General features: G+C 35.2%; 60 protein-coding genes, 3 tRNA genes, 1 rRNA gene and 1 pseudogene (1 of these 65 cut by a window edge). 3 read left to right on the top strand and 62 right to left on the bottom strand.

Annotated elements, in window-relative coordinates; genetic code table 11:
• The first annotated feature begins 119 nt into the window (after positions 1-119).
• Positions 120-479, top strand: a complete 360-nt coding sequence (locus PHH50_00800; protein ID MDD3728850.1) for a recombinase family protein — start codon at positions 120-122, stop codon at positions 477-479.
• Positions 480-1,385: 906 nt separating this feature from the next.
• On the opposite strand, the gene PHH50_00805 is transcribed toward PHH50_00800, so the two are convergent.
• The 13 genes from PHH50_00805 to rpsB form a co-directional block, all read right to left on the bottom strand.
• A tRNA-Ala gene (locus PHH50_00805) sits at positions 1,386-1,461 on the bottom strand.
• 426 nt (positions 1,462-1,887) lie between these two features.
• Positions 1,888-3,045, bottom strand: coding sequence for a radical SAM protein (locus PHH50_00810; GenBank protein MDD3728851.1), 1,158 nt, complete (start codon positions 3,043-3,045; stop codon positions 1,888-1,890).
• Between the two features lie 18 nt (positions 3,046-3,063).
• Entirely contained in the window at positions 3,064-4,602 is a 1,539-nt protein-coding gene (gene proS, locus PHH50_00815; protein ID MDD3728852.1) for a proline--tRNA ligase, read from the bottom strand.
• Between the two features lie 2,052 nt (positions 4,603-6,654).
• Positions 6,655-6,729, bottom strand: a tRNA-Ile gene (locus PHH50_00820).
• A 6-nt stretch (positions 6,730-6,735) separates the two neighbouring features.
• Positions 6,736-7,278, bottom strand: coding sequence for a YbaK/EbsC family protein (locus PHH50_00825; GenBank protein ID MDD3728853.1), 543 nt, complete (start codon positions 7,276-7,278; stop codon positions 6,736-6,738).
• 296 nt (positions 7,279-7,574) lie between these two features.
• Positions 7,575-9,062 (bottom strand): 16S ribosomal RNA (locus PHH50_00830).
• 350 nt (positions 9,063-9,412) lie between these two features.
• Complete coding sequence (locus PHH50_00835) at positions 9,413-10,210, bottom strand: ParB N-terminal domain-containing protein (protein ID MDD3728854.1); 798 nt, start codon at positions 10,208-10,210, stop codon at positions 9,413-9,415.
• A gap of 23 nt (positions 10,211-10,233) precedes the next feature.
• A complete protein-coding gene (locus PHH50_00840; GenBank protein MDD3728855.1) occupies positions 10,234-10,470 on the bottom strand; it encodes a hypothetical protein in 237 nt (78 codons plus the stop codon).
• Between the two features lie 3 nt (positions 10,471-10,473).
• Positions 10,474-11,178: a hypothetical protein gene (locus tag PHH50_00845; GenBank protein ID MDD3728856.1), complete on the bottom strand. Its 705-nt coding sequence runs from the start codon at positions 11,176-11,178 to the stop codon at positions 10,474-10,476.
• A gap of 95 nt (positions 11,179-11,273) precedes the next feature.
• A tRNA-Thr gene (locus PHH50_00850) sits at positions 11,274-11,345 on the bottom strand.
• An 8-nt stretch (positions 11,346-11,353) separates the two neighbouring features.
• Entirely contained in the window at positions 11,354-11,668 is a 315-nt protein-coding gene (locus tag PHH50_00855) for a hypothetical protein (protein MDD3728857.1), read from the bottom strand.
• Position 11,669: 1 nt separating this feature from the next.
• The gene (gene tsf / locus PHH50_00860; GenBank protein ID MDD3728858.1) at positions 11,670-12,254 is read right to left on the bottom strand and encodes an elongation factor Ts; all 585 of its coding nucleotides are present in this window, start codon (positions 12,252-12,254) and stop codon (positions 11,670-11,672) included.
• Positions 12,255-12,267: 13 nt separating this feature from the next.
• Positions 12,268-12,984: a 30S ribosomal protein S2 gene (rpsB, locus tag PHH50_00865; protein ID MDD3728859.1), complete on the bottom strand. Its 717-nt coding sequence runs from the start codon at positions 12,982-12,984 to the stop codon at positions 12,268-12,270.
• Positions 12,985-13,159: 175 nt separating this feature from the next.
• Between rpsB and rpmE the strand changes: the two genes are divergently transcribed.
• Together rpmE and prfA are read left to right on the top strand one after the other, a co-directional pair.
• Positions 13,160-13,426, top strand: a complete 267-nt coding sequence (gene rpmE, locus PHH50_00870) for a 50S ribosomal protein L31 (GenBank protein MDD3728860.1) — start codon at positions 13,160-13,162, stop codon at positions 13,424-13,426.
• A gap of 45 nt (positions 13,427-13,471) precedes the next feature.
• Complete coding sequence (gene prfA / locus PHH50_00875) at positions 13,472-14,521, top strand: peptide chain release factor 1 (GenBank protein MDD3728861.1); 1,050 nt, start codon at positions 13,472-13,474, stop codon at positions 14,519-14,521.
• 52 nt (positions 14,522-14,573) lie between these two features.
• Here the strand turns inward: prfA and PHH50_00880 are convergent, their stop codons facing one another.
• The 49 genes and pseudogenes from PHH50_00880 to PHH50_01120 form a co-directional block, all read right to left on the bottom strand.
• Entirely contained in the window at positions 14,574-15,965 is a 1,392-nt protein-coding gene (locus PHH50_00880; protein MDD3728862.1) for a hypothetical protein, read from the bottom strand.
• Complete coding sequence (locus PHH50_00885) at positions 15,937-16,569, bottom strand: 50S ribosomal protein L25 (protein MDD3728863.1); 633 nt, start codon at positions 16,567-16,569, stop codon at positions 15,937-15,939. The genes PHH50_00880 and PHH50_00885 overlap by 29 nt, the downstream gene beginning before the upstream one ends.
• A gap of 35 nt (positions 16,570-16,604) precedes the next feature.
• The gene (locus PHH50_00890; GenBank protein MDD3728864.1) at positions 16,605-16,823 is read right to left on the bottom strand and encodes a ferredoxin; all 219 of its coding nucleotides are present in this window, start codon (positions 16,821-16,823) and stop codon (positions 16,605-16,607) included.
• Positions 16,824-16,843: 20 nt separating this feature from the next.
• Positions 16,844-17,284: a hypothetical protein gene (locus PHH50_00895; GenBank protein MDD3728865.1), complete on the bottom strand. Its 441-nt coding sequence runs from the start codon at positions 17,282-17,284 to the stop codon at positions 16,844-16,846.
• Positions 17,285-17,298: 14 nt separating this feature from the next.
• On the bottom strand, positions 17,299-18,126 hold the full coding sequence (locus tag PHH50_00900; GenBank protein ID MDD3728866.1) for a class II fructose-bisphosphate aldolase: 828 nt from the start codon (positions 18,124-18,126) through the stop codon (positions 17,299-17,301).
• Between the two features lie 18 nt (positions 18,127-18,144).
• Positions 18,145-19,110, bottom strand: coding sequence for a carbohydrate kinase family protein (locus tag PHH50_00905; protein MDD3728867.1), 966 nt, complete (start codon positions 19,108-19,110; stop codon positions 18,145-18,147).
• Positions 19,111-19,116: 6 nt separating this feature from the next.
• Positions 19,117-19,248, bottom strand: a complete 132-nt coding sequence (locus PHH50_00910) for a hypothetical protein (GenBank protein ID MDD3728868.1) — start codon at positions 19,246-19,248, stop codon at positions 19,117-19,119.
• 35 nt (positions 19,249-19,283) lie between these two features.
• Positions 19,284-19,502: a ferredoxin gene (locus PHH50_00915; protein ID MDD3728869.1), complete on the bottom strand. Its 219-nt coding sequence runs from the start codon at positions 19,500-19,502 to the stop codon at positions 19,284-19,286.
• A gap of 20 nt (positions 19,503-19,522) precedes the next feature.
• Positions 19,523-19,963 (bottom strand): hypothetical protein, encoded by a 441-nt coding sequence (locus tag PHH50_00920; protein ID MDD3728870.1) that lies wholly within the window; start codon positions 19,961-19,963, stop codon positions 19,523-19,525.
• Between the two features lie 14 nt (positions 19,964-19,977).
• Entirely contained in the window at positions 19,978-20,805 is an 828-nt protein-coding gene (locus PHH50_00925; GenBank protein MDD3728871.1) for a class II fructose-bisphosphate aldolase, read from the bottom strand.
• Between the two features lie 18 nt (positions 20,806-20,823).
• Positions 20,824-21,789: a carbohydrate kinase family protein gene (locus tag PHH50_00930; protein ID MDD3728872.1), complete on the bottom strand. Its 966-nt coding sequence runs from the start codon at positions 21,787-21,789 to the stop codon at positions 20,824-20,826.
• A 6-nt stretch (positions 21,790-21,795) separates the two neighbouring features.
• Entirely contained in the window at positions 21,796-24,219 is a 2,424-nt protein-coding gene (ppsA, locus tag PHH50_00935) for a phosphoenolpyruvate synthase (GenBank protein ID MDD3728873.1), read from the bottom strand.
• Between the two features lie 10 nt (positions 24,220-24,229).
• The gene (locus PHH50_00940) at positions 24,230-24,769 is read right to left on the bottom strand and encodes a response regulator (protein ID MDD3728874.1); all 540 of its coding nucleotides are present in this window, start codon (positions 24,767-24,769) and stop codon (positions 24,230-24,232) included.
• 18 nt (positions 24,770-24,787) lie between these two features.
• On the bottom strand, positions 24,788-26,728 hold the full coding sequence (acs, locus tag PHH50_00945) for an acetate--CoA ligase (GenBank protein ID MDD3728875.1): 1,941 nt from the start codon (positions 26,726-26,728) through the stop codon (positions 24,788-24,790).
• Between the two features lie 9 nt (positions 26,729-26,737).
• Complete coding sequence (gene gap / locus PHH50_00950) at positions 26,738-27,748, bottom strand: type I glyceraldehyde-3-phosphate dehydrogenase (protein MDD3728876.1); 1,011 nt, start codon at positions 27,746-27,748, stop codon at positions 26,738-26,740.
• A gap of 59 nt (positions 27,749-27,807) precedes the next feature.
• Positions 27,808-28,209, bottom strand: coding sequence for a hypothetical protein (locus PHH50_00955; GenBank protein ID MDD3728877.1), 402 nt, complete (start codon positions 28,207-28,209; stop codon positions 27,808-27,810).
• An 81-nt stretch (positions 28,210-28,290) separates the two neighbouring features.
• Complete coding sequence (locus PHH50_00960) at positions 28,291-28,524, bottom strand: glutaredoxin family protein (protein ID MDD3728878.1); 234 nt, start codon at positions 28,522-28,524, stop codon at positions 28,291-28,293.
• Positions 28,525-28,559: 35 nt separating this feature from the next.
• Positions 28,560-29,222 (bottom strand): protein disulfide isomerase family protein, encoded by a 663-nt coding sequence (locus PHH50_00965; protein ID MDD3728879.1) that lies wholly within the window; start codon positions 29,220-29,222, stop codon positions 28,560-28,562.
• A 94-nt stretch (positions 29,223-29,316) separates the two neighbouring features.
• Entirely contained in the window at positions 29,317-30,003 is a 687-nt protein-coding gene (locus PHH50_00970; protein MDD3728880.1) for a histidine phosphatase family protein, read from the bottom strand.
• Positions 30,004-30,010: 7 nt separating this feature from the next.
• The gene (locus PHH50_00975; protein MDD3728881.1) at positions 30,011-31,210 is read right to left on the bottom strand and encodes an enolase; all 1,200 of its coding nucleotides are present in this window, start codon (positions 31,208-31,210) and stop codon (positions 30,011-30,013) included.
• Positions 31,197-32,129 carry an FAD-dependent oxidoreductase gene (locus tag PHH50_00980; protein ID MDD3728882.1) on the bottom strand — a complete coding sequence of 311 codons (933 nt, stop codon included), beginning with the start codon at positions 32,127-32,129 and terminating at the stop codon, positions 31,197-31,199. Before PHH50_00980 ends, PHH50_00975 begins: the two co-directional genes overlap by 14 nt.
• A 14-nt stretch (positions 32,130-32,143) precedes the next feature.
• On the bottom strand, positions 32,144-32,920 hold the full coding sequence (locus tag PHH50_00985; protein ID MDD3728883.1) for an SDR family NAD(P)-dependent oxidoreductase: 777 nt from the start codon (positions 32,918-32,920) through the stop codon (positions 32,144-32,146).
• Positions 32,921-32,929: 9 nt separating this feature from the next.
• Positions 32,930-33,793, bottom strand: coding sequence for an NAD(P)H-hydrate dehydratase (locus PHH50_00990; protein MDD3728884.1), 864 nt, complete (start codon positions 33,791-33,793; stop codon positions 32,930-32,932).
• 5 nt (positions 33,794-33,798) lie between these two features.
• Positions 33,799-34,686, bottom strand: a complete 888-nt coding sequence (locus tag PHH50_00995) for a sugar phosphate nucleotidyltransferase (protein ID MDD3728885.1) — start codon at positions 34,684-34,686, stop codon at positions 33,799-33,801.
• Between the two features lie 9 nt (positions 34,687-34,695).
• Positions 34,696-35,937: a cell division protein FtsZ gene (locus PHH50_01000; GenBank protein MDD3728886.1), complete on the bottom strand. Its 1,242-nt coding sequence runs from the start codon at positions 35,935-35,937 to the stop codon at positions 34,696-34,698.
• 36 nt (positions 35,938-35,973) lie between these two features.
• Positions 35,974-36,342, bottom strand: a complete 369-nt coding sequence (locus tag PHH50_01005; protein ID MDD3728887.1) for a hypothetical protein — start codon at positions 36,340-36,342, stop codon at positions 35,974-35,976.
• Positions 36,339-37,391 (bottom strand): mechanosensitive ion channel, encoded by a 1,053-nt coding sequence (locus tag PHH50_01010; protein MDD3728888.1) that lies wholly within the window; start codon positions 37,389-37,391, stop codon positions 36,339-36,341. The genes PHH50_01005 and PHH50_01010 overlap by 4 nt, the downstream gene beginning before the upstream one ends.
• Before the next feature lie 14 nt (positions 37,392-37,405).
• Positions 37,406-38,158 (bottom strand): PD-(D/E)XK nuclease family protein, encoded by a 753-nt coding sequence (locus PHH50_01015; protein MDD3728889.1) that lies wholly within the window; start codon positions 38,156-38,158, stop codon positions 37,406-37,408.
• A gap of 65 nt (positions 38,159-38,223) precedes the next feature.
• Complete coding sequence (locus PHH50_01020) at positions 38,224-38,775, bottom strand: HD domain-containing protein (protein MDD3728890.1); 552 nt, start codon at positions 38,773-38,775, stop codon at positions 38,224-38,226.
• Between the two features lie 82 nt (positions 38,776-38,857).
• Entirely contained in the window at positions 38,858-39,484 is a 627-nt protein-coding gene (locus tag PHH50_01025) for a V-type ATP synthase subunit D (GenBank protein ID MDD3728891.1), read from the bottom strand.
• Complete coding sequence (locus PHH50_01030; GenBank protein MDD3728892.1) at positions 39,468-40,853, bottom strand: V-type ATP synthase subunit B; 1,386 nt, start codon at positions 40,851-40,853, stop codon at positions 39,468-39,470. The genes PHH50_01025 and PHH50_01030 overlap by 17 nt, the downstream gene beginning before the upstream one ends.
• Positions 40,854-40,902: 49 nt before the next feature.
• Positions 40,903-42,591 (bottom strand): annotated as a pseudogene (locus tag PHH50_01035) (V-type ATP synthase subunit A).
• Between the two features lie 2 nt (positions 42,592-42,593).
• A complete protein-coding gene (locus PHH50_01040; GenBank protein MDD3728893.1) occupies positions 42,594-42,872 on the bottom strand; it encodes a hypothetical protein in 279 nt (92 codons plus the stop codon).
• Positions 42,869-43,462 carry a hypothetical protein gene (locus PHH50_01045; protein MDD3728894.1) on the bottom strand — a complete coding sequence of 198 codons (594 nt, stop codon included), beginning with the start codon at positions 43,460-43,462 and terminating at the stop codon, positions 42,869-42,871. Before PHH50_01045 ends, PHH50_01040 begins: the two co-directional genes overlap by 4 nt.
• Positions 43,459-44,034, bottom strand: coding sequence for a hypothetical protein (locus tag PHH50_01050; GenBank protein ID MDD3728895.1), 576 nt, complete (start codon positions 44,032-44,034; stop codon positions 43,459-43,461). Before PHH50_01050 ends, PHH50_01045 begins: the two co-directional genes overlap by 4 nt.
• 27 nt (positions 44,035-44,061) lie before the next feature.
• The gene (locus tag PHH50_01055; protein MDD3728896.1) at positions 44,062-44,535 is read right to left on the bottom strand and encodes a V-type ATP synthase subunit K; all 474 of its coding nucleotides are present in this window, start codon (positions 44,533-44,535) and stop codon (positions 44,062-44,064) included.
• Between the two features lie 30 nt (positions 44,536-44,565).
• Positions 44,566-46,428: a V-type ATPase 116kDa subunit family protein gene (locus tag PHH50_01060; protein MDD3728897.1), complete on the bottom strand. Its 1,863-nt coding sequence runs from the start codon at positions 46,426-46,428 to the stop codon at positions 44,566-44,568.
• A complete protein-coding gene (locus tag PHH50_01065) occupies positions 46,425-46,733 on the bottom strand; it encodes a hypothetical protein (protein MDD3728898.1) in 309 nt (102 codons plus the stop codon). Before PHH50_01065 ends, PHH50_01060 begins: the two co-directional genes overlap by 4 nt.
• Positions 46,734-46,893: 160 nt before the next feature.
• On the bottom strand, positions 46,894-47,388 hold the full coding sequence (locus PHH50_01070) for a hypothetical protein (protein ID MDD3728899.1): 495 nt from the start codon (positions 47,386-47,388) through the stop codon (positions 46,894-46,896).
• 2 nt (positions 47,389-47,390) lie between these two features.
• On the bottom strand, positions 47,391-47,696 hold the full coding sequence (locus PHH50_01075; protein MDD3728900.1) for a thioredoxin domain-containing protein: 306 nt from the start codon (positions 47,694-47,696) through the stop codon (positions 47,391-47,393).
• A 4-nt stretch (positions 47,697-47,700) separates the two neighbouring features.
• On the bottom strand, positions 47,701-48,744 hold the full coding sequence (locus PHH50_01080) for a PD-(D/E)XK nuclease family protein (GenBank protein MDD3728901.1): 1,044 nt from the start codon (positions 48,742-48,744) through the stop codon (positions 47,701-47,703).
• Positions 48,734-49,420, bottom strand: coding sequence for a TIGR00730 family Rossman fold protein (locus PHH50_01085; GenBank protein MDD3728902.1), 687 nt, complete (start codon positions 49,418-49,420; stop codon positions 48,734-48,736). Before PHH50_01085 ends, PHH50_01080 begins: the two co-directional genes overlap by 11 nt.
• Entirely contained in the window at positions 49,401-51,866 is a 2,466-nt protein-coding gene (locus tag PHH50_01090; GenBank protein MDD3728903.1) for a Mur ligase family protein, read from the bottom strand. The genes PHH50_01085 and PHH50_01090 overlap by 20 nt, the downstream gene beginning before the upstream one ends.
• A gap of 16 nt (positions 51,867-51,882) precedes the next feature.
• Positions 51,883-53,289, bottom strand: coding sequence for a pyruvate kinase (gene pyk, locus PHH50_01095; protein MDD3728904.1), 1,407 nt, complete (start codon positions 53,287-53,289; stop codon positions 51,883-51,885).
• A gap of 16 nt (positions 53,290-53,305) precedes the next feature.
• Complete coding sequence (locus PHH50_01100; GenBank protein ID MDD3728905.1) at positions 53,306-54,292, bottom strand: magnesium transporter; 987 nt, start codon at positions 54,290-54,292, stop codon at positions 53,306-53,308.
• A complete protein-coding gene (locus PHH50_01105) occupies positions 54,292-54,654 on the bottom strand; it encodes a hypothetical protein (protein MDD3728906.1) in 363 nt (120 codons plus the stop codon). Before PHH50_01105 ends, PHH50_01100 begins: the two co-directional genes overlap by 1 nt.
• A 31-nt stretch (positions 54,655-54,685) precedes the next feature.
• Positions 54,686-55,087 carry a DUF192 domain-containing protein gene (locus tag PHH50_01110; GenBank protein ID MDD3728907.1) on the bottom strand — a complete coding sequence of 134 codons (402 nt, stop codon included), beginning with the start codon at positions 55,085-55,087 and terminating at the stop codon, positions 54,686-54,688.
• Between the two features lie 15 nt (positions 55,088-55,102).
• Positions 55,103-55,885, bottom strand: coding sequence for a GerMN domain-containing protein (locus tag PHH50_01115; GenBank protein MDD3728908.1), 783 nt, complete (start codon positions 55,883-55,885; stop codon positions 55,103-55,105).
• Positions 55,886-56,037: 152 nt separating this feature from the next.
• Positions 56,038-56,569 carry the 3' portion of a PH domain-containing protein gene (locus tag PHH50_01120; GenBank protein ID MDD3728909.1) on the bottom strand. It continues 35 nt past the right edge of the window, so 532 of the gene's 567 nt are visible here — the last part of the coding sequence; its start codon lies off the right edge, out of view; its stop codon occupies positions 56,038-56,040.

The following is a 56,569-nucleotide window of genomic DNA, read 5'->3' on the forward strand; positions in this document are numbered from 1 at the left end:
TGCGCGCCGGACAGTCAGACCAAAGCCACTTAATCCCTCTTTTCTTAAAGGGAATTAGGGAGCAGGATGCCATAAGTCACGGCGCGCAAAGCTGCGTGACATCTTCAGTTTAACATAGAATGTCAGACAGGTTGGCCAGAAATTCCATAGACGGCGGACGAGTGATTTATCTCGTAGATACTGGAAAAATCACTTCGCTAAAATTCCCAACATTCTGGTTTGAAGCGACACCGCAAGGAAAATTTATGTTGAGTGTCGCTTTCGGACAAGCGAAGTATTACACCGACAATTTGAGAGAAAACATTTTGCGAGGAATTAGGCAAAAAATCAGGCGTGGCGAACTTTCGGCAAAAGCCCCGCTCGGATATTTCAACGAGCCACGACTTCGCACCATTGAACCTGACAGAAAAACTTTTAACAAAGTGAAGGAAGTTTTGCGGACTTTTGCCACCGGAAACTACACGCTAACAGCAATTTAAAGCAAAATGTTTTCTCTTGGCTTGGTTGGCAAAGACGGAAAACCGCCTCACCTTTCCACAATCCAGAAAATTTTAACCAATCCATTCTATTACGGACATTTCCGTTATCGCGGCGAAATTCATCAAGGATCGCACAAGCCAATGATTTCAAAGAAACTTTTTGACCAAATACAAGAAGCGTTAATTTTGAACGGCAAGCCCCGCAAAAAGCGAGGACCAAAGAATTTTCAATTTCTCAATTTTGCGGTTTGCGGCGAGTGTGGATATGCAATAACCGCCGAACGCCACATCAAGAAAAGCGGGCTAAAGTTTGTGTATTATCGTTGCACCCACAAAAGCAAAACGCAAAATTGTTCACAAACTCGCTTTTTGCGGGAAGAAGTTTTAACCGAGCAAGTAAAAGAAAATTGTCAAAAAGTTTCTTTGCCCGATGTTTGGCGGGAAAAATATCTTGCCAAAGTTAGCGAATGGGAAAAAGAAAACCGCCAAACATCAGACCTTTTCGCTCAAAATCTCAAAACTGAACTTTCCGCCATTAAAACAAAAATAGACCGGCTTATGGACGGCTATCTTGCCGGCTCTTTTGAGCTTGCCGAGTATCAAGAGAGAAAAAATAAACTGATGGACGAAAAGAAAACAATTGAGGAACAATTATCCAATTTTGAGCGAAAAGGAAATCATTGGCTCGAACTCACAAGAAACTGGATTTTGGAAGCCAACCAAGCCAAAAATCTCGTTTTGCAAGAAAATTTTTCGGAGATGAAAAATTTTCTTAAAACCATCGGCTCGAACCGCCGCCTTGCGGCGGGAAAATTGGCGATTGATTTCAAAAACCCTTGGCATTTCCTTGCGGAAATGCCCGCCGAAGCGAGGCGCGAAGCGCCGAGCGAGGCAACTAATCAACTTTGGTGGACCTTGGGAGGTTCGAACTCCCCACCTCCTCATTGCAAATGAGGCGCTCTACCAAATGAGCTAAAGGCCCTAAAATGCTTTATCTTGGTGGGCTATACTTGAAAATGCGCGAACCTTTTTTGAGCGAAACGCCTGCGGCGTTTCGCAAAATCCCAAACCGCTCGGGCGGGGCGGGAAGGAAAGGGGTTGAAGGGGAAAGGAATTCCCGCCCCGCCCTCGCTTTCCGAAAAAATTTCGCGGCGTTCTTTAAAAATTCAAAATCCTTTAATGAGTTAATCATAACTCATTTCAGAAAATTTTTCAATGGAAAATTTTCTGAATTAAGGAAAAATTTAAGACCATGAAATGACCTCTTCCCCAGCCATAGTAAGGTGTAGGGTAAATTTTTCTACGAAGAAATAAAAGGGCCAAGCAAAACATTGAGTCTTGCTTGGCCTGCAGGCCTGCTAGCATCGTTGATGGCTAGCTAGGCTGCTTGTTCTTGAGCACCATGGTGCTACCCTCCTTTCTTTGAGAAAGAACAAACTGCCTGCTCTATGTTCTCCCCGTGAATCTGAGGAAAACATCCGTCATGGTCGATGAGAACTTCGAATGCTCTCCGCTCTCCGTCGCCCAGTAAAGGAAGTATCTTCGCTTCGATTCGCGGCATCATGCAACAGGAGTTGGGATCTATCGTCGGGATCTTTCCGAGCCAGCGCAGAGCGTCTGCTCTGCATCCGCCCCCGCAAATCCTGATGTAGCGGCAGCTTCTACAGCCCAACGATTGGACTGTCATAGCTTTGTAGTCCCGCAACCAGTCAGACCCATTCACAGAATCCTCAATGCTTCGGCTTTTGACCGAGGCGTAAGGCAGGTTCAGGGCCGGACAGAAGATCAGGTCTCCGTTCGCGTTGATGCACAGAAAGTTGAAGTTGTATGAGCAAGGATGCCCGCACAAATCCATCGGAGCGTAATCCTCCTTCTCAATCCATGAGTAGTAGACGTTGTCGATCCTGAGAAGAAAAGGTTTGCCATCCTGCTGATGCGTTTTAATCACTTCAGCAAAGAAGTCAAACATCTTTTCGTAATCAGAGAAGTCGAGGATGTTCCGATTCCTTTCGGTTCTCACTGTCTTCCAAAGCTGGCTCAAACGCCAACAGTAGATGCCGATATCCTTAAGAGCTTGGTAGAGGGCGGGTACCTCGGCCAGGTTTTGTTGATAGACCACTGTCTGGACCATCACTTTCCTGTCCGGAAATTTCCGCTTCAGCTTCCTGATGTTTTCTAAGGACTCCAGGTAGCTGCTCCCATCTCTTATGATATCATTGGTGGCCAGCCCGTCAATGCTGGTCCGAAACTCCTTAACCTGAGGAAGTCCTTCAAGGACTGCGAAGTTGGCGTCGGTAAAATGCTTACCGTTAGTGGAAAAGACCACACGTGCATCTTCCCCGCACGCCAAAACTACTTCCGGCCATTGCCGGTAGAGGAATGGCTCCCCACCCGTGAGAATGAAGTTCTTCACTCCTAAACGCTTGCACTCGGCCACGATTTCAAGCCACCTGCTGTGAGGTAACTCGTCGCGGTTGTAGCAAGCCGTGTTCTTCTCGCCTGCGTGGCAATAAAGACACTTCATGTCGCATCGACCGGTGAGTTCAAGTCTTACTGATTCAAACACGTTAACCTCCTTTCTATCCTAGTAGGCCAGAGCAAATGCCCAGCGTTTCTTGTGAAGAGTCTTCTTGCCACAATGAATGCAGTAGTGATCTCCTTCTTCCTCTTCTGCATTCATGGGCAAAAATCGGCTTACTGCTTTTGTCTTAGCCTTGATCCCAGCCTCACAGCTCTCTTCTCCGCAGAAATAAGAGAATACATATCCTCCCTGCTTGAGAGCTTCCTCAAATTCCTGCCAGGAATCAGCAGTCTTATTGGTCTCATCCCGGCGTTTCAGTGCGGCTGCGAAGAGGTTTGACTGAATGTCCTGCAAAATCTCGGCGATCCGTTTTGAAACTTGGTCGATCGGGCACGATTCCTTGACGCCGTTATCGCGACGTACAAGGATTACGCTACCCTTCTCCAAATCCTTTGGACCAATTTCGATTCTGACAGGCACACCCTTCTTTTCCCACTCGTAGAACTTCTCTCCAGGCCTCAGGGCTTCCCGAGAGTCGACTTCAACCGAAAGTCCAACCAATTGTTTGGCAATAGATTGAGCCTTCAAAATGATCGCCTCGTCGCCCGACTTGGCAATAGGAACGATCACAACTTGCACAGGAGCGACCTCGGGCGGTAAAACCAATCCCTTGTCGTCGCTGTGAGTCATGATCAGCCCGCCTACCAGTCTTGTGCTAACTCCCCAACTCGTCTGAAAAACGTTTTTCCTTTGTCCGTTTTTATCGAGAAAAGTGACATTGAAAGACTTGGAAAAGTTGTCAGACAAATTGTGGGAAGTGCCGGCCTGCAAAGATTTTCCGTCCTGCATCAAAGCCTCGATGCAGAAGGTTCGTAAGGCTCCGGCGAACTTCTCGCCTTCTGACTTCTGTCCCGTGTATACGGGCATAGCCAGATATTCTTCGGCGAATTTCGCGTACACCTCGTTGAGGATCATAAGTGCGTATTCTTCGGCCTCCTCAAGGGAGGCATGCGCGGTGTGGCCTTCCTGCCACAAGAATTCGCTTGTCCTCAAAAACAACCTGGGACGCATTTCCCACCTCACGACGTTCGCCCACTGATTGATCATGAAGGGCAGATCGCGATAGGACTGAATCCACCTGGAGAACGATTCGTAAATGATCGTTTCAGATGTCGGACGGACAACTAGGGGCTCTTCGAGTTCCTTGCCTCCGCCGTGCGTCACCACAGCCAGCTCGGGAGAAAATCCCTTTATGTGCTTCTTTTCCCTCTCCAGAAAACTCTGGGGAATAAAAATGGGGAAATAGGCGTTCTTAACCCCCCTGCTCTTGAGCATTGAGTCAATTACGGCTACAATTCGTTCCCAAATGGCATAGCCATAGGGCTTGATCACCATGCAACCGCGGACGACCGAATGTTCGGCCAGATCAGCGTTTGCGATAACGTCTTGGTACCACTGCGAGTAGTCCTCGCTCCTCTTACAGATAGTCTTCACGGTAGTCTCCTTATTGGTTAATTGATGCTCGTTGGTTGTCAAAGGACCATCATTTCTGATGTTATGATTATTATCTATTTTTTGATTTTTGTCAATACCTTTTATCATAAAATGAAAATAGAAATTAGATAGATAGAATTTCTGCAATAAATCAAAATGAAAATTTTTTCCTTTAATTCGCCGCGAAATTTTTTCGGAAAGCGAGGGCGGGGCGGGAATTCCTTTCCCCTTCAACCCCTTTCCTTCCCGCCCCGCCCGAGCGGTTTGGGATTTTGCGAAACGCCGCAGGCGTTTCGCTCAAAAAAGGTTCGCGCATTTTCAAGTATAGCCCACCAAACAGGATTTTGCAAATTTTCGGAAGCGGAAAAAGAGGTTTGCTCGCCGCGCCTCGCGGCGCGGCTCGCAAGAAATGAAGCCGTAAAATCAAACAGCGGGACGAAATCAAAAGAAACGATTTTTTCGGAAATGAGGCGGTTCGTCAAAATGAAATTTTGTATGAAAACTTTTGAAAATATGAGGATTCAAAAATTTTCATTTCCAATTTTTCACCAAGTATTCCGCCTGCGGCGGAATTGAGGCGATTTTTCAAATCCCTCGCCGAACATTATTATTAACTAACGCCAAAATACTATGAACACAACACAACAACCAATAAAATTTTTTCTTTACATTCGCAAAAGCACCGATGAGGAAGACCGCCAAGTTTTAAGTTTGGAAGCGCAACTGCACGAAGCAAAAGAATTTGCCGAGCGCGAACATTTGGAAATCATTGAAACTTTTATTGAAAAGAAAACTGCCAAAGTTCCGGGCAGAGAAGTTTTTAACGAAATGCTCGGCAAAATTGATGGCGGTCTTCCTCACTCAATTGGTATTTTGGCGTGGGCTCCGGACAGATTGTCCAGAAATTCCGTTGACGGCGGGCGGCTCATTTATTTGCTTGATACCGGAAAACTTGCGGGGTTGAAATTTCCGACTTTCGCGTTTGAAAATACCCCAAGCGGCAAATTTTTTCTTTCAATTGCTTTATCAAACGCGAAGTATTATGTGGACAATCTGTCCGAGAATGTTCGGCGAGGGAATAAAGCCAAACTGCGGCGAGGCGAATGGCCCGGCCAAAAACCACTGGGATATGTGTATGACCATAGATTACGCAACATTGTACCAGAGCCGAAAGAAGCAAAAATTGTAAAAAAGACTTTTGAGGAGTTTGCGACTGGAAAATATGGCCTCGCTTCCATTTCTCATCGCCTCGCCGAGTTTGGCATAAGAAGCTCAAACGGCAAGCCACGTTCTAATTCCTCAATCTTCAATCTTTTAACGAATGAATTGTATATCGGCGTTATGCGTTGGAAAGACGAGCCGTTTGAGGGTTCGTACCAGCCGCTCATCACAAAGCAATTGTTTGCGAAAGTGCAGGAAGTTTTGAAAGAAAGAGGCAAGCCGCGCAAGACAAGACAAAAGCATAATTTTCCATTTTGCGGATTATTCCGCTGTTCTTGTGGCGCAATGTTCACAGCGCAATACGCAAAAGGAAATGGCGGACTTTACCGCTATTATAGATGTACAAAAAAACAAGGAAATTGCGCCGCCAAGTACGTCCAAGAGCAGGACCTTGCGCGGCAACTTTTTGAAAAATCGCAAACAATTGCTTTGCCCACTGATTGGGCCAAAGAAATGTTGGAGTATTTGGATAAAAACGAAGAATTGGAAGCCCAATCAGTAGACGCTTTTGTCCAAGAGATAAATCAGAAAATAATTGTTGTTCAGGACAAGCTCGATAAACTGCTTGAAGGTTATTTAGATAATCTTATTGACGAGGAGACCTACAAGCATAAAAAGGAGGAGCTTGTTCAACAAAAAATCACCCTGAAAGGTGAAAAAAATACTCTTGGACAAAAGCGAATGAGCGGCTGGATCGAACCAACCAGAAACTTCGTAAATACCTTGATTCAAGCGGGAAAAATCGCTTCACCGAAATTTCTTGCAGAAATTTCGGACTTGGTGAGAAAAATTGGAACGAACCGCCTCATTTCCGAAAAAATCGTTTCTTTTGATTTCGTCCCGCTGTTTGATTTTACGGCTTCATTTCTTGCGAGCCGCGCCGCGAGGCGCGGCGAGCAAACCTCTTTTTCCGCTTCCGAAAATTTGCAAAATCCTGTTTGGTGGGCGACGAAGGAGTCGAACCTTCCACCTCTTCTTTATCAGAGAAGCGTTCTACCGCTGAACTAGTCGCCCAAATTTCTATTTCTTCTTCTTTTTTTTAACTGATTTTTTCTTTTTCTTTTTTACTGCAGAAAAATTTCCTTCAAAAATATCATTTGCGGTTTTTTTGAAAAAAGCCGGAGTAATTATTATCGAATCATTGTAATTACCGGATGAAAGATATATTTCTTTGTTTTTTGACAAAGATTTGTCTAAAAAAAGAGGATATTTAAATAATTTTCCAAAAGGAGGAATTGCTCCTATTTTCACTCCTTTAAAATTGTTATTTATCCATCTTTCAGTTGCAAAATCTATTTTTTTAACAAGCTTCTCTTTATTTTTCTTTCTTGTTAAATTAAGCGTTTTTTTAAATTTTTCTTTTTCTAAATTCCTGTTTCCCGGAATAACGGCAATGTAAAAAGAATTATCCCCTTTTAGAACAACTGTTTTGGCAATTAATTTTGGGTCTACTGCCAAAGTAGCCGATTTGTCAAAAGAAGTATAAACGGTTTTATGAGAAATAACTTTATGCCTTATCTCTTCTTTTTGAAGAAAGTTAATTATCTTTTTTGGAACTGCCATAATAGGAAAATTCTAACAAAAAAAATAATTAATGTCAAAAAAAAGCGGGCCGCAAAAAGAAAGCGGCCCTTGAGATTTTTGAAGAAATTTTTCTCCAAAAATCCCCTTATGTATGGCAGAAATAATTAAATAAGAAAATGCTTAAAAAAGAGCTTTCTTATTTAATTATTTTTTAATTTTAGTTCTTAAAAGTTGTTCTGACTTATAAATAATCGAAATTTGAAGGTTCCTCGATCAATACCTCAGAGTTGAAAACAGAATTCTCGGTTTTCAACCAACGGTCGACACTTTTCTAAAAAAGAAATGATCCACGGACAGGTTCCCCTACCCGTGCCTTGTTACGACTTAACCCTTATTACTGATCTTACCTTGGGCCCTCAAGAGAGGGACTTAGGGTACTATCAGCTCTCCTGGTTTGACGGGCGGTGAGTACAAGCCTCAGGAACATATTCATCGCCACATAGCTGATTGGCGATTACTAGCGATTCCAGCTTCATGAGGTCGAGTTGCAGACCTCAATCCGAATTAAGGAGCCGTTTGGTGGGATTACCTCCGCCTTGCGGCTTCGCCCATTGTTAGACTCCATTGTATCATGTGTGCGGCCCAGGGCATCAAAAGGCCATGCTGATTTGGCGTCATCCTCGCCTTCCTCCTGATTGTCTCAGGCAGTTCTCTATGACATTTAAAACATAGAGTGAGGGTTGCGCATGTTACCCCATTTAAGGGTGCACTTCACAGCACATGCTGACGACAACCATGCAGCACCTGAATTAGTGTCCTTGCGGAGGGCCCGTGTTTCTACGGGATTTCACTAATCTGTCAAGCCCTGGTAAGGTTCCTCGTTTACTGACGAATTAAGCCACATGATCCACCGCTTGTGTGAGGCCCCGTCTATTCCTTTGAGTTTTAGCCTTGCGGCCGTACTTCCCAGGCGGGACACTTAACGCGTTAGCTTCGCCACTTGAAGGGTCGACACTTCAAATAGCCAGTGTCCATCGTTTACAGCGTGGAGTACAAGGGTATCTAATCCTTTTCCATGCCCACGCTTTCGTCCCTCAGCGTCAGGATCGCCCCAGCTGAATGCCTTCGCTTTTGGTATTCCGGTCGATATCAACGGATTTCACCCCTACACCGACCGTTCTATCAGCCTCTAACGTCCTCAATTTTGCCGGTTTTTTCTGCATTTCCAAGGTTGAGCCCTGGATATTTAACAGAAAACCTAACAAAACGCCTACGGACCCTTTACGCCCAATAAATCCGGATAACGCTCGGGGATTCTGTATTACCGCTCCTGCTGGCACAGAATTAGGATCCCCTTATTCCTCCGCTACCGTCACCTAAAAGGTTCTTCACGGAGAAAAGCTTTTTACACCCCGAAGGGCTTCTTCGAGCACGCGGCGTCGCTCGATCAGGCTTTCGCCCATTGTCGAATATCCTCGACTGCTGCCTCCCGTAGGAGTGAGGCCCGTGTCTCAGTGCCTCTGTTGGGGAACATACTCTCATATCCCCTACCCGTCATTGCCTTGGTAGGCCATTACCCCACCAACAAGCTGATAGGCCGCAGACCATTCCTATTCCGGCTTTCGCCTTTACCGACGAATCGGACTATTGGGAATTAGCCCATCTTTCGATGGGTTATGCCCATGAATAGGGTATGTAATCTACGTGTTACTAACCCGTTCGCCACTATTGAACATATACAAGTACATATTCAACCGTTCGACTTGCATGCCTTATCCACGCCGCCAGCGTTCATCCTGAGCTAGGATCAAACTCTCAAAAAAATTACATTAAAGTTAAACCCTAATGTAAATAAAGTCAGAACAACTTTAAAAAACTAAAATGCTTGAATAAATAATTTAGGGACTTTTATTCAAGATTAATATTTTGTTTTCAAAGTACTTTCTAAAATAAACCCCGAAGATATTTAAGCATTAAACACCTTCGGGAGAAATCTTTTTGAATTATGTAGATTCTCTATTTCATACTGCTATCTTTAGTATATTTATTTAATCTTTCTTGTCAAGTTTTTAAGAAAAGAAAAAATGTGTAATAAAAAACCCTGACAAGCCGCTTTCTTACAGTAAGAAAGCTGAAAGCTTGCCAGGGGGCTTAGTGGCTTATTTAAAGAACTTTAATGACAAAGCGCCTCGAAACGCTTTTTCCAATCCGCTATTGCTCTGGATGCTCTTTTCTGAAGTTGCTCGATATGAACGAATATTTCTCTGGCTTGCGACTCAGTGATATCGCCGTCCTCATATTTTTCAAGAATACTCCGCATCAGCGAAGCGTTCTTTTGACTTAAAGATTTATGGCTTTTTGTAAGATTTCCCTGAATTTCGGGGATTCCTACCTTAAGTTTTTTCTTTCTTCCGAAAAGAACTTCTTTAACTTTTTCGGGTTCGACATTATATTTTTCAGCAGCTTTTGTCACTGTTAATCCGCCTTCAGCAACGGCAACAACCGCTTTTTTGATTTTAAGGCGTGCCTGCTTTGACTGCACGCACTTGATATATTTTCTAACCAAACTGACTGGTAATCCCAACAGTTCGGCAATCCTTTTTTGCTTCTCTCCTTTTTCGATAAGAAGCATAACAGTATGCTCTGTGTCTTCCTGAGAAGGTGGCATTGAACCGCCCGAATTTTGCCTGTAGGCATAAGAGATCATTTCGGCCTCGTCTTCGAATTGAAGAACTTTGACCTTGATTTCTTTCAGGTTATTTAGCTCATAGGCTTCTTTGCGGTGTCTGCCGTCAACAACGGGACAAACACCGTTTGTACTTTCAGCAATTTCTATAGGGTCTTTCATTTCGACCCCATTTTCAATAAGCTCTGCAAGATACAAAACATGTTCCTGATTGAGCTCTTTTCTTACAAAAAGATTTGTCTGAAGTTCAGACAAATTAACAATTTTAGTTCCTTTTGCTCTCATGCTTTATCTCCTCGTTTCTGATGCTAAATACTGTCGTAGGGCTGGAAAAACCTGCCGCTATAGGCGCGCCATCCGGCGCGTTTTTTTCTGATATCGGACAATATTACCAAAATTCCCGGTTCGGGAAAATCTTTTTCTTGCCAAACTTTTTTATCCAAAGAAAAAGTCACAAGACCAAGGTCTTCTGAACGGGCAACGGCATAAGGGCCGTGATGTCCGTTTATGACGATTTTTTCAACGATTGCCTGGTATTCTAACATTTCTTATCCTTTCTGATTTTCAATAATTTTTTTTGTCAATCTTGCGCTTAAAGAGTTTAAGTGCGACGAAAGGCGGAAAATAATTCCGGTAACCTCCCCAATGTCTTCTGGCTCTTCAAAAGCGTTTTCTTGCAAAAGATAAATCAGCGATTCCATTATTTTAATCGTAGCTTTTTCTTTATAATTTGAATTTTCTGTTTCAAATGTTTCCTTTCCAAAATTACCGGGCCTAATGTCGGCCTCAAAAATCCTTCTTTTTTCCTCTTTTTTTTTATTAAGTTCTTCTTTCTTTTCTTTCCAAATTTCCCACATTTTCTGGGATTTTTCTTTTCCCGGTTCTCCGTTTCCTTGAAGAACCTGGTAAAGGGAAGAGGCCGTGCTATATCCGATAGCATCTGCTGCCTCCTTTCCTGAAAAAAAACCAAAGGCGATAAGTTCAATAAACCCCCTTTGGACTTTTGGCATCCTTTCCAGTTCAATAATACTATACCCAATAGCGTCAAGAAAACACATCAGTTTCATTAAGGTCTCCCCTACGGGAAGCCCTTCTGAAGAGAGCCATCTTTTTACCGTGCTTGTCGAAACAGAACAAAAATCAGCTATAACAATAAGAGAATTTTTTTGTGTTTTTTTAGAAAAAAGAAGAGAGTAATTTTGAAGACATTCTTCTGTATGCCCTCTAAAAATTTCAACTCGTTCATCTTGCATCTAGTATTCCTTTTTCAAAGAACCGTTTTTTCGGAAAGCCACTCTTTCCGATCTAGAGATTGTATAACATAAGAAAAATATTATGTCAATTTATGAGCCAGCGGTCGGATTTGAACCGACGACCTACTGTTTACAAAACAGTTGCTCTGCCACTGAGCTACGCTGGCAAAAATATTTATTTATCTTCTTCTTTCTTTTTTTCTATTCCCCTTTGCCTTATTTTTCTAAGCCAAATATCGGTTATTTTTTCCGTTTTTAAATTAAAAACCTTAATTTTAGAAAGAATCTTATGAAGAAATCCATAAAAAGAAAAGGATTCTACTTTTTCACAGAGCAAGTCCCAAAAAGGTTTTAACTTTAATATTAAAGAAGGTCTTTTTTTTCGTTCTTTTGGAGCAGATTTTGCAAGTATAGGAATTTTAGTTCCGACGATAAAGAGTATTCCTAAAAAACTGACAAAAAGGCCTGAAAGTCCTAAAATATTTTCCATATTATATCTCGTATCTTACAAACGACTTTATGGCGATATTTTCGCCGAATTTTGCTACTTTTTCTTCTATTAATCCTTTAATGGTTTTTTCAGGATCTTTAACCCATAATTGCTCAAGAAGAGAATTTTCTTTTTTAAATTTAAGGATTTTGCCTTTAATTATCTCTTCAATTACTTTCTCCGGTTTTTTAGCATCGGAAAATTGATCATTGTATGCTTTTTTCTCGCTTTCAATAATATCTTCAGGAATATCTTCTTTTTTTATAAATTTTGGATTTAAAGCCGCAATTTGAAGACAAATTTCATGGGCAAGTTTTCCAAATTCTTCGGACTTTGCCACAAAATCGGACTCACAGCGAATATCAAGCAAAACACCCACTCTTTTATTTTGGTGTATATAGCTTTCGACTATTCCTATGTTTGTTTCTCTGGAAGATTTTTTATCGGCAATTTCCTTTTCAAATCCTTTTAAAAATTCTTTTGCCTTCTTAATATCTCCGTTTGCTTTTTCAAGAGCTTCCTTGCACTTAGAAATAGAAACGGATGTTTCTTCTCTAAGTTTTTTTATTAAATCAAGATCGATCATCTTTTTAAAAGAATTAAGAAATTTCTTTATTTTCTGTCTTTACGCTTTTAACTGCAACGGGTGTTTTTATGAGCACTTCCTTTATTTTATCCAAAATATATTTTATAGAAACAATTGCATCATTGTTTGCAGGAACAAAACAATCTACTAAATCAGGATTATCATCGGTATCTATTATGGCAAAAATAAGGATATTTTTTATTTTTGCTTCTTTTACGGCTGTAATATCTTTTTGAATATCAAGAACAAAAATAGCGTCAGGGGTAGTTTCCATATTTTTAATTCCCTCAAATTTGAGGCGCAGCCGTTCAATTTCCCTGTCTATTTCCAGCCGTTCTTTTTTGGTATATTTTTCAAGTTCTCCGGCTGCTTTCTTTTTTTCAAGATCTTTGTAGTATTCTACTCTTTTTTTGATAATAGGAAAATTAGTGATAGTTCCTCCGAGCCATCTTTCATTAACGTACGGCATTTTGCATTCATCTGCCGTTTCCTTTACCAAATCCTTTGCTTGTTTTTTTGTTCCAACTAAAAGCAAGTTCTTGCCTTCTTCCCTTATTTTTTTTATCTTTTCAAGCATTTCTTCAAGCTTTTCGGCCGTTTTTTCAAGGTCTATAAGGTGAATTGTATTTTTTTCTCCGGATATATAGGGCTTCATTTTTGGATGCGTTGCCGACTTCCTGTGTCCGACAAAGAGCCCCGCTTCTGATAACTGATCAATCTTTGTTTTCATATTGTCTTTATTATATTTTCTGTTTATTTAGGACAATGTAGCATATAAAAAAGATTAAATCAAGCGTCTTTTTTCGTTTTTGCCTAAATTCCTTTACAATTACTCTTATTTTTAAAAAAAGGAAATATAGCTTATTGCTCTTGTCCTTATTCTTTTTTTATGATATAAAAGGGGCATGAAAAAGACAATACATCCTAAATATTTTGATAAAGCGAAGGTTCATTGCGTTTGCGGCAATAACTTTACAGTAGGATCCACAAAAGAATTTCTCGAGGTAGAAGTTTGTTCGGCTTGCCATCCCTTTTTCACAGGCAAAGAAAAAATTATGGATACAATGGGCCGAGTGGAAAAGTTTAGAAAACGCCTTGAAAAAAAAGAAGAGCCGAAAAAGAAAAAAGAGCCAAAACAAAAAAAAGAAAAACAAAGCAAAAAACTTGCTTAATTGTTTGCTTTTTTTACTTTTAAACTTATTTCCTAAAAGGAAACTATGTCAGAAATTGAATCCTTAAGAAAGGAATACAATGATATTTTAAATCAACTCGGCAATCCTGAGTTGATTTCTGACTGGAAAAAATTTGAAGATCTTTCCAAAAAGAAAAAAAAGCTGGAAAATATCATAGAAAAAAAAGAAGCTATTCTTCAAATAGAAAAGCAGATTGAAGAGAATAAGGCCATAATATCTTCTGAAGATATGGAACTTTTAACCTTGGCGGAAGCGGAAATAGGCACTTTAAGTCAAAAGAAAAGAGAAATTGAAAAAGAATTGAAAGATTTCTTAGAGGAAGAAAATTCTTCTGTCGATCTTAATTCCGTTATTGTTGAAATAAGGGCTGGAACCGGTGGAGATGAAGCGGCTTTGTTTGCCGGAGACCTATTTAGAGCGTATCTAAAATATTGCGCTAAAAAAAACTGGTCTCATAAGGTCCTCGATTCAAACTCTACGACTATCGGAGGATTTAAAGAAGTTACTTTTGAAATAAAAGGAAATAATGTTTTTTCTCTTATGGAAAACGAGGGAGGAGTTCACAGAGTTCAAAGAATTCCGGAAACCGAAAAATCAGGAAGAGTGCATACGTCAACGGCAACGGTAGCCGTACTTCCCAAGCCGAAAGAGAAGAAAATTAATATAAGAACTGACGATTTAAAAATTGATTTCTTTAGAGCTTCGGGAGCAGGAGGTCAAAATGTCAACAAAAGAGAAACTGCTGTAAGAATTACTCATTTACCATCAGGGGTTGTTGTTGTTTCTCAGACAGAGAGAAATCAGCTTCAAAATAAAGAAAACGCCCTATCTATTCTTGGAGCTAAGATAATGGAACAAAAAAGAAAACAAGAACAAAGCAGTGTTTCAAATCAAAGAAACAGTCAAATTGGTCTTGCTAAAAGAGTAGAAAAAATTAAAACGTATAATTTTCCTCAAGACCGCCTCACTGACCACAGAATAAAAAAAAGCTGGCATGGCCTTCAAAGGATAATGGATGGCGATCTTGACGAGATTATAGAAACAACAAAAAAAGAGCTTCAGCTTATAGAATAAAACAATAATATAGATAAATAAAAGAAACCGCGAATTGGCGGTTTCTTTTATTTTATGACGGTATGAATATAAGGCCACTGCAAGTATCTGTCATTGTACCTTGGTCAATAAAAACCTGAAGACAATTTATTCTTTGAACAATTTGATTTCCATAAAAAGCATAGCTTGATTTATTCCAATTTCCTCCTGCAAAATACTTTAACGCGGCGGTTCTCTCATTGTTTGACGAAGAAGAAAGATTATCCGATAAAAGAAGTCCGGAAGCAAGAAAAGAATCATTTATTTTCCAAGGATCAGCAATGCGTCCAAGCATATTAGTAAGCCGGCTCTTATAAAGATTCCATGTTGAAGGAATAAATTGAGCAGGTCCCATGGCTCCCCCATAACCGGGTATTCCAATCACAGGACAAGAAATCGGAGTAGAAAGTGAATTTCTTCCCAATTCTTTTGTAAGAATCAAAAACGGAGGCAAATCTCTTGTCGGGTGAATTCCATTTGAAAAAATCCTTCCGGAATTTATCCCTACAGATGATCCTGTCGATGCATCTTTGAGATAACATTGTCCGACATTTCTTCCAAGGGCCGATTCTTGGGTGATTATAGCAAGAAGAAAAGCTGGCCTTACACCGGTTAACTGTTGTACCCAGCGAGCCACTTCTAGCGCTTCTCCAAAGGTTGGTGTTTCCACATCGGGAATACCAACAAGTTCAAGCATTTTGCTTCTTATTTCTTCCGCTTTTTTTTCTAGTTCTTGTTTTTCTTTTAAATATTGCTGATACTGGGCCTCTGTCATTTTCAAAAAATCTTCCTGTTTTTTCCTTGCCGCTTCGCTCTCTTTCACCTGAAGAGCCTGCAATTGAACGGTTTTTTGCAAGGAATCTTTTTCGCCATCCAAAGATATTTTATGCCCTTCTAGATTAAATTTTAAATCTTTAATATCTTTTAATACTCCTTTATTTTTTAAATTCAAAACTTCCAGATAAACAATATTATCAAAAAAATCAGAAATCGTTTCTCCTTGAAGAATTATCTCTATATATGATTTTTTATCTTCCTCTTCGGTAATTCGCAAAATATCAATCAATTTTTCTTCCATCTCTCCTATCTTAACAGTTGTCTCCATTATGGACTTTTCTGTATCCTGGATTTTTAATCCCAAACTCTGAATAACCAAATTGCTTTGCCTTATTTGAAGATTAAGCTGATCTATTTTTCTTCTAATATTGCTTATTTGATACTGAAGAGTTTGTTTTTCCGCTTCCGTCTTTGTTATATCCTTATCGTATTTTAGAATTAATTCTTCAAGTTCTTTTAATTCTTTTTCAAGCTGGGCTCTTTCTTCTTCCTTATCAGCGGCAATTGTAAACGGAAGTAAAGAAAAGAAAACAAAAAAAGCTAAAAAGAAAAATATAATCTTATGAATTTTCAGGTTCTTTTTCTTCATCTTCTTTCTCTTTTTTAATCTTCTCAACGGATTCTACGTCTTCTTCAACCGGTTTTTCAAGTTCTTCTTCAACTTTTTGAGGCGGCTGAACGTTTGCAACTACTTCATCCGGCTCACGGAGTATTTTTACTCCTTCTCCTACAAAAAGATCTTTTATCGTTATTTCTTTTTCAAAATCTGTCAGAACGCTGACATCAACTTTAATTTCATGAGGAAGTTTTTCAGGCAGAGCTTTTACTTCAACTTCCTGTATTCCTTTTACAATTGTTCCTCCGAGATTTTTAACAGCTTCCGATTCTCCAAAAAAGACTATCGGTACCTGGGCTTCAACTTCTTTGTCCAGTATTGGCTGGTAAAAATCCACGTGAATGGGCTCCCCTGTCAAAGAATCTAAAGCTACTTCATGGATTAAGACCGGATGTTTTTTATCATCAATCAAAAGAGAAACAAGAGTGCTTTCCCCTGCTTTTTCATAAATATCATTGAATTCTTTCAAGTCAATTTCTATAGAAGATGTTTCAATTTTTGGTCCGTATACAACTGCAGGGATACTGACTCCGTCTCTTTTTACTTTCTCTCTCTTTTTTGCATTTAAGGTAATCATGATTTTAATTTGTGGTTCAAGTTAATAATGGTTTTTTATTCAACAATACTGATAATTTCAACCGGACACATATCAGCAGCGTCTTTTGCGCAAGATAATTCTTCAATATCAAGCTCTTCTTCCTTTTTATCATTGACTCTTTTTTTCCCGACCAGCTGGGCTTTTTCATCATCTCCTTTTTGAAAATATCTAGGACAATTTGACCAGCAAGAGCCGCAACTTATGCACTTTTCTCTATCAAGAATAATTTTCATGTTGGTTCTTTAATTTTTTATTATTTGATTTCAAAGCTATTGGAATAAATCCAAGAATCTTCGCTGAATAATTCTTCTTTAGCACAATTATTGCAATATGGAATAGCCAAGCGGTACGTGCCGTTCCCAAAAAGATCAAACATATCTATCTCGGCTTCAAATGCTTTAATTGATTTTTTAGGAATACAAACCTCTATAATGTCTTCTTTTGAGCAATGAATATATTCTGCTCTTTCCCATACTCCTTCTATCTCCATTTCTATAAAATAAGGATTGCAGGAGGAAAAACAAACATTCTTTAAAGAGCTATTTATTATTTTTAAGGCCACAAACTGTCCTTTTTCATAACTGTTTTTGCTTGTTATAACCTCTACTTCTCCTCTATATTTTGTAATAAAAGTCACCAAAGCGAAAATAAAGAGTATTGGGACTATAATGGCAATAATTAAAAGCCTCTTCATCGTTTTCTATTCTACTATATTTTTTTAAAGCTGTGAAGTGTTTTAATCTTTTCAATAACCCTTTTTTCTAGGACTTTTTCAGTTTTTTCAAGTATTTTATAGGGTTTAATCTCCTTTGAAGAAAGTTCTTTTTTTAAAGATTCTTTCCACACATTTCGAAGTTCCGTATTAATATTCGTTTTAACTATCCCTCTTTTTATACAGTTTTTAATATCTTCATTCTTTAATCCCGAAGCGCCGTGCAAAACAAGAAAAATCTCAGTTTTTTTTCTTATTTCAGAAAGAAGATTAAGGTCAAGAGATGGCATTTTGACATATACCCCGTGAACGTTACCAATAGAGATTGCTAAAAGATCAACATTTGTTTCTTTGACAAATCTTTCAACCTTAGAAAGAGAAGTAAAATCTTTTTTAGAAACAGAAGATTTATCCTTTATAACTCCAAGTTCTCCTTCAACAAGAACTCCTCTTTTTTTAGCATAACTTACCACTTCTTTTGTTCTTTTTATATTTTCATCAAAGGGAAGAAGAGAACCGTCATAATGGACAGAATCATATCCTATATCTACGGCTGTTTTTATAAAATCAAAGTTTTTTCCATGGTCTAAATTAAGAAAGACAGGAACATTATATTCTAAATTAATAATCTCTTTCATTACAAATGCTTCTTTTAATCCAAAAAACTTCCCTTCCCCTTCTGAGGTTCCTAATATTACAGGGCTTTCCATTTTTTTTGCCGCCCTGATTGTTGATTTCATTTGCTCAATAGTTGAAAAATTAAACTGGCCTACGGCAAATTTTTCTTTTTTCGCTTTTTCAAAATAAGAATGAAGGGATTTCATAAATAAGTATTTTTAATTTTAGAATTTTGACACTTTTACTTTGATTTTTTTAAAACTTTGGTTTTTTCTAAGAAGTCCGTTTTTTGCTCCCCAAAAACCGATAGTTGAAGAAGCATTAGCTGTTCCTCTTTGAATTGATTTTACTATGTCTTTTGAATAAATGTATTCAGAAATAAACCCTGAAGAAAAAGCGTCTCCTGCTCCGGTTCTGTCTAATACCTTTGACTTTAAAGTTTTTGCTTCATAAAGAAAAGAGTTATTTAAAACAACTGATCCCAAAGGGCCTTTTGTTATAACAATTATCCCTTTGTAAAACTCACTTATTCTTTTAAGAGCGCTTTTTTCGTCTTTATAAAGAACATTGGCAAGCATTGAAGCTTCTTCTTGATTTAATATTAAAATATCAATTTTCTTGATTATCTTTTTGATATTTTTTAAAGAAAGCTGGGAATTTCCGGGATTTGCCGCAATTTTCATTCCTTTTTTTATTCCATAATCAACAAGAGAATTAAATTTCAAAGAGGCCTTTCCTGAAAGAGGGGCGAAATAAAGCCATTTTGCAAGCGGTAAGAAAATATTTTCTTTTCCCATTATTTCAGAAGCTCCCCTGTAAACCAATATTGTCCTGTCTTTGTCTTTGACGTTTAAAACAATTGACTGATTAGTTTTCTTTTCCTTTGTTTTTTTAACCAAAGAAATGTTAACCTTCAGCTGTTTTAATTCTTTTAGAATATCTTCTCCTGCTTCGTCTTCTCCCACTTTTCCAAAATAAGCGGTTTTTAATCCCATATTTGCAAAAGTAACCGCGCAATTGGTTCCTCCTCCTCCGGTAAAATGATAAATATTTTCTACGTCTATCTTTGAACCTAAAGAAAGGTAAATCCCCTCTTTTGTTACGAGAGTTTTTTTAGTCGCAGATTTCAAATTCTTGCTTTTTAAAAAAGTGTCTCTTGAAGCAGAACCGAATGTGATAATATCAAACATATAATGCTATTTCTTTAATTTATCTTCTTTTTTGGCTACAAGAAGAGATGTTTCAATTTTTGGTCCGTATACAACTGCAGGGATACTGACTCCGTCTCTTTTTACTTTCTCTCTCTTTTTTGCATTTAAGGTAATCATGATTTTAATTTGTGGTTCAAGTTAATAATGGTTTTTTATTCAACAATACTGATAATTTCAACCGGACACATATCAGCAGCGTCTTTTGCGCAAGATAATTCTTCAATATCAAGCTCTTCTTCCTTTTTATCATTGACTCTTTTTTTCCCGACCAGCTGGGCTTTTTCATCATCTCCTTTTTGAAAATATCTAGGACAATTTGACCAGCAAGAGCCGCAACTTATGCACTTTTCTCTATCAAGAATAATTTTCATGTTGGTTCTTTAATTTTTTATTATTTGATTTCAAAGCTATTGGAATAAATCCAAGAATCTTCGCTGAATAATTCTTCTTTAGCACAATTATTGCAATATGGAATAGCCAAGCGGTACGTGCCGTTCCCAAAAAGATCAAACATATCTATCTCGGCTTCAAATGCTTTAATTGATTTTTTAGGAATACAAACCTCTATAATGTCTTCTTTTGAGCAATGAATATATTCTGCTCTTTCCCATACTCCTTCTATCTCCATTTCTATAAAATAAGGATTGCAGGAGGAAAAACAAACATTCTTTAAAGAGCTATTTATTATTTTTAAGGCCACAAACTGTCCTTTTTCATAACTGTTTTTGCTTGTTATAACCTCTACTTCTCCTCTATATTTTGTAATAAAAGTCACCAAAGCGAAAATAAAGAGTATTGGGACTATAATGGCAATAATTAAAAGCCTCTTCATCGTTTTCTATTCTACTATATTTTTTTAAAGCTGTGAAGTGTTTTAATCTTTTCAATAACCCTTTTTTCTAGGACTTTTTCAGTTTTTTCAAGTATTTTATAGGGTTTAATCTCCTTTGAAGAAAGTTCTTTTTTTAAAGATTCTTTCCACACATTTCGAAGTTCCGTATTAATATTCGTTTTAACTATCCCTCTTTTTATACAGTTTTTAATATCTTCATTCTTTAATCCCGAAGCGCCGTGCAAAACAAGAAAAATCTCAGTTTTTTTTCTTATTTCAGAAAGAAGATTAAGGTCAAGAGATGGCATTTTGACATATACCCCGTGAACGTTACCAATAGAGATTGCTAAAAGATCAACATTTGTTTCTTTGACAAATCTTTCAACCTTAGAAAGAGAAGTAAAATCTTTTTTAGAAACAGAAGATTTATCCTTTATAACTCCAAGTTCTCCTTCAACAAGAACTCCTCTTTTTTTAGCATAACTTACCACTTCTTTTGTTCTTTTTATATTTTCATCAAAGGGAAGAAGAGAACCGTCATAATGGACAGAATCATATCCTATATCTACGGCTGTTTTTATAAAATCAAAGTTTTTTCCATGGTCTAAATTAAGAAAGACAGGAACATTATATTCTAAATTAATAATCTCTTTCATTACAAATGCTTCTTTTAATCCAAAAAACTTCCCTTCCCCTTCTGAGGTTCCTAATATTACAGGGCTTTCCATTTTTTTTGCCGCCCTGATTGTTGATTTCATTTGCTCAATAGTTGAAAAATTAAACTGGCCTACGGCAAATTTTTCTTTTTTCGCTTTTTCAAAATAAGAATGAAGGGATTTCATAAATAAGTATTTTTAATTTTAGAATTTTGACACTTTTACTTTGATTTTTTTAAAACTTTGGTTTTTTCTAAGAAGTCCGTTTTTTGCTCCCCAAAAACCGATAGTTGAAGAAGCATTAGCTGTTCCTCTTTGAATTGATTTTACTATGTCTTTTGAATAAATGTATTCAGAAATAAACCCTGAAGAAAAAGCGTCTCCTGCTCCGGTTCTGTCTAATACCTTTGACTTTAAAGTTTTTGCTTCATAAAGAAAAGAGTTATTTAAAACAACTGATCCCAAAGGGCCTTTTGTTATAACAATTATCCCTTTGTAAAACTCACTTATTCTTTTAAGAGCGCTTTTTTCGTCTTTATAAAGAACATTGGCAAGCATTGAAGCTTCTTCTTGATTTAATATTAAAATATCAATTTTCTTGATTATCTTTTTGATATTTTTTAAAGAAAGCTGGGAATTTCCGGGATTTGCCGCAATTTTCATTCCTTTTTTTATTCCATAATCAACAAGAGAATTAAATTTCAAAGAGGCCTTTCCTGAAAGAGGGGCGAAATAAAGCCATTTTGCAAGCGGTAAGAAAATATTTTCTTTTCCCATTATTTCAGAAGCTCCCCTGTAAACCAATATTGTCCTGTCTTTGTCTTTGACGTTTAAAACAATTGACTGATTAGTTTTCTTTTCCTTTGTTTTTTTAACCAAAGAAATGTTAACCTTCAGCTGTTTTAATTCTTTTAGAATATCTTCTCCTGCTTCGTCTTCTCCCACTTTTCCAAAATAAGCGGTTTTTAATCCCATATTTGCAAAAGTAACCGCGCAATTGGTTCCTCCTCCTCCGGTAAAATGATAAATATTTTCTACGTCTATCTTTGAACCTAAAGAAAGGTAAATCCCCTCTTTTGTTACGAGAGTTTTTTTAGTCGCAGATTTTAAATTCTTGCTTTTTAAAAAAGTGTCTCTTGAAGCAGAACCGAATGTGATAATATCAAACATATTATGCTATTTCTTTAATTTATCTTCTTTTTTGGCTACAAGAAGATGGGTTTTAATAATCATATTGGGATTTATTGAAATGCTTTCAATCCCCTCTTCAACCAGAAAATCTGCAAAATCAGAATAAGTAGAAGGAGCTTCTCCGCATATTCCAATATATTTGTTTCTTTTTTTGCAAATTTTAATAACTTCTCCAATTATCTTTTTGACCGCTTTGTTTCTTTCATCTCCGATATAGGATATTCTGCCATTGTCTCTATCTAGTCCCAATGTAAGTTGAGCAAGATCATTGCTGCCAATACTAAAGCCGTCAAAAATTGACAAAAAATCATCCGCTAAGATAATATTTGATGGAATTTCACACATCATATAAACTTTAAAATTATCTTCATTAAGGCCCTCTTTCCTTATTATTTCCATAACTTTTTTTCCTTCTTCAACCGTTCTGCAGAAAGGAACCATTACATTTACGTTTTTTAAGCCGAAAACATTTCTTACTCTTTTTATGGCTTGGCATTCCATTTTAAAGGCCGGCATGAAATTTTTATCAATATATCGGCAAGCCCCTCTGAATCCAAGCATCGGATTTGATTCTTCGTTTTCAAAAATTTCACCACCGATAAGATTCTTGTATTCATTGGTTTTAAAGTCCGAAAATCTGACAATAACCTCTTTTGGATAAAAAGCAGCTCCAATTTTGGCGATTCCTTCTGCCAGTTCTTTTATAAAAAACTCTTTCTTGTCTTTATGTTCTACGGTAATTTCTTTAATCTGCTTTATTATTTTCTGAATTTCTGAATTTGAAAGAAAAATGTTTTTCCTTATTTCAGATTTAGGATTCTTTATTTGTTTGTAATGATACAAAGCCAAAGGATGGACTCTTACTTTTTCTGCGATAATAAATTCTTCTCTTGCAAGACCAACTCCCTGATTTGGCAAAAAAGAAGATCTAAATGCTATTTCAGGAGCTCCAATATTAACCATGATTTTGGTCTTAATTTTAGGAAAACTGCCAAGATTCTGCCTTTTTACTTTATAGGAAATTTTACCTTTAAAAATCCTTCCGTTTAATCCTTCTGTACAATCAACTGTGATTTCTTCTCCGTCTTTAAGAATATCTGTAGCTTTATGAGTTCCAACAATAGCCGGAATTCCAAGTTCTCTTGCGACAATCGCGGCATGGCAACTTTTTCCTCCTTCATTTGTTACAATAGCACTTGCAATACGCATAATAGGCAGCCAGTCAGGGTCCGTCATTTTAGTCACTAAAACTTCTCCTTTCTCAAAATCTTTCATTTTGGAAATTTCCCTTACAATCTTAACTTTTCCAATTCCAATTTTTTCCCCTACGGCAATTCCCGTAAGAAATGGCTTCTTTTTAGTGTTCAGTTGATATTCTTCATAAAAGCTTGCTGTTTTTGAGGCATGAACTGTTTCCGGTCTTGATTGTACTATGAAAAGCTCTCCCGTTTTCCCATCTTTTGCCCATTCAATATCTTGAGGCATCCATTTGCCGGCTCTTTTTGAATAGTGGTTTTCTATAATCACTGCCCACCTTGCAAGGGTCAATATTTCTTTTTCTGTAAGAGAAAATTTTAATTGGTCTTTAATGCTGACTTTTTTCTCTTTCAGTCCCCCCTTTGTAGAATATTCATATTTTAAATGTTTTCTTCCAAGGTTTTTTGTTATTATAGAATCATGGCCTTTTTCAAGAGTCGGCTTAAAAACATAAAATTCATCGGGAGTCACTTTTCCTTTGACTATCATTTCTCCTATTCCAAAAATAGAATTTATTAAAACAACATTCTTAAACCCGGTTTCAGTATCAAGGGTAAACATAATTCCTGAAGAAGCGAGATCTGAACGGATCATTTTTAAAACGCCAACGGAAAGGGCAAACTTCAAATGGGATATTTTCTTCTCTTCCCTATAGGCGATAACTCTGTCGTTAAAAGTTGAAGCAATACATTTTTTAACAACGGAAAGCAAGTTCTTTGTGCCTCTTACGTTTAAAAATGTTTCAAATTGGCCAGCAAAAGAAGCGTTAGGCATGTCTTCACAGACAGCGGAAGATCTTACAGCGACATCGTCTCCTTTTAGTTTTTCATACGCATTTATAATATCTTCTTCCAATTCTTTGGAAAAATAGCCTTTTCTAATTCTTTCTCTTGCTTTCTTTCCAAACTCCTGCAAATCTTCTATTTTTTTCAGGTCGTATTTTTTAATCAGCGCTTTTAATTCTTTATCTATGCCATTTACTTTCATAAAATCCAAATAGGCTTTTGTCGTAATAGCAAAGCCCTCCGGAATATTTATGCCTTCCTTTAAAAAAGCGCCATACATTTCACCAAGAGAAGCGTTTTTCCCTCCAACTTGCAAAATATTATCGTAACCTATTTCATCAAACCATAAAATGTTTTTTTCTTTCATACAATATTCCTTATTTTTTAAAACACTTTGGGCAAAAGAAAGATGCTTTATAATAATTTTCTCCCACAGATAAATCTTTAATCAAATTTAAAACAAGGTCTGTTGAACAATGTCTGCAAGAAAGCTGGAAATATCCGAAATCTTTTAATAAATCCTTAGCCCCTAAAAGGTCTTCCTTTAAAGACAACTTGTATGACTTTTGTTCGCCCATGGCAATTCTAACCCTTGAGACAACTTCGTTTGGAGTAACTCTGTCCATTGAAATAAAATCTTTGGCGTTAAGTTCAATGGCTTTTTCTTTCTCATCCTTTCTTTCTGTGGAAGAAAAAATAATAACGGGAATATTTTTAATGCTTTTTAAAATATCATAACCGCTTATCTCTTCCGTATCTATATCAGCAAGAACAATATCCGGTTTTTCTTTTTCAACCAAATGTAAAACATCTCTGCCGTTATTGGTTTGAAAAACCTTAAATCCGGCCGCTTCAAAAATCTCGCAATAAGCGCTTCTCATTATATTATTTTTGATGGCAACAATCAGTTTTTTCATTCTTCTATTCTAACTTTTCTATTTTTGTTTATCAAGGATTTTCTTTATTTGGTTAACGCTTTCGGGATTTGCAAGAGTACTAAGGTCTCCAAGTTCCTCTTTTGAAAAAAGCTTTCTTAATATTCTTCTCATTATTTTCCCGGACCTTGTTTTTGGCAAGTCATTTATAATATATATTTTTTTGGGAGTTGCAATTGGTCCTATCTCTTTTCTAATTTGGAAGATTATCTCTTTTTCAATTTCGCTTGTTTCTCTCTCTTTTTTTAAAACAACAAAAGCAACAGGCATTTCCCCTTTTATTTCATCGGGAATTCCAACCACGGCGCATTCCACTACATCCTTATGCAAAGAAATAGCACTTTCCATTTCTCCAGTAGACAATCTGTGTCCGGCTGTTTTTATAACATCATCAGCTCTTCCAATTATTCTTATAAGGCCGTTTTTATCTCTTAGGGCCTTGTCGCTTGTAAAATATATTTCTTTTCCGTATTGGTTAAAATACGTCTCAATGTATTTTTTTTCATCCTTATATACTCCCCTCAAAAGACCCGGAGCAAAAGGAGGAAGAACAACTAAATTTCCTTGTTTTTCTGGAAGGCAAGAATTCCCATTATCGTCTAAAATATCCGTTTTTATTCCCGGAAATGGCAATCCGGCAAAAGTTGGCTTAAACGGACCGATTCCAGGCAAAGATGTTATAAGTATTCCCCCTGTTTCCGTTTGCCACCAGGTATCAACCAAGGGGCATTTTCCCTTTCCTACTTCTTTTAGATACCAATTCCAAGCAGAATGGTCTATCGGTTCTCCGACAGAACCAAGAACTCTTAATGTTTCCATTTTATGCTTTTTAACAATTTCTGATGCATTTTTTTCAAACATCCTGATTGCTGTTGGAGAAGTATAAAAAGCGGTTACTTTGTATTTTTCTATAATCTTGCACCATCTGCCAGAATCTGGAAAGTCAGGAGTTCCTTCATACATGACAAAAGTAGAGCCGGAAAGAAGCGGACCGTAAATAGTATAAGTATGGCCTGTAATCCATCCAACATCGGCCATTGACCAAAAAACATCGTCATCTTTTAAATTGAAAATCCATTTACTTGTAAATTTTGCCTGAACCGTATAGCCGGCGCAAGTATGGACGATTCCCTTTGGTTTGCCCGTAGAACCGCTGGTATAAAGTATAAAAAGAGTATCTTCCGAATTCATCGCTTTTGAGTCGCATTTGTCTTTTTCTTTATTTAAAAGATCATCCCACCATAAATCTCTTAAAAAGGTCATAGAAACTTTATTTCTCGCTCGCTTTACGACAATTATTTTTTCCACTTTAGTTTCCAATACTCCTTCATCAGCATTTTTTTTCAAATCAATAATTTTACCTCTTCTATAATATCCGTCGGCAGTTATTAATATCTTTGCCTTAGTATCTTCTAATCTCACTTTCAAAGCTGAAGGCGAAAAAGCGGAAAAGACAACTACATGAATAGCTCCGATTTTGGCGCAAGCAAGCATTGAAATAGCAACTTCCGGAATCATAGGAAGATAAATTCCCACCCTATCCCCCTTTTTAACTCCTAGCTTTTTTAAAGCATTAGCGGCCTTGTTTACTTCTTTGTAAAGCTGGTAATAGGTGAAAATTCTTTCTTTCTCTTTTTCGTTTTCCGGCTCAAAAATAAGGGCAATTTTATCTTTGTTTTTCTCCAAATTTTTATCAAGAGCATTTTCTGTAATGTTAATTTTTCCTTTATCAAACCACTTAAAAAAAGGCGGTTTATGAATAAACGCCTTTTGCCATTTTTTTCTCCAAAAAAGCTCCTTTGCAAGCTTTTCCCAAAATAAAACAGGATCTTCTGTCGCTTTTTTATAAATCGAATTGCTATTTATCAAGGCCTCTTTTTTAAAATCTTCCGAAGGATAATAAAAGAGGCCTTTTTTAATAAGATTTTTTCTTTTTGGCATTTATAAAAGTTACTTCTTTATCTTTTTGCCCACATATTCTCCAAATTCAGAAAGACGACAAGCATATGCATATTCATTATCATACCAGGCAACAACTTTTATAATATTTTCATTAACCATTAAAGAAGGAATATCTATTATGGCAGAATTTGGATTACCAATGTAATCTGTAGAAACAAGAGGCGCTTCCTCGACCGAAAAAATTCCTTTCAGATTATTCTCCGCATTTTTAAATAATCTAATAAGTTCTTCTTTTGTCGTCTTTTTTTCCGTTTCAACAAAAAGATCAAGAAGAGAAACAATTGGTGTCGGAACCCTAAGAGCAATTCCGTCAATTCTGCCATAAAGTTCGGGAATAACCTTTGAAATAGCTTTTGCAGCTCCGGTAGAAGTGGGAATAATATTTAAGGCCGCAGCTCTTGCTCTTCTTAAATCTTTGTGCGGAAGGTCAAGGATTTTTTGATCGTTGGTATAACTATGAACCGTAGTCATAAATCCTTTTTTAATAACAAGAGCGTCGTTTATTATTTTAGAAACAGGAGCAAGGCAATTTGTAGTACAGGAACCCATATCTACAATTTTATCCTTCTTTGGATCAAACTTATCTTCATTTACTCCTAAAATATAGCTGGGAATTTCACTGTCTTTTGAAGGAGCTGAAATAATCACCTGTTTTGCTCCAGATGCTATATGCTTATTTGAACCTTCAAGGGAATTAAAATGTCCAGTACATTCAAAAACAATATCAACTTCCAATTTTTCCCAAGGAAGATTTGAAGGGTCCGTTTCAGAAAAAACCAAAAACTCCTTATCGTCAACAGATATTCCGTCTTTTAAAGGAATAATTTTTCTATTATATGTTCGATAAACAGAATCATATTTAAGAAGATGAGCTAACGTTTCATTATTTGTTAAATCGTTGATTGCCACAACCTCAATTTCAGGATGTTTATCAAGCAATATTTTAAATAAAGAACGGCCTATTCTTCCAAAACCGTTAATCGCTATTTTAATTGGCATACTTTAATTTCCCAAGCAGACCGAAAAAAGATCTGCTTGGGAATACATTTTTTAGGTAATTAAAACTGAGGAAGTAAATCTTGGTCAATCTCGGTTCCTTGTGGAATCATCCATTGATCAGGAGAAAATTCGCTTATTACTATCCCTTCCGGAAAGAAAACTTTTCCATCTTTTGTAATATATGAAGAAAAAGGATTCCCAGCAACAAGAATATCAACTTTGTACATCCCTCTTTCTTCCACAATATTAACAAAAGTTGCAAGGCTCTGTCCCTGAAGCATCATATTGTTAATAAAGTCCATGGCTACTTCTTTTGCTTCATCTTTTGAAAGAGCAGCGCCCATTTCTGTTCCCGTTTGAGATTGTTCTTGTGACTGATAGCCAAGGTAAATAAAAAATCCCAAAATTACTATACCGATAGAGATAATTATTGCCGGCAACAAACTTTTTGTTTTGTCCATATTTTTTTTCGACAATTAAGGCCCCGTGGTAATAAATAGCAAGAAGCGCCAAAAGCCGAAATATTAATATTATTTATTTTTTTAAAGTCCCAATAATTGGGATATTTTTTCTTTATCAAATCCTATTACAATTTCCCCGCCTATATCAAGAACGGGCACACCCATCTGACCGGACTTGCTTATCATTTCTTCTGCCGCTTTTTCGTCCGCAGAAACGTCAATCTCTTCAAATTCAATATTATTATCCTTCAAAAAGTTTTTGACAGTTACACAGTACGGACAAACAGGAGTAGTATATACGAGAATTTTTTCCATGATTTTTATTGAAATTAAACTTTTCTGACCTTTAATTATCCGCAATTAGTGGCCGCGGCAAACCCTTCAAGAGTCCTTTGTCCTTGGTATGGTTTATCGTCAATAAGTATTGTGGGATATCCAGTTACTCCTTTTTCTCTGCAAAGCGTTTCTTCAACCGTACATTCAACATAAACCGGTTCAATAACTTCCTTGCCTCCGAATGATTTAACTACCTCTGCGCAATACGGGCACCAGTCAGCTCCATAAACAACGAATTTCTTTTCCTTTAGACAAGATACTAGGCTATTAATATCCCCGCTGTAACTTGTTTCTGAAGGGTTTTGGCTTTCTTGATTGTTTATATTAACAGGAGGTTGAGTTGCAGCAAGGGCTTTAATTTCCTCAACATTCAACGCTTCCGGAAAGAAAAACTTTCCATCTTTTGTCAGATATGAAGAAAACGGCTGTCCCTCTACTATTATTTCGATTTTATAAAGACCGTACTCTTCCGTTATTTTTGAAAAGGAAGCTATAGCTTGTCCCTGCATCATGGTATTGTTTATAAAATCCATGGTTAATGTCGTCGCTTCTTCCTGTGAAAGAACAACTCCTTCGCTATTTTTTTGTGACTGAAGGTTTGGATAAACAATTGCTCCGGCAATCATAATTGAAGCAACAACGATTGCAAGAGAAAGTATATTTTTATCTTTTAGCATATTTTTATTATTTTTATTATTTTTATTTTACGCCCTCTGCATTATATTATCATAATTATTTTACAAGTGCAAGAATTGTTATTTATTGCAATATTCAAATATTTTCAAAGTGTTTTTTGCTTTTTAAATTCATTTTTTCGTCAAATTGATATTCTAAAATTCCGCCAAAAGGAAATTCAACGCCTGCTATTTTTTCACTTGAAATATTTTCTATATATTTTACTATCGCCCTTAAGCTATTATGGCTTGATACTACCATTATATTTCTGTTTTTTTTAATGTCTTTTTCTATGTATTTTTTAAAAAAAGGAACAACTCTATTGTAAACATCTTTAAGGGACTCTCCATTTGGAGGAGCAATATTATAGCTTCTGCGCCAAAGATTTACTTTTTCTTCTCCATATTTTTCAATAGTTTCTTTCTTATTAAGGCCCTGTAATTTTCCATAATATCTCTCATTTAATTTTTCCGTAACGTATACAGGAATATCGTTTTCTGAAATATCTACAAAGTTTCCCCATTTTTGCATTTTTCCCTTATCTAAATGTATAAAAAAAGGATATTTATTATCAATATTTTCGAAAATCTTAGCAACGGTATCTTGGTTTCTGAAAAGAGGAGAAGTATAAGCAACATCTATTTTATTTCTGAAAATTATTTTTGACAAATAAGCGGCTTTTTGAAATTCCCCTTTTGCAATAGGTCCGTCCGTCCATCCGGCAAATCTATTATCTTTATTCCATTGTGATTTTAAATGTCTTACTAAAATTATCTTTGGCATGGCATTTTTAATTTATTTCCTGATAAATTTCAAGAAGGCGATTATACTTAACAACTCTTTCTCCTCTCGCAGGAGCTCCCGTTTTGATATAATCAGAAGAAATCCCCACCGAAAGATCGGCTATAAAATCATCCATTGTTTCTCCTGAACGATGAGAAATCATTATCTTTAGCCCTTTATCTTTTGCTTCTCTTATTGCCTCCATTGTTTCATAAACGGTTCCTATTTGATTGGGCTTTATTATTACTCCGCCTATAAGATCTTCTTCGGCAGCAAAAGAAATTAAGCTTTTATTTGTTACGGTAAGATCGTCTCCGATAATTAAAGTTTTTTTCGCTTCTTTTTTTAAGGCCCTAAATCCTTCTATATCTTCCTCTTCAAAAGGATCTTCCATTGAAAAAATAGGATAACTCTTTATAAGGTCCAGATAAAACTTCAAAAGTCCGTCTCTTGTAAAAACATTGTTTTCAAGATGATATTCTTTGTTCTTATAAAAATAAGAAGCGGCGCAATCAAGGCCTATTTTGGTATCTTTTTTGATTATAGAGGAGATAATATCAAGAGCATGCACAGAAGATAAAATAGGAGGAGAAAATCCCCCCTCATCTCCCACATTAATAGCTCCTTTGCCGTATTTTTTAACCAGTTCTTTTTTTAAATTTTGATAAATAAGAGCTCCTTCTTCAAGATTTTCTTTATAATTTTCTTTTTGAGGGATAACCATGAATTCCTGAATGTCTAAATTATTTCCGGCATGACTTCCTCCGTTTATAATATTAAAACAAGGAAGAGGAAAACTTCCTTCTTTTTTATTATAAAGGTTTTGAATATGCCTATAAAGAGGAATGTTGTAATGAGCAGCCGATGCTTTTAAAACAGCAATTGATACAGGAAGTAAAGAATTTGCCCCTAAATTTGACTTGTTTTCCGTTTTATCAAGCTCAATTAATTTTTTATCAAACTTTTCTTGATCTAAAATATTAAGATCTTTTATCGCCGAATAAATTATTTCATTGATATTTGATACGCAAGACAATACCTTTCCGTTTTTATCCCTTATTTCAACCGCCTCTCTTTTGCCAACCGAAGCGCCAGAAGGAGAAGAAGCTTTAAATTTTCCGTCTTTTGTAATAACTAAAACTTCTGTCGTAAAATTACCTCTTGAGTCCAAAATCTGTCTTGCTTTTAGTTCTTCAATTTTTTTCATTTTTAAACTCTCTTAAATATTTATAAGCCGATAAAACCGCCTTGCATCCTTCTCCCGCCGCTGTGACTATTTGCTTATATCCCCCGGCTTTAACGTCGCCAGCGGAAAAAAGTCCCGGCGTTTTTGTTTTAAGAGTTTCACATTCAATAATAATTTCATCTCTTTCATTAAAATCAACCAAGTTCTTTACAAAAGATGTTGCCGGTAAATTGCCTATTTCAATAAAAACTCCTTGGAGAGATAGTTCTTTTTCTTCTTTTGTCTTTAAATCTTCGTAAATAATCTTTTCAACAAAATCATTTCCTTTTATTTCTTTAACAGACGCATTTTTTATAATTTCAATTTTTTCGGATTTTTCAGCTTCATTTTTATTTTTTTCGTCGGCATTTAATTCTTCTTTGAATTCCAAAACATATATTTTACTTGCATAATTTTCCATAAAAAGAGCCGCTTCAAGACCAGCGTTTCCTCCTCCTATTACTGCAATCTGTTTGTTTTTAAATAAAGGGCCGTCGCAAGTAACACAGTAACTGACGCCTTTTCCTATAAACTCTTTTTCTCCGGGAACTTCAAGCGGTCTTGGATCGGCACCGGTTGAAATAATAACTGTCTTTGACAAAAAACGCTCTTTTTCTGCGGTATGAACAATAAAATTATCTCCTTCTTTTTCTATGTTTGCAACTTTAGTAAGCTTTATTTCTATATCTTGTTTTCTAAGATGGCTTATGAAATTTTCCACCAATTCTAGTCCCGTTATTTCCGGAATTCCCGGCCAATTTTCAATTTTAACAGCTTTTTTGGCTATTTGTCCGCCAAATTCTTTTGTAATCAAAAGGGTCTTCATTCTTTGTCTGCCGGCATATATTCCGGCGGTTATCCCGGCAGGACCTCCGCCTATAATAATTAAATCGTAAGTCATTAACATTTTTTATTTTATACCGAAAGCCATCCCCCATCAACGGGAATAACTGCTCCTGTCATATACGAAGAACTGTCAGAACATAGGAACAAAACAACGTTTGCTATCTCTTCCGGCTTTCCCATTCTTTTCATCGGAATTCTTGAAAGAGTTGCTTTTAATCCTTCCTTGTCGGACTTTATAGGGTCAACCATGGGCGTTTCAATAACTCCTGGAGCAATGGCATTGACTCTTATGTTATAAGGGGCAAGGTCTATTGCTAGAGCTTCTGTCATTCCGGCTATCCCTCCTTTTGAAGAAACATAGTGAACAAGGGAAGGAAAACCAACTCCGACTTGGCCCATTGCTATTGAACCGATATTTACTATTACTCCTGATTTTTGCTTTGCCATTATGTCTGAAGCAGCCCTGGCGCAAAGAAAATATCCTTTTAGGTTTATATCAATTGTTTTGTTCCAATCCTCTTCTGTCATTTCTAAAAACGGTTTAAATTGGGTAATTCCGGCATTATTAACTAATATGTCTATTTTCCCCCACTCTTCAACCGTTTTCTTTATCAGATTATCAACTTCTTCTTTCTTGGAAACATCGCATTTTATGGCAATTGCTTCTCCTCCTTTTTCTTTTATCTCTTCAACAACTTTTAAGCATTCTTCTTCTGAAATATCCGAAACAACAACTTTTACCCCATATTTAGCCAAAACCAAAGAATGAGCTTTTCCCATTCCCCTTCTTGCTCCGGTAACAATGGCTACTTTGCCTTCAAGATTGAAAAGATTTGAATTTGTCATATTTTTTTATTATTTAATGGCCTCTGGAATGGCAGATATTAAATCCGTCGCCATTACCCCTTCGCCATATTTTTTAATTGCTATTTCTCCAGCAAGCCCGTTAATATAGGCTGATGCCTTTGCCGATTTAAAAACATCGTTTCCTCTTGCAAGCATGGCTCCTGCAATTCCAGCCAAAGTATCGCCCATGCCTCCTTTTGTCATTAAAGAAGATCCGGTTTCATTTATGGCAACATTCTCTCCGTCTGAAATAATATCAATATTGCCTTTAAGCAATATCGTTGTCTGAAGGCGCTTTGCCTGCTCTTTCACAACAGAAACTTTTTCACCAAGTGACATTCCGTCTACATTTTTTTTTGTCAAAACGAAAAACTCATAACTGTGAGGTGTAAGTAAAAATGGCTTTCCCGCTAAAATATTAGTATTAAGAGAAACTGCATGTATTCCGTCAGCGTCAATTACAGAGGGTACTGAAATCTGAGAAAGATAATCAATGATTGTTTCTTGGACTTCCTTATTTCTTCCCATTCCTCCGCCTATTAAAACAGCTTCCCCTCCTCTTGAAATAACTTTAATTGATTCTGTCATTGAAATAATATCGGGCAAATCCTTTTTTGTAAGATTGTCATTTTCAATTGCGCAAGAAACTATATCGGGAGAAAATCCGGCAATAATATTTGCCGCTCTTTTTGGAGCTACAACCCTTACCATATCAACTCCTGCTCTAAATGCGGAAAGAGCGGAAAGAGCAGGCGAACCGCTATAGAGCTCCGAACCGCCTATTACAAGAAGAAAACCGTAATCGTATTTTTTAACTTCAGACGGTCTTTTTTTATATATTTCTTTTAAAATTCTTTTATCTATTTTTTCCATATTTTTTATACCTTCAAATCCTTTATTGTTTTTTTTAATTCTTCTCCATATTCCGGATGTTCCAAAGAAAGAATAATATTTGACTTTAAAAGAGCAAGCTTATTTCCACATTCAAGCCACTCCCCTTCAATTTCTTTTCCATATATTGTTTTTTTATCCCTTAGCATATCGGAAAAAGCATTTGCCAGTATAATTTCTTTTTTTGCGGTTGGTTTGGTCTTTTTTAAATAATCAAAAACCTCTGGAATAATAATATACTTTCCGACTACGGCAAGGTTTGAAGGAGCGCTTGAAAAAGACGGCTTTTCCACAATTCCTAAAATTTTATAATGCTTATTTGCTATTCTTTCTACATTGACGACCCCGTATGAAGAAAGCTTTTCCTTTTGAAGAGGAAAAAGAGAAAGAGTTGTTTTTTGGGAAGTATTAAAAACAGAAATAAGCTGGGAAAGAGCAGGGACTTTGGATTTAATAACATCATCTGCAAATAAAATTGCCACCGGATCATCTTTTACCGCCTTTTTTGTTTCCAAAACCGCTTGTCCATCGCCCAAGGGATTTTTCTGGAAAACATAAGAAAAAGTAACTTCTTTAAAAAGGTTTTCCAGCTTCTTTATATCTTCAAGAATCTTTTCTTCTTTTCTTTCCCTTAAAACCTTTTCCACCTCCGAAAATGTTTTTTTATAGTTTGTATATTCAAGAATTAATCTGTTATCTTGCCTTATTACAAAGATAATTTCTTTGATTCCGGAATTAATCGCTTCTTCAAGAATATATTGAATAACCGGTTTATCTACCAAGGGCCAAAATTCTTTTGGGACTATTTTTGAAAGAGGAAGAAATCTTGTTCCCAGGCCCGCAAGTAAAATAACCGCTTTTTTTATTTCAGTCATTTTTTTATATTATTTTATTTTTCTCAATATTGCAGGAGTTTCATAAGAATCCTCCTCTAAAAAACCTTTTTCTATTTTTTGGTTTTCTTCTTGAATCTGAAGGCCATTCCTTCTTCTCTCGTCTTCCTTTCTTTCTTTTGTTTTAACTTCAATTTCCTTCTTAGAACTATTTTTCTTAATTTTTTTATTCTTTTTTTTAGAAGGAGCTTCGCTTTCTCCGCAACCTACCGCCAAAAGAATTGTTTTTATCTTGTTTTTATTCTTTTTGCTCTGATTTATGCCGAAAATAATTTTTGCTTTTCTGCTTGCCGAATTAGAGATTGCTCTTGATATCATGGAAACTTCGCTAAGGCATAAATCTTCCCCTCCTAAAATATTGTATAAAATGCCTTTTGCTTTGCTTGCGGGATATAAAGAAAAGGGATCTGAAGTAATTTTTTTCAAATCTTCCATAATATTTTCCCTGTCGATAGAATATGAATTCAAAAAAGCAAGCTGTCCTTTGCCGCTTAAAATAGTCCTAAAATCGGCAAAATCAATATTAATCACTCCGGGAGAATGTATCATTTCGATAAGCCCTTCCAAATTTTCAGCAAGATGCCTGTTTATAATAGAGAGAGCTTCTTTAATAGGAGTCTGCTTGTCAATAATTTCAAATATTTTTTCGTTTGGAATAAGGGAATAAGCATTAAGATAAGGTTTAGCTTTTTCAATTGAAGAAAAGGCAAATCCTTTTTTTCTTTCTCCTTCAAAATTAAACGGAAGAGTAAATATCCCATAAGTAAGGATATTCATTTTTCTTGCTTCTTTTGCAAAAATAGGCATTGCTCCGGAACCCGCTCCTCCTCCAAGACAGGAAACAATAATGCAAATATCCTGACCTGAAAGAATTTTTTCAATTTTCTCTTTAGAAAGAGTAGCTGAAGATTCTCCCAAATCCGGGTCCATTCCGGTTCCGAATCCATAAGTAGCCCCTTCTCCTAAAAAGACCTTTTTTATTTTAGAAGAATTTTTTCTTGGCGCCACAGTATCGGTCAAAACAAAATCCGCTTTTTTAACTCTTGAAGAAATTTCAGAAATAATTGTTCCAGCCCCTCCTCCTATTCCAATAATTTTAATTTTTGTCTTCTGGACAACAGGAAGAACTTTTTTCTCCGCTTTTGGGGGCATCTTCTTTTCCCTTTTTTGCTTTTTAAGATTCTTCTTTTTTATTTTTTTTCTTGGCTCTTTTTTATTTTTATTCTTTGCCATTTTTTGTTTTATAAAAATATTTAAAATCTATAACGGCTATTGTTGTTTTATTGTTATAATCCTTACTCCAATACTGGCAATTTGCCCCCCTCCAAAAAGAAAAATAAAGGCAAAAATGGAAAAAGAAATTAAATTCATCATCATATTCATTGATTCGGCCGGAAAAATATTTGAAATCTGCCCTGTTTTAAAGATTTCTTCAAAAATCATTTTTTGAACCGGGTCTTCTATTTCCATTATCTCCTTTTCTTCTTCAATTGGGGCTTCTTCTATTACAAAAATTTGAGGAGATAATGTTTTACCTGTAAAGATATTATAGGACACAAGGAGAGTAAAAACAATAAGAGAAACCCCAAAAAGAAGCAAAATCCATCCTATAATATGCTTTATATAGAAATATGTCATTTTTTTAAATAAATTGTCTGACTTGGAAAAGCCATTTTAACTTTTTCTTTTTCAAGTTTTTCTTTTATTTGAAGAAGAATCGACTGATGAGTATTCATAAACTCATTATAATCTCCCGAAAGAATATAATATACAATTTCAAATAAAAGAGAAGAATCGGAGAATTCCGCAAAATGAGCTCTGTCAAATTTGGATAATTTTTCCTTCTTTATTATTTCTTCTACAATTTTTGGAATTATTTTAAGAGATTTTGTAGGTGTTGCATATTCTACTCCAAACTTGAAAACAACCCTTCTTTCTTTCATTTTTTTAAAATTTTGAATCCTGCTTGAAATAAGCTCATGGTTTGAAATTACAATCTCCTCTCCTTGAAGAGCTCTCAGGCGGGTTGTCTTGATACCGATTTTTTGCACGACTCCCATATGAGTGCCTGTAATTATAAAATCTCCGACAGTAAAAGGCCTGTCAAAATGAATAGCAAAAGAACTAAAAAGATCGCTTAGAATGTTTTGAGCGGCAATTGCAATTGCTATGCCACCTATTCCAAGTCCTGCAATAAGAGAAGTAATATTTATCCCGAAATTTGAAAAAATAAGCAAAATGCCAAATACATAAAGAAGCCCTTTTAGAAGCTTGGCAATATTTGTTATCGCATGTTTTGTCCCTTCGTCTTTTTCCTTTAAAAAGTATTTTGGAAGAAGATAATCAATTGCAACATGGGAAACAAGAACAGCTTGATAAACAATAATAATTAAAAAAGCTCCGTCTAAAATATGAAATATTATTGAATTTGCATATATAAAAAGTTTGAAAGAAAAATAAAAAGAAATAAAGACATAAAAGGAAAATTTAATTCCTTTTATTGTCCTTATTAATATTTTATCAAAATCTGTTTTTGCCTTTTCGGAGATCTTTGAAATTTTAACCAATATTATTTCCTGAAATATCTTAAAAAGAATAAGAAAAAGAAAGAATAAAGATAAAAAGACGATATAATTAAGAACGCTATTTCCTAAAAAAACTACATTTAAAATTTGATCAATTTCCATATTATTAATATTTTTTATTCATATTTTCTTGCTGATTCTCTATAGGCGCAAAAATCGCAATCCAAGGAAGAAGAAGGCAATTCATTAGACATTAAGCACTCATGAGCTTCATTTAACGCCTTTTCCACCCATAGATCATTCCCTTCATAAGGAAGAAGGACAACATCAAATTCAAGTTTTTTGTCAAATGCCTCTTTATCAGCATCTCCATTACAATAGACAAAATATCCGACACTTGAAACCTTAAACCCGTTTTTTCTAAAAAGCCACTGATAAACTTCCATCTGTCTTTTATACCCTATCTGCCAAGGCGCATCTATATTAATCTCTCCGTTTTTGGAAGTAGCTTTATAATCAACGATAATAAGCTCCCCTTTCGGATTAATCCAAACATCGTCAACTCCTCCGGTTACGATAAAATTAGTCGGTAAATGAAGATATCGAATTCCTCTTCTTAAAGAATCCCGCCATTCTTCCATTTTTTCGTGGGAAAAAGGAACAGCGTCAACTCCGTATTTTTCCATTAAAGGATGAGAACTTCCATTTACTCTATGAACATCAAATTCTTTTTTAAGAAGCTTGTCTACTGCAGAATTAAGCGAAAAAGGATATCCCGGCGGTTGAGCAACTCCAAGCCGGCGGTCAAGGTAAAAACACCTCTTACAATTTAAAAAAAGATCTATTTTTGTTCTGCTTAGCCGAAAAGGATCCTTGGAATTCGGTTCAAAAAGAGAGCTATTTCTTTGTGAGTTATAGTATTTTGACATAACTTTCAATTATCATAACAAATATCTTTCTGTTTGTTAAGGGAAGCTTTTTATTAAATCTATTCTTAATTGGTTATTCCTAAAATGTTGAGCCAATTTTCAAACCTTTCAAAGCTCTCTTTTCCGTATTTTTTAATATCTTTCTTGATTTCTTCAATTGTTTTTTCCTTCTCTAAAAAATCTTTCTTTTTTGAGAAAAATTTATCGGCAACACAAACAATTTTCTCTTCAATAGTAAGAGGAATCATATCTTTAAAAGGCAAAGGAAAACCGCCTCTTTTTGTCTCTTCTTTTGATATTCCTGCTCCAACATGCCTTTCACAAACAAGGGCATGACTTAGAAAACCTTCTTTTTCCAAAATTTCTCTTCCTAAAAATCCATGGCAAATATATGGTCTTTTTCCAAAACAATAAATAGAAGGAGCATTGGTTAAAAAAATTCCTATATCATGAAGCATAGACGCTTCTTCTATAAATTTTAAGTCAGGATTAAGATTCTTATTTTTCCCCCCTATTTCCAGGGCCTTTTTTGCAACCGCTCTGCTGTGGCTTAGAAGAATATTACGGGCCTTGGTATTTTTTTCATAATACTTATTTATTATTTTCAAAAAATCCATATGAGGACATTATAGCAAAAAAGAAAAAGTATTCAAAAAAACGCCAAACGGCGTTTTTAAAGATTCTTCTTTTTTATAAAAATCAAGCTTTACTGCTGTTTAGCGTCTTAAGTTTTAACGCCACTGTTCTTTCAAATCTCTCCCCTTCTTCAAGTTTTTGGGTAATATATTTTTTTGCTCTCTCAACTTCCGGAATATATACATGCTCTAAGGAATTAACCCTTCTTCTATTTTTCTCTATCTCGCTTGCAAGCTCTCTTATCTTTAAAGAAAGAGAAGCATATTCCATAAGATATTCCCCTAAAGATGCCATTTTTTTCTTTGATAAAATAAATCGGTAATTTGATTTTTTAAAATCAACAGGACCGGAAAAGACGGCATCTTTGTTGATAATTCTATAATCATTTACTTCGACTCCCATAATATTTGACTTTGTTTTTTCAATTTCTGCTTTTGGAATAGAAGAAAGAGATTCTTTTGTTTCTTTCACCCCCAAAACATTTGAAGAATAAAAAAAATCAAGCAGCGCTAAAGGAAGTTCATTTTCAACCTTCTTTCTAAGAACAATAAGATCGTTTATCTTCTTTAGAAATTCTCTCATTAATCCTTCCAGTTTTTCTTTCAAAAGCTTATGCCCCGACTTTGCTATTTTAAGCCGTTTTTTTAGCTTCAAAAGTTCCTGACGAGTTGGATTAATTTTTGATTTCATCTTTTAAATATTTTTCAATATCTTCTTCTTTTACTCTCTTTAGCTCTTCTTTAGGCAAAATACTTAAAAGTTCCCAACCGATATTAAGAGTTTCTTCTATCTCTCTGTTCTCATTAATATTCTGTCTTAAAAACTTATCTTCAAAAAGACGGGCAAATTGTAAATAAAGAAGATCTGTTTTTGAAAGAGCCGACTCGCCTAAAATAACGGAAAGCTCTCTCATTTCAACGCCCCTTGCATAAGAAGCAAAAAGCTGACTGGCAAGACCAGGATGATCTTTTCTTGTCTTTCCTTCTCCTATTCCTTTATCTCTTAATCGCGACAAGCTCGGCAAAACATCAATTGGAGGATATATTCCGGACTGGTGAAGGTTTCTTGAAAGCATTATCTGCCCTTCGGTAATATATCCGGTCAAATCAGGTATTGGATGAGTCTTGTCGTCTTCTGGCATTGTAAGAATAGGAATTTGAGTAACAGAACCGGGCTTTCCGGTAATAAGACCTGCTCTTTCATATATGGTTGAAAGGTCGGTGTATAAATAGCCGGGATATCCTCTTCTGCCGGGAATTTCTTTTCTCGCTGCAGAAACTTCTCTAAGGGCTTCGCAATAATTTGTCATATCCGTTAGAATAACCAAAACATGATATCCTTTCTTAAAAGCAAGATATTCTGCCATAGTTAAAGCCAGACGAGGAAGAATTATCCTTTCAATTACTGGATCATCGGCGATATTCATGAAAAGAACCGACCTCTGAAGAGCTCCGGTTTTTTTAAATTCGTTTAAGAAAAACTGAGATTCTTCAAAAGTAATTCCCATTGCTCCGAAAACAATGGCAAATTTATCTTCCTTACCGCCGGCAATTTTTGATTGTCTTGCGATTTGAGCGGCAAGAAGTGAATGAGGAAGTCCGGCTGCGGAAAAAATTGGAAGCTTTTGGCCTCTTACAAGGGTATTTAATCCGTCAATTGCTGAAATTCCGGTCTGGACAAAACTATCAGGGAATTCTCTGCAATAGGGATTAATAGGATTTCCGTTAATATCTACGGAATCTTCTGGAATTGGCTTTGAATGGCCATCAATAGGATTTCCTGAACCATCAAAAACTCTCCCAAGCATTTCTTCGCTAACCTCAAGAGACATAGTTTTCCCTAAAAATCTTACATTCGAGGCCTTTGTTTCCATTCCTCTTGTTTCTTCAAACATCTGAACAAGCGCCTTGCCTTCGCTCGCCTCAAGAACTCTGCCCATTCTTTTTTCGCCACTTGACATTTCTATTTCAACCAGCTCTTCATATTTAACATTATGGATATTATCAACAACGATAAGAGATCCTACCACTTCTTTTAAACCTTTGTATTTTAACGACATATTTTTAAGAGTTTTAAATTATCAATATTACCTATTGCCACTTTTAAGGAATAAATTTCATTTTTGCGATTTGCTGTTTTTCGGGCAAATCAAGAACATCTGATATGCTTTTTCCTTCATTTAACATTTTTATTCCCTTTTTGTAATAATCAACTATCGCCTTTAGCATACTAAATTGCTTTTTCAAAGGGCAGTAAGTGTCGACTTTATCAAAGGCGCTCTGGACCAAAAAATCCTCCCTTATTATCCTTCCCAGCTCCATTGTTAACTTGTCACTGTTTGAAAGCGATTCAAGGCCAACAAGCCGGACAATTTCTTCAAGCTTTGATTCTTCTCCTAAAATTTTCATTGCCGCTTCCCTATTTTCTGAAAATCCTTCTCCTGCATTTTTTTCAAAATATGAAGAAAGCGTTTCTGCATAGAGAGAATAACTATTCAACCAATTAATTGCCGGAAAATGCCTGGCATAAGCAAGTTTATCTTCAAGCGACCAAAAAACTTTTGTTGTTCTTAAAGTATTCTGAGTAACAGGTTCTGAAAGATCTCCTCCTGGAGGAGAAACAGACCCGATAACCGTTAGCGCCCCCAAACGCTTTTTAGAAGAAAGGCATTCTACATACCCCGCTCTTTCATAAAAAGAAGCTGTTCTTGAACCAAGATATGCGGGATATCCTTCTTCTCCCGGCATTTCTTCAAGACGAGCCGACATTTCTCTCAAGGCCTCCGCCCATCTTGAGGTTGAATCAGCCATAAGAGCGACGCTATAGCCCATATCTCTAAAATATTCCGCAATGGTTATTCCGGTATAAATAGAAGCTTCTCTTGCAGCAACTGGCATATTTGAAGTATTGGCAATCAAAACCGTTCTCTCTAAAAGGGGCCTGCCGGATTTTGGATCTTTTAACTGAGGAAATTCCTTAAGAACATCTGTCATTTCATTACCTCTTTCCCCACAACCGACAAAGATAATAACATCAGCGTCAGACCACTTCGATATTTGATGCAAAACAACGGTTTTTCCGCTTCCAAAAGGCCCGGGGATAGAAGCGGTTCCTCCTTTTGCAACTGGGAAAAAAGCATCAAGAACTCTTTGCCCTGTAATAAGCGGCTCAAAAGGAACAAGTTTTTTTGAAATAGTCCTTCCTTCTCTTATCGGCCAAACCTGAGACATGGAAAAGGAAAGATTATCTTCTTTAGATTTAATTTCAATAACCGCTTCTTTTACATTAAAATCACCTTCTTTAATTGAAACAACCTGTGATGGTTTAACATTAAGAGGAAGCATGATTTTGTGAGTAACAAGAGGGGTCTCTATTACTTCTCCAAAAATATCTCCGGCTTCAATTATGTCTCCTGCTTTAACGGTCGGACTAAAATGCCATTTTTTTTCAAGGTCAAGAGAAGGCACATCTACTCCCCTTTCTATAAAATCGCCTGATTTTTCAGCAATATATTTTAAAGGCCTTTGTATTCCATCATATATCGAACCTATTAATCCTGGACCAAGAACAACCGAAAGCTGATTGCCCGTTCTATATACCGGTTCTCCGGGACCTATTCCGGAAGTTTCTTCATAAACCTGAATTGATGCCTTGTCTCCCCTTATTTCAATAACCTCTCCAACAAGGCCTTTATCTGATACCTTTACAACTTCGTAAATCTTTGCCTTTTCCATATTTTCAGCGACTATAAGCGGCCCTGAAACTTTTATAATTTTACCTTTATTTTTTTCTTCCATTTTTAATTGCTGAGCATGGGCATTTTAGCTCCCACCGCTCTCGTTATTTCTTTTTTCAAATATTCTTCGTCTTGCTTTTTAACAATTCCGGGTAAAAGGACAATTCCCGAAATTTCTTCGCTTAAAATGTCCTGGCTTACAAAAACAACTTCAAAATCCTCTTTTTTAATTTCTTCAAAAATCTGAAAAAATTCTTTCTCATTATCAGCAGAAAAGCAATAAAATCCCAAAAAGGAAAATGCCTCTGAATATTCTTTTGGGCCGATAAATGCTATTTTCATATCATTCTGACGTTTTTTATAAGTTCGTTTATTTGAAGAGGCAAAATTCCCAGTTTCTTTGAAGAAAGTATAAGAGAAACTATTTTTTCTGCTTTTCTCTTTTTCAGTAGAAAAGCGAAAAAAGGAGAAAGTCCTTCTGTCTGCATTTCCGAAGCTAAAACAAATTCTTCTTCTTTTTCTTCAAGTAGGTCTTCTTTTTCTTTTAGTAGCTCCATATCATTCTTCTTTGCCGTTTCTTCAAATTCTTTTAGTAATTGTCCGTAGGATTTTAAGAATGCAGATACTTTCTTTGACTTTATTTTCTTTGCGGTTTCGAAAACGTTTTCCTGATTTAAAGAAAGAAGATTTAATATTTCATCTTTCGCTCCCATTTTCAAAAGAATCTTTTTAAATTCTTCTTTTTCTTCTTTAATAACATCTTCATAATTTGAAGAATCTTTTGAAAGGGCATAAGGGGCATAATCTGTATCCTGAAGAACTTTAAATGCTTCTTTTAAAGTTAGAGCGTTAATCATTCTGCTAAAATCAGTAGAATCAACTACCCATTTTTCTTTAGCTCTTGCCCAATATATGAAAAAAAGATGCTTCATGAAAAAAGTAATGATAAATCGCTTTTATTATTTAAGACCGTCTCGTCAACTATCGAAGAAATACTCACTTCAAAGGAATATTTTTCTCCTTCAACTAAAAAACCGTCTTCAATTCCAAGCGATTTTTCGGTGACTTTTGCCTTTGGTAAAAGATTTTGAATTTCTTCTTTTTTTGAAAGAGGAGCAAAAACATTTTCAAAGGAAATAAGCTCTTCTAACTTATTTATTTTCTTTTCGTAGGCCTTTTTTCTTACATCAAAAGGAGCTTTTTTCAAACTCTCTTTAATTTCTAAAATAGCGCTGGTTATTAATTTTTCTTTTAAGGAAAGGCACTCCATCTTTAACTGGAATTCTTTTTCTTCTTTGTATTTTTCAAGAATGGCTCTTTTCTCTTTTTCAATTTGAGCGCTGTTTTTTTTAAGAAGGTCTTTTTCTTCTTTATTCATTTTTTCGTCCAGTTCCCTTATTTCTTTCTCAAAGTTTTTTTTCAACTCTTCTTTTCTTTTCTTTGTTTCTTCTTCTATTTGAATAATAATAGGAGAAAGAGACGATATTGTCTTGGTGTTTGACATTTGTTTTTTCTTAATCAATTTAAGAATTTATATCACTATCCCGTTTAAAATCAGAATAGTTGCAAGAAGAGCAATAACGGCATAAGTTTCAACCATAGCTGAAAGAATAATAGCTTTCCCAACTTCTTCCGGCCTTTTAGCTAAAACAGATATTCCGGCAGTACTTACCTTTCCCTGTAAAATTCCTGAAATAAATCCGGAAATTGCAATAGGAAGACAAGCAAAAAGAATTTGCCATCCTACTTCCGAAGGAAAAACCATTGACTCTCCTGTAAACATTCCTATTTTTTGAAGAACTAAAACAGCCGCTAGAAATCCGTAAATTCCCTGTGTTCCGGGAAGAACTTGAAGCATAAGAGCTTTTCCAAATTTTTCCGGTTCTTCAGAAATAAGGCCTGAAGCGGCCTGTCCTACATAACTAATGCCGAGAGCTGAACCGATTCCGGCAAGCGCGACGGCGAATACTGCTCCCAAAATAGCTAAAAAAATTCCCATTTCCATATTTTTTTTGTTTAATTATTATTTTTATATTTAACTTATAATTTCTACAAACCGACCCTTTTTATTTAATGGTTTAAAATGCCTTCCTCCTCCTTCCATAAACTTTGAAAAAAACTCAACAAACTGCAATCTTGCCGAATGAATAAATGCTCCAAGGGCGTTAATAAGAAGGTTTGCCGTATGCCCCAAAAGAAGAACCATAAAAGCGACAAGCCAATTTATTCCCGGTATTGGAATCATATCTTTAAACAGAAAAGCAATCATGTTTATAACCATGGCGATTATTCCCGTTGCAAGACCTAAGGCAAGAAGACGAGAATAAGAAAGAATATCGCTAAAATAGCCGACTATTCCATACAAAGCTCCAAAACCGGAAAGAGCCCTCGCCATAATCCCTTTTTTGGAAGAAAAAAGAATATTCAAAAGAAAAAGTAAAATAACTCCTATAATCGCAAATAAAGATGATTTTGTTAAAAAATAAAGGAAAACGCCTAAAAAGAAAAGAATAGAACCTCCTTTTTCTCCAATTCCCCCATTTATATCCCCTTGTTTTAGACATTGGAACATTCCTATTATAATCCCTACAAAAAGCTGGAAAGCTCCCAGAAAAAGCATAAAAATTAAAGTACCAATGGGATTTTCCATTGGATCAATAATCCTGTATCCGGAAAAAACATTCGTCCCGAAAAAAGTTCCTGTTAAAATTCCGGCAATAACAGTTGAAATTCCTCCTATTATGAAAAGATTGAAAAAGCCGGAATATTCTTTCTGTTTAAGAATTTTTTTCAAAACAATGGAAAGCAATATTAAAAGAGCTCCGTATCCGGCATCAGAGAGAGCAAGGCCGAAAAAAAGAGCAAAGAAAAAAGAAAGATGAGGAGTCGGGTCAAACTCCGTTCTTTTAGGCAATCCATAAACATTTGTCACGCTATTAAAAGGAGCAATTAATCCTTTATTTTTAATACAAACAGGAGGGTTATCTTCTTCTGATATCTCCATTTCCCTTATAAACGAATCAGGAAAAGAATCTTCAATCTTTTTTTTAACTAAAGGGAAGGAATCTTCGGTTGTAAAGGCCTCTATTCTGAAAAATCTCATTGTTTCAATGCCAAATGACATTGATCCTAATTTTTCAATCTCCCAGGAATAAAAATCGATCAATGCTTCTATTTTAGGAAGAAAAACAGCCATTTTTTCGGCTTCTTTCTTTTCAATATCCCCTTCAATTATTATGGTCTCAAGCTCTTTTTCTTTTTGTTTTAAATATTTATAAGGAGAAATGTTCCAAAAAATATTCTCTTCCCTTACTTTGTATTTTTCAAAAGCATTTCTGAAAAAACTCTCATCTTCTTTGGAAAAGACCAAGGAAAAATAATTATCCTCTGTAAATTGAATGCTAAAAATTTTTCCTTTTATTTCTTTAAGAAAATTATCTTTTTCCTTCTTGGAAAAGACGCCAACGGTACAAAGATATTTTTTCATCTTTAGCGAAGATGAAATAGAAAGATCTTTTACTTTATCTAATGTTTTTATTTCTTTTTCTAATTCCTTTTGGATTGATTTTAAGGAATTTAAACGTTCTTCAATTTCTTTACATCTTTTTACAACTTTTTCTATTTCTAAATCAAAAGATAAACTTTCTATTTCAGATAAATGCAAAAGAGGCCTTTCATTTAAAAGACCAGAGACAAGCCCTTTCTTTGGTTTAAACTGATCAAGAAAGCTTTTTGCAAATTTAAGTTCAGAGTATTTTGGCAATGAAGTTGCAGAACCGGAAGATGAATTCTTGCCAGAGATTACTTCAACAGTTCCAAGTTTTTGGATTTCTTCAAGCAAAATTTCCTTCTTTCCTTTTTCTATAATAATCTCTATTTTCTTTACGGGAATATTCATAAGATTTCTCTTTTGAACTTAGTTAGAAGCAAGTCAAAGTTTTTTCTTGCCTTATTTTTCAATTCTTCAAATTGACCAGTGCGCTTATTTTCAATTTCTTTGTCTATATTTGCAAATTCCGATTGAAGGTCTTTTTTTAAATTACTTCTCTTTTCTTCGTCCTCTTTTTTTGTTTTGGCAATTTTTTCCTCCCAAAAACAAATACGATCTTCTTTTCTTTTTTGAAGTTCTTTTTGATAATCTTCAATCTCTTTTTCTGAAACCTCTTCGGCTTCCATTATTTTAGATAATGAATCTTCTTGCATATAAAATAATATTAAAAATTTCTAAAATTAAAAAAACAAACAATTCTTGCATAGGGGGGTCCCCAAAAGAATTATTCATTCTTAAGAGAATGATATACTTTTTTCAAAAAAAATCAAGGCCGCTTGGCCTTTTAAAAAAAATAACTCTCTTTTTTAACGGTTAAAAAAATAAAGTAGTACCTTTAAAATCCTTTCCTTTTAAGATATTTTTCAAGTTATTTAAATCCTTCCCATTTGCAACTATTACTTTTTTCTTTTCTTTTTTGGCAAGACGGGCTGCCAAAGGGTCAACCGGAAGACAAAGTCCAGGAGTCCATTTTAAAGGAACTGTCTTTAAATAGTTTTTCCACTTCATTTCTAAAATCGGAAGGGCATCTTTATGCTTTTCAGGGTCTTTATCATAAATATAATCAGGTTTTCCAAGTATGATTATGTCTTTTATATCAAGATCTTTTGCGATTTGGACAGCGATAAAATCAGTTGATCTTCCAGGATTCCATCCAGAAGCGATTATAACGGAATGATTATTAAATCCTTTAACCTTATATCTCTTATCGAAAATAATCGGCTGAGCTTCTTTTTTAAAAAGTTTTTGAAGGGATTTAAATTTTTTTTCACTTAAATATCCCCTGTATTCAACTTCAATTTTTGCCATAATTAATTTTCTGCAAGCTTACTGATTAAGAGCTCTTTTGGCCGTAAACCGACTGCTTTTTCTGCCGGCTTTCCTTTTTTAAATATAATCAATGTAGGAACGGCCGGTATGTCGTAATCTTCTGCTTTTTTCGGACTTTCATAAATATCAATAATTCCAACCTTCCATTCTTTGCTCACTTCCTCAAGAATAGGAATAATAGCAGAGCAAGCGGGACATCCAGGCCTTGAAAAGCAAACCAAAACAGGTTTTTCATTTTCCAAAACCTCCTTTTTAAAATTATCTTCGTTAAGATGAATAATCGGCATAGTTTCATCCTCCCATTTTTCTAATGAAGGCCTTTAATTCTTTATTGCTTAAATTTTCTTTCAATCTTTCTTTAATTTTAACAACTTCGTCTTCTATAATGGAAGGCGAACTTTTAAGCGCTAAACTTATCTCTTTTGTTTCTTTACCGTCTATGCGCATTTCAAAAATACCCCTTTGAAATTCATTTAAAAAAGTTCCTCCCGAAATTCTTTCCATAACGTTTTCCTGCTTTACAATATAGTAAAGTTCTTTTCTCATTTTGTCGTCAAATCCGACATATTCCGCGGCCCCGGAAAAAACAGCGTCAAATTCCCTGCAATGAAAACAATTCTTGTATCCCGAAGAACAAGCAAAGTCATTATTTTTTATCGCACTCAAAATCCTTTGTGATTTTTCTTTAATTTCTTCAAGATAAAAATTAAGAGGGCCCATTTCCTGGAAAACCGGACTTTCGTCCCTGTCTAAATAGAAATAACTGGCCTTTTTTGCGTTTTTATCAAAATTATTCCTAGCAAGGAGAACATATATTGGAAGCTGGAGAGAATTATTGCTTTCATCGTTTTTGCCAGTTTTAAAATCAACTATATGAAGTTCTCCTGAAGGAAGAATTTCAATCCAATCAATACTTCCGACAAGCTCTATGTTTTCAAAAAGAGAAAGTTTGGGAAAAACATTATTGGTATCAAGGGCTTGATTTTTTATCAAATTAGAATTTTCCGCTCTCTTTAGCATTTCCTCTCCTCTTTCTTTAAATTTCTTTTCCTGGTCTTCGGAAATAAATCCGCCCTTTTTTCCCTTGTAATTTTCCCATATTTCTTCATATCTCTGAAAAAGAGAAATTTCTTTTCTTTTTTTAGGAGAAAAAGAAGCAAGAGCTTCAATTGTTTCATGAACAACTGTCCCTAATGATAAATAAGGGCTAACGACTTGAATTCTGTTATTATTTTTCGGGTTTCTATAAAGATGTTTATAATAATAAGCTCTTTTGCATTTTTCAAAATCTGAAAGAGCAGAATAAGAAATCCAAACGGTTTGTCTACTGCGCATAATGTTTTTCCAAAAAGGTTAATGCTTCCTTTGTATCTTTTGCAAGATGATAAATTTTTGTATCTTTTTTATCTATTGATCTGTTCCTTTTATAGATAATCTCGTCAATAAAAGATAAAAGTGGCTCCCAATAGCTTTTATGAAGAAGAATTATGGGAATATTTTTTACTTTGCCGGTTTGAATAAGCGTCACAACTTCGAAAAACTCATCAAGAGTTCCAAAGCCCCCGGGAAAAAATATATACGCCTGAGAAGCAAAAGTTAGCATTACTTTTCTTATAAAGAAATACCTGAAAGAAACAGATTGTTTTACATATTTATTTATCCCTTGTTCTTTAGGAAGATTTATATTCATTCCCAAAGATTCTCCCCCAGCTTCATGTGCTCCCTTGTTTGCCGCCTCCATAATTCCAAGTCCTGCTCCAGTTACAATTGTATATCCCCTTTTTGAAAGTTCCCTTGAAAGCAAAAACGCTTCTTTATAGTATTTATGAGAGGGCTTAACTCTAGAAGAACCGAAAAAAGTAACCGTTTTATCGTAACGGTTTAAAAAATTAAATCCTTCAATAAATTCGCTCACTATTCTTGAAATCCTCAAGGGGGAAATATATTTAATGTGTTTTGCGTGTTCTTTCTCTAATACTTCTTCAGGATTGTTATTTTTTTCTTTTTCCATATTTTTTTGAATATTTTTTAACCAATTTTTGGAATAAGTCCCCTTTTTCTGAAAAGTTTTTCCAAAGAGAATAGCTCGGTGATGCAGAAGAAAGAAGACAAATTTTTCCTTTTTTTGTATTTTTGTAAGCAAACCTTACTGCCTCTTCCATGTTCTTTGTTTTCAAAATATTAAAACCCAAAAAAGAAGAAAGAATTCTTTTCCCGCTGTCAGGAAAAAGAACTACGTTTTTTATCTTATACTTTCTGAGAGTTTTTTCAAGCTTTAAAAAATCATATCCACGGTCCTGTCCGCCTAAAAAAATTGTATCAACTTTTTTTAGCGTTTCGATTGCCATTATTGTCGACTGAGGAGTAGTGGATGCGGCATCGTCGTAAAATTCTATTTCATTATAAATGCCGATCGGTTCCAACCTGTGCTTCAATGGCTTAAAATTTTCAATCCCCTTCTTTATTACTGCCAAAGGAATTTTAAGAAGTTTGGCTGCTTTTATTGCCGCCTTAATATTATATTTATTATGAACTGCAAAAGAAGGGAATTTATGATTCAAAGAAATATCTTTTTCCTTAAAAGGAAAAAGAAGAGACAAATCTCCTTCTTTTTGAAATTTAAAAATATTCATTTTGGCATTGTAATAATTCTCAATTTTTCCATGATAATCCATATGCTCTGGAAAGAAATTTAAAAACAAAGCAAGATTGGGAGAATAATTAATATCAGAAAGCATATAGCTTGAAAGTTCAATAACAAAAATCTCCTTTGGATCAATTTTTGAAGAAAAAACATCAAGAACCGGATTGCCTATATTCCCGATAAGACGGACTTTTCTGCCGCTTTCTTTTAAAATTTGGAATATAAGAGAAGAAGTCGTGCTTTTCCCCTTTGTCCCGGTTATTCCTATTGTATAGTTTCTATTTTTAGAAAAGAAGATATTTACGGCGGTTGTATAAGGAATCTTTATTTTTTCTTTTGGAATTCCTGGTGTTTTTATTGCCAAATCGTATTTCTTCTGTTTTTGGAGATAATTTTTATCAAACTGCATATCAAGAATTCCCACATTTATATTGGGATGAAATTTTTTAATATATCTTTCTGCTGATTTCCCTTCTTTGCCGTATCCTATAATGCACACTTTATCTTTTCCGTAAATTCTGAAAAAATCGGGAATCGTTTCTGTATCTCTTGTTTCAAATACTTTTTCTACAAGCTTTTCTGAATTTTTAATTAAAGGAAGAAATTTCTGCACTACAGGACTATTTTTATATTTCTTACTTGAAAGAAAAAAAGCGGCTCTTGCTTCTTCAAAAGTCCCAACACAATCAAAGGGCTTCATATTTCCAAACCCCAAAATATCTTTAAAAGTCGAAAATAATTTATCTTCTTCTAAAAGATTTTTTTTAAATATTTTATACAAATCAATTTTTGAAAGAAAAGGAGAAAGAATCAAAAAAACAAAAGCGCACTTTGGACAATTGCCGCACCAAAGAGAATTTCCTCTTTTTTTGAAAACTTTAAAAGAATTATTACAGCTTGTAAAAAGAGGAAAATATTTTTTATATTTTGCAAAAATCTTGGCAATTTTTATTTCATAAAAAGGCCTTAGAATAGAGAAATAGACAATATCAGGAGTAATGAATTTTTTACTATAATCCTGAAACATCTTTTCAAATTCTTTGGACTTGCTCCATTGGTGATTTATATTCTCATTACAGTAAGAAACGTTTCCAAAATTGCTGCTTTTTTCATTGCCAACAATAACGTATCTAAAATTATAAAGAAAAGCCAGAAGAAGTCCGATAAAAGCGAAAACGGCTGAAATTGGAATATGGCCGTTATATCCTCCTTCATGATTTTGAAAAATTTTAGGATCAAGAATTCTGACTGCTTTAAGAGAAGGATTTCCAATTTTTTTAACTACTTTTTCCAGAACGATATTTTTTCCTTCTGTTTGAACATAAAAAGAAACAGAAGGAAATCCCCTTAGAATCTCAGAGGCAACAATTGAATCTTTCCCTCCCCCAATTCCAATAAGAGCCCTTTCTTTCTTTTCAATTCTGAGGGGTTTTTTAGTTTTTTTAGAATATGGAAACTTAGCTATCTTATTTGGATTTATCTTGTTTTTATACAAAAACTCTCCAAGGCCCTTTCTATAAACAGTATTCCAAAAATCGGCCTGTTCTTTAGAAAGGGAGAAAGAAAGCTTTATCTTTGAAGGACAATAAAGCTTGTAATAGCTTATTCCAAGTATAATAGAAAGAGGTTCTAAAAAGTTTTCAAGAGATTTTTGAGAAACGCCAAAAATCTTAGAAGGCAAGAGAATAACTTCTTTGAAATTTAAGGGCTTTCTGTTTAAAAATTCAATTCTGTAATAAAAAGAAATCTTCAAATCTTTAGCATTGAATTTATATCCCTTAAAATGGAAGGTTTTTGGCTTTGGAGAAGACATAAAAATTAATTAAAACTTAGATTCTGATAAAGGAGAATGAATTAATAATATCTTTTCTTCCTTTATGCTCTCCGCTTACAATAAGCAGTTTTTTTCCTTTGGCAATAAGTTTTTCTTTTCTTAATTTTTCAGCTGTATTTTTTATCGCTTCCGGAGAGGCAAGATCAAAAGAGACAAAAAACGGCTCAACTCCGCAGGATAAAGAGAGCTTTTCGGCTGTTTTTCGATTATTAGTAAGAGCGATAATTTTTGTTTTAGGTCGAAAACTGGAAAGAACTCTTGCAGTATAGCCACTTTCAGTAAAAACAACAACAATATCCAGTTCAGGCCTTGCCTTCAATATGGAAACAACTGCGCTAATTGTAAGTTCTGTTGTTGTCCTGAGTTTGAATGAAAGAGTAGAAAACCCCGTTTTCTTTTCATTGAATTTCAAGATCTTTGCCATTGTTTCAACGGCTCTTATAGGATATTGGCCTATGGCCGTTTCTTCGGAAAGCATAACCGCATCAGCCCTGTTAAAAACGGCATTTGCAACATCGGTCGCCTCGGCTCTTGTCGGACGCGGGTTTTTTATCATTGAATAAAGCATTTGAGTTGCTATTATGACAGGCTTTCTCGCCTCCATGCATTTATATACGATTTTTCTTTGAAGATATGCCAAGCGTTCAATTGGAACTTCTATTCCCAAATCCCCTCTTGCAACCATTACGGCATCTGAATATTCAATGATTTCTTCTAAATTATCTATTGCCTGTTTGTTTTCTATCTTTGAAACAATTTCAGCGTTGATTTTTCTTTTTTCCATTTCCCTTCTTAAAACTTCTATATCTTTTTTATTTCTCACAAAAGAAAGAGCAACATAGTCAATTTTCTCTTTTGCGATCATATCAAGGCTTTTGAGGTCGTTTTCAATTAAAGAAGAAAGATTTAAATTCTTACTTGGAAGATTCAAGCTTTTTTTATCCTTAATAACTCCCCCCTCTATAACTTCTGCAATAATTCTGTCTTTCTTTTTATTCATTACAACAAACTCAATAAAGCCATCGTCAATAAGAAGTATGTCTTTTTTTGAAAGAGATTCAAAAACAGATTTATTTGACAAAGCAAGAGAAATATCTCTGGAATTAAAATTCTCTCCTATTGTAATCAAATCCCCTTTTTCCACTTTAATTTCTCCTTTTTCTCTTGTTTCAATACGAATTTCAGGACCTTGCAAGTCTATAAGAATAGCAATATTTTTTTTCAATTCCGTCGCTGCTTTTTGGGCTCTCTTTATCCTTTGGTTATGCCAAGATATTTCATTGTGCTTGGTATTAAAGCGAAAAACGTTTACTCCCGCACTAATAAGGGACCTTAATAATTCCGGCGTATCTGTAGATGGACCGACCGTGGCAACTATTTTGGTTTTTTTATCAAAAATCATAAAATTAAGAATGAATTTAAAAATAGTAAAGAAGGGCTTTTGCGATAAACAAATAAACAGTAATGCTCAAGATATCGCTAATAATTGTTGCAAGAGGATTCGTTCCCATTGCCGGATCTTTTTTCATTTTTAAAAGCAAAAGAGGTATCATTATTGCAAAAAAAACGGAAAAAAGGACTCCTAAGAAAACAGAGAACAAAAGAATAAAGGCAATTCTAATATCATTCAATCCTAAATAAGAAACAAAAGAAAGGACAAAACCAAGCATCATTCCAAGCATTGTTCCCACTTTAAGCTCCCTTATAAAATAATTAAATACAGAATTTTTGTTATTACTGAAAGCCATCCTCCTGATAAAAATAGTAGCGCTCTGGGTTGAAACTGCATCGGAAAGATAAACAATAATAGGAATAAAAAAGGTAAGGGCAATAAGAGAGCTTATTGTACTTTCAAAAGCGCCAATAATCCGAGCAGCAATTATTCCCCCTAAAAGCCCGACAAAAAGCCAAGGAGACCTAAAAAGAACAAGCTTTCTTGCTGTAGCGCTTTCAATTTCCTTTACCGACTTGTCAACTAAAAAACCTCCTGCAAGAAAAATATCTTCAGAACTTTCTTCTTGTAAAATATTTAATATAGTGTCTGACGTTACTACTCCCAAAAAAACATCGTTTTTATCAACAACCGGAATAGCTTTTAGATTGTGTTTAATTGCCAAAGAAACCACTCTTTCCCTGTCTGTTCCCCTCCTTCCCTTTACAACCTCTTTTTCCATTATATCTTTTGCAAAGCAATCTATCTCTCTGTTTAAAACATCTTTTATAGAAATAACTCCCTTCAATCTGTTTTGCCTGTCTATAATATAGACATAATTAATTGTCTCAAATTTTTTAATGTTCTTTAAAAAATTCTTTCGAATGTCGGATAAATTTTCGTCTTCAAAAAATAAAGGAACATTCACATTTACCATTCTTTCTACGCTTTTTCTTTTTTGTTTCAAGCTCATTATGTTTTTTTATAAAAAACTCTGTGCCATTTTTTATCCGTATGAAGATCGTGGATTATAACCCCGTTAATAGCCCCTATAAACATCTGGGGAATAAGATAATATATTCCGAAAATCCATAAGAAAAAAAGGGCAGAAAGCCCTACGAGCCAATGATGAAAATGAACCTGCCAAGAGCCAAAATTAAAATAAATTGAGCTTATTTTTCCGGAATATATGTATTTTTTGCAAAATTTCTCCGTGCTTAAATAACCAAGAACAACGCCAAGTAAAAAAATAAAAGAGATATAATAAGAAGCGATAATAACCGTGCTTGGCAAAATCATTTTCTTGGCATTTCTGATTTTCTTTATTTTCTTCATTCTAGGATTATATCTTTTTTTTAAGAAAAATTCAATATAAAACCGTATCCCCCTCGTTAACTTTGCTGTTAGCAGTAGTTTCAAAAACAGCATCTGCCTTTTTTGTCGCCTCCACGACGTTTCCGGGCAAAACATCTCTGAAAACTTCAACAACCTCTTTTTTATTGATAAAAACAATATCAATAGGAAAAAGCATTTCCATTGTTTGATAGGTAAAATTCCCCTCTTCTTTATAAAGGAAAAGCATCCCATGCCCCTCTTTTAAGTTTTCCCTTTTTGACAATCCTTTTCTTTTTTCTTTTTCTGTTCTACTTATTTCAACAACAAATTCTTCTTCCCCTATTTCTATGACTCTGATATCTTCATTTTTAAAAGGAAAAATAAAAAGAAACAAAAAACCGAAAAAAAAGATAATTCTTTTAAAAAAATCCATTTAAAAATTCAACGATTAAGGTTGAAGAATATCCTCCGTTTCTTTGTCAATTGATATTATAACTTCATCTATGGTTTCAAACTGCTTCAAAGTTTCTTCTATTTGAAGACGGATAAATAAAACCGTGGCTGATCCGGCAACTTCATTAAGACGGCTATTAAAATCCACTTCTGCAACTCCGTCTCTAATAACTATTCCCTGGACAATAACACCGGGATTAATCAATGTAAAATATCCCTCATTTACTTCTTCTTCTGTTGGACCTTCAAGCAAGGCAAGAAGAGATGCCATTGCAACTCCCTCTGTTTTCGGCAGTTCTCTTTCTACTGGAAAAGGTATCTCCTCTTCTCCTGTTTTTCCAAAAAAGACAAGAACTTTCATCATTTCTGTTTCAAGGGCCTCTTCATTTGAAATCATCATGTTATCAATTTCAGAAAAAACTCCGTCAGTTATGGCTTTAATTACGATTCCATCTTCAACCGTAATTACTATATCGTGGGGAGTTATAACTTGAGCTGTAAATTGCTCTGTTCTATCTCCGTAGCCAGATGAAGTTGAAAAAAACGAATAGGTAAATTCAAGACAGGTCGGACAATCAAGAATTCTCGCATCTTTTAATTGAAGATCAAAACCGTCAAAAAGATACGTCAAAGCGTTATTCTCAACCCATTCTTTGGCAATTTCCTGCGATGAAATAGGCGTAGCCGGCACAGAGGCAAAATAGGAAAATGCGAAGAAAACAAACGCCATTGCAGCTACAATTCCCAAAAGAGAAAAAATCAAAACTTTATTTCTCATATTTTTTTCCGATACTTCTTTTTGAAAACCGCCTTAGAATAAATTGATCATTTCTCTTTTTGCGGTCTTCGAAAATAAAAGCAGCGGGATTATTTCTTTTTAATTTTTTACTTTTTAATTTTGATATAATGTCGCCAATCTTTTCCATAAATTTAAATTACCACTTTATCTCTTTTCTCTTCCGGTTTAAAAGCGCCAAGAAGAATATCTTTTGTCTTGTAAGGATCGGGAATTTGCCGAAAAACAAAATTTCCAAACGCTCCTGCTGTCTGAATTTTTAAATCGCCATATTTAAAAATCATCGGGAAAATTCCATGAATATCAACGGTAACATCCTGAATTCTGTTATGGGAAACGCTTGAATAAAATCTGCTAAACAAACTTCTCAATTCCGTATGTATTGTCCTTTCGCTTGTAATAATCCAGCAATCAAGGTAATAATGAGCAAAAACGATAAAAATAAAATGCAAGATTACGATAAGAATAATAGATAAAACAAAGAAAGAGGCAAGATAAAGATTTATTGAAAAGGAATATAAAAAAGGAATTTTCCCTAAAAAATCTCTAAGTCCTTCTTCGTTTTGATAAAGAAGAAGAAATAACATTCCGAAAACAGTTAATAAAAAAAGGAGAATAAAAGGAAAAAGTTCAGCAAAAAGAACAAACGAATGCCTTCTTTTTATC

The organism is Candidatus Paceibacterota bacterium, assembly GCA_028697015.1.
Lineage (GTDB): Bacteria > Patescibacteriota > Minisyncoccia > Minisyncoccales > GWA2-38-27 > JAQVFW01.

What these genes read in the sequence shown, in the direction of transcription:
- PHH50_00800 (MDD3728850.1), top strand. Translation starts at nt 120, where the DNA reads ATGTCAGACAGGTTGGCCAGAAATTCCATAGACGGCGGACGAGTGATT.
- proS (MDD3728852.1), bottom strand. Translation starts at nt 4,602, where the DNA reads ATGATAAAAGGTATTGACAAAAATCAAAAAATAGATAATAATCATAAC.
- PHH50_00825 (MDD3728853.1), bottom strand. Translation starts at nt 7,278, where the DNA reads ATGGCAGTTCCAAAAAAGATAATTAACTTTCTTCAAAAAGAAGAGATA.
- PHH50_00835 (MDD3728854.1), bottom strand. Translation starts at nt 10,210, where the DNA reads ATGAGAGCAAAAGGAACTAAAATTGTTAATTTGTCTGAACTTCAGACA.
- PHH50_00840 (MDD3728855.1), bottom strand. Translation starts at nt 10,470, where the DNA reads ATGTTAGAATACCAGGCAATCGTTGAAAAAATCGTCATAAACGGACAT.
- PHH50_00845 (MDD3728856.1), bottom strand. Translation starts at nt 11,178, where the DNA reads ATGCAAGATGAACGAGTTGAAATTTTTAGAGGGCATACAGAAGAATGT.
- PHH50_00855 (MDD3728857.1), bottom strand. Translation starts at nt 11,668, where the DNA reads ATGGAAAATATTTTAGGACTTTCAGGCCTTTTTGTCAGTTTTTTAGGA.
- tsf (MDD3728858.1), bottom strand. Translation starts at nt 12,254, where the DNA reads ATGATCGATCTTGATTTAATAAAAAAACTTAGAGAAGAAACATCCGTT.
- rpsB (MDD3728859.1), bottom strand. Translation starts at nt 12,984, where the DNA reads ATGAAAACAAAGATTGATCAGTTATCAGAAGCGGGGCTCTTTGTCGGA.
- rpmE (MDD3728860.1), top strand. Translation starts at nt 13,160, where the DNA reads ATGAAAAAGACAATACATCCTAAATATTTTGATAAAGCGAAGGTTCAT.
- prfA (MDD3728861.1), top strand. Translation starts at nt 13,472, where the DNA reads ATGTCAGAAATTGAATCCTTAAGAAAGGAATACAATGATATTTTAAAT.
- PHH50_00880 (MDD3728862.1), bottom strand. Translation starts at nt 15,965, where the DNA reads ATGAAGAAAAAGAACCTGAAAATTCATAAGATTATATTTTTCTTTTTA.
- PHH50_00885 (MDD3728863.1), bottom strand. Translation starts at nt 16,569, where the DNA reads ATGATTACCTTAAATGCAAAAAAGAGAGAGAAAGTAAAAAGAGACGGA.
- PHH50_00890 (MDD3728864.1), bottom strand. Translation starts at nt 16,823, where the DNA reads ATGAAAATTATTCTTGATAGAGAAAAGTGCATAAGTTGCGGCTCTTGC.
- PHH50_00895 (MDD3728865.1), bottom strand. Translation starts at nt 17,284, where the DNA reads ATGAAGAGGCTTTTAATTATTGCCATTATAGTCCCAATACTCTTTATT.
- PHH50_00900 (MDD3728866.1), bottom strand. Translation starts at nt 18,126, where the DNA reads ATGAAATCCCTTCATTCTTATTTTGAAAAAGCGAAAAAAGAAAAATTT.
- PHH50_00905 (MDD3728867.1), bottom strand. Translation starts at nt 19,110, where the DNA reads ATGTTTGATATTATCACATTCGGTTCTGCTTCAAGAGACACTTTTTTA.
- PHH50_00910 (MDD3728868.1), bottom strand. Translation starts at nt 19,248, where the DNA reads ATGATTACCTTAAATGCAAAAAAGAGAGAGAAAGTAAAAAGAGACGGA.
- PHH50_00915 (MDD3728869.1), bottom strand. Translation starts at nt 19,502, where the DNA reads ATGAAAATTATTCTTGATAGAGAAAAGTGCATAAGTTGCGGCTCTTGC.
- PHH50_00920 (MDD3728870.1), bottom strand. Translation starts at nt 19,963, where the DNA reads ATGAAGAGGCTTTTAATTATTGCCATTATAGTCCCAATACTCTTTATT.
- PHH50_00925 (MDD3728871.1), bottom strand. Translation starts at nt 20,805, where the DNA reads ATGAAATCCCTTCATTCTTATTTTGAAAAAGCGAAAAAAGAAAAATTT.
- PHH50_00930 (MDD3728872.1), bottom strand. Translation starts at nt 21,789, where the DNA reads ATGTTTGATATTATCACATTCGGTTCTGCTTCAAGAGACACTTTTTTA.
- ppsA (MDD3728873.1), bottom strand. Translation starts at nt 24,219, where the DNA reads ATGAAAGAAAAAAACATTTTATGGTTTGATGAAATAGGTTACGATAAT.
- PHH50_00940 (MDD3728874.1), bottom strand. Translation starts at nt 24,769, where the DNA reads ATGAAAAAACTGATTGTTGCCATCAAAAATAATATAATGAGAAGCGCT.
- acs (MDD3728875.1), bottom strand. Translation starts at nt 26,728, where the DNA reads ATGCCAAAAAGAAAAAATCTTATTAAAAAAGGCCTCTTTTATTATCCT.
- gap (MDD3728876.1), bottom strand. Translation starts at nt 27,748, where the DNA reads ATGCCAATTAAAATAGCGATTAACGGTTTTGGAAGAATAGGCCGTTCT.
- PHH50_00955 (MDD3728877.1), bottom strand. Translation starts at nt 28,209, where the DNA reads ATGGACAAAACAAAAAGTTTGTTGCCGGCAATAATTATCTCTATCGGT.
- PHH50_00960 (MDD3728878.1), bottom strand. Translation starts at nt 28,524, where the DNA reads ATGGAAAAAATTCTCGTATATACTACTCCTGTTTGTCCGTACTGTGTA.
- PHH50_00965 (MDD3728879.1), bottom strand. Translation starts at nt 29,222, where the DNA reads ATGCTAAAAGATAAAAATATACTTTCTCTTGCAATCGTTGTTGCTTCA.
- PHH50_00970 (MDD3728880.1), bottom strand. Translation starts at nt 30,003, where the DNA reads ATGCCAAAGATAATTTTAGTAAGACATTTAAAATCACAATGGAATAAA.
- PHH50_00975 (MDD3728881.1), bottom strand. Translation starts at nt 31,210, where the DNA reads ATGAAAAAAATTGAAGAACTAAAAGCAAGACAGATTTTGGACTCAAGA.
- PHH50_00980 (MDD3728882.1), bottom strand. Translation starts at nt 32,129, where the DNA reads ATGACTTACGATTTAATTATTATAGGCGGAGGTCCTGCCGGGATAACC.
- PHH50_00985 (MDD3728883.1), bottom strand. Translation starts at nt 32,920, where the DNA reads ATGACAAATTCAAATCTTTTCAATCTTGAAGGCAAAGTAGCCATTGTT.
- PHH50_00990 (MDD3728884.1), bottom strand. Translation starts at nt 33,793, where the DNA reads ATGGAAAAAATAGATAAAAGAATTTTAAAAGAAATATATAAAAAAAGA.
- PHH50_00995 (MDD3728885.1), bottom strand. Translation starts at nt 34,686, where the DNA reads ATGACTGAAATAAAAAAAGCGGTTATTTTACTTGCGGGCCTGGGAACA.
- PHH50_01000 (MDD3728886.1), bottom strand. Translation starts at nt 35,937, where the DNA reads ATGGCAAAGAATAAAAATAAAAAAGAGCCAAGAAAAAAAATAAAAAAG.
- PHH50_01005 (MDD3728887.1), bottom strand. Translation starts at nt 36,342, where the DNA reads ATGACATATTTCTATATAAAGCATATTATAGGATGGATTTTGCTTCTT.
- PHH50_01010 (MDD3728888.1), bottom strand. Translation starts at nt 37,391, where the DNA reads ATGGAAATTGATCAAATTTTAAATGTAGTTTTTTTAGGAAATAGCGTT.
- PHH50_01015 (MDD3728889.1), bottom strand. Translation starts at nt 38,158, where the DNA reads ATGTCAAAATACTATAACTCACAAAGAAATAGCTCTCTTTTTGAACCG.
- PHH50_01020 (MDD3728890.1), bottom strand. Translation starts at nt 38,775, where the DNA reads ATGGATTTTTTGAAAATAATAAATAAGTATTATGAAAAAAATACCAAG.
- PHH50_01025 (MDD3728891.1), bottom strand. Translation starts at nt 39,484, where the DNA reads ATGAAATCAAAAATTAATCCAACTCGTCAGGAACTTTTGAAGCTAAAA.
- PHH50_01030 (MDD3728892.1), bottom strand. Translation starts at nt 40,853, where the DNA reads ATGTCGTTAAAATACAAAGGTTTAAAAGAAGTGGTAGGATCTCTTATC.
- PHH50_01040 (MDD3728893.1), bottom strand. Translation starts at nt 42,872, where the DNA reads ATGAAAATAGCATTTATCGGCCCAAAAGAATATTCAGAGGCATTTTCC.
- PHH50_01045 (MDD3728894.1), bottom strand. Translation starts at nt 43,462, where the DNA reads ATGAAGCATCTTTTTTTCATATATTGGGCAAGAGCTAAAGAAAAATGG.
- PHH50_01050 (MDD3728895.1), bottom strand. Translation starts at nt 44,034, where the DNA reads ATGTCAAACACCAAGACAATATCGTCTCTTTCTCCTATTATTATTCAA.
- PHH50_01055 (MDD3728896.1), bottom strand. Translation starts at nt 44,535, where the DNA reads ATGGAAATGGGAATTTTTTTAGCTATTTTGGGAGCAGTATTCGCCGTC.
- PHH50_01060 (MDD3728897.1), bottom strand. Translation starts at nt 46,428, where the DNA reads ATGAATATTCCCGTAAAGAAAATAGAGATTATTATAGAAAAAGGAAAG.
- PHH50_01065 (MDD3728898.1), bottom strand. Translation starts at nt 46,733, where the DNA reads ATGCAAGAAGATTCATTATCTAAAATAATGGAAGCCGAAGAGGTTTCA.
- PHH50_01070 (MDD3728899.1), bottom strand. Translation starts at nt 47,388, where the DNA reads ATGGCAAAAATTGAAGTTGAATACAGGGGATATTTAAGTGAAAAAAAA.
- PHH50_01075 (MDD3728900.1), bottom strand. Translation starts at nt 47,696, where the DNA reads ATGCCGATTATTCATCTTAACGAAGATAATTTTAAAAAGGAGGTTTTG.
- PHH50_01080 (MDD3728901.1), bottom strand. Translation starts at nt 48,744, where the DNA reads ATGCGCAGTAGACAAACCGTTTGGATTTCTTATTCTGCTCTTTCAGAT.
- PHH50_01085 (MDD3728902.1), bottom strand. Translation starts at nt 49,420, where the DNA reads ATGGAAAAAGAAAAAAATAACAATCCTGAAGAAGTATTAGAGAAAGAA.
- PHH50_01090 (MDD3728903.1), bottom strand. Translation starts at nt 51,866, where the DNA reads ATGTCTTCTCCAAAGCCAAAAACCTTCCATTTTAAGGGATATAAATTC.
- pyk (MDD3728904.1), bottom strand. Translation starts at nt 53,289, where the DNA reads ATGATTTTTGATAAAAAAACCAAAATAGTTGCCACGGTCGGTCCATCT.
- PHH50_01100 (MDD3728905.1), bottom strand. Translation starts at nt 54,292, where the DNA reads ATGAGCTTGAAACAAAAAAGAAAAAGCGTAGAAAGAATGGTAAATGTG.
- PHH50_01105 (MDD3728906.1), bottom strand. Translation starts at nt 54,654, where the DNA reads ATGAAGAAAATAAAGAAAATCAGAAATGCCAAGAAAATGATTTTGCCA.
- PHH50_01110 (MDD3728907.1), bottom strand. Translation starts at nt 55,087, where the DNA reads ATGGATTTTTTTAAAAGAATTATCTTTTTTTTCGGTTTTTTGTTTCTT.
- PHH50_01115 (MDD3728908.1), bottom strand. Translation starts at nt 55,885, where the DNA reads ATGAGAAATAAAGTTTTGATTTTTTCTCTTTTGGGAATTGTAGCTGCA.